61 protein-coding genes (1 of these 61 only partly in view) are annotated in these 55,750 nt (G+C 62.9%); 41 read left to right on the top strand and 20 right to left on the bottom strand.

Going from position 1 to position 55,750, the window contains the following annotated elements; genetic code table 11:
- Positions 1-140 precede the first annotated feature (140 nt).
- Together H6935_16375 and H6935_16370 are read left to right on the top strand one after the other, a co-directional pair.
- The gene (locus H6935_16375) at positions 141-359 is read left to right on the top strand and encodes a hypothetical protein (protein ID MCP5279911.1); all 219 of its coding nucleotides are present in this window, start codon (positions 141-143) and stop codon (positions 357-359) included.
- Positions 360-457: 98 nt separating this feature from the next.
- Positions 458-835 carry a hypothetical protein gene (locus H6935_16370; protein ID MCP5279910.1) on the top strand — a complete coding sequence of 126 codons (378 nt, stop codon included), beginning with the start codon at positions 458-460 and terminating at the stop codon, positions 833-835.
- A gap of 45 nt (positions 836-880) precedes the next feature.
- Here the strand turns inward: H6935_16370 and H6935_16365 are convergent, their stop codons facing one another.
- The 5 genes from H6935_16365 to queG form a co-directional block, all read right to left on the bottom strand.
- The gene (locus H6935_16365) at positions 881-1,957 is read right to left on the bottom strand and encodes a trypsin-like peptidase domain-containing protein (protein ID MCP5279909.1); all 1,077 of its coding nucleotides are present in this window, start codon (positions 1,955-1,957) and stop codon (positions 881-883) included.
- Positions 1,958-1,963: 6 nt separating this feature from the next.
- Positions 1,964-2,731: a hypothetical protein gene (locus tag H6935_16360; protein MCP5279908.1), complete on the bottom strand. Its 768-nt coding sequence runs from the start codon at positions 2,729-2,731 to the stop codon at positions 1,964-1,966.
- A 342-nt stretch (positions 2,732-3,073) separates the two neighbouring features.
- A complete protein-coding gene (locus H6935_16355) occupies positions 3,074-3,376 on the bottom strand; it encodes a hypothetical protein (GenBank protein ID MCP5279907.1) in 303 nt (100 codons plus the stop codon).
- A 111-nt stretch (positions 3,377-3,487) separates the two neighbouring features.
- Positions 3,488-4,300, bottom strand: a complete 813-nt coding sequence (locus H6935_16350) for a glutamate racemase (GenBank protein ID MCP5279906.1) — start codon at positions 4,298-4,300, stop codon at positions 3,488-3,490.
- A complete protein-coding gene (gene queG, locus H6935_16345) occupies positions 4,290-5,339 on the bottom strand; it encodes a tRNA epoxyqueuosine(34) reductase QueG (protein ID MCP5279905.1) in 1,050 nt (349 codons plus the stop codon). Before queG ends, H6935_16350 begins: the two co-directional genes overlap by 11 nt.
- A 57-nt stretch (positions 5,340-5,396) precedes the next feature.
- Between queG and tsaE the strand changes: the two genes are divergently transcribed.
- From tsaE to H6935_16325, 4 genes are all read left to right on the top strand, one after another.
- A complete protein-coding gene (gene tsaE / locus H6935_16340) occupies positions 5,397-5,843 on the top strand; it encodes a tRNA (adenosine(37)-N6)-threonylcarbamoyltransferase complex ATPase subunit type 1 TsaE (GenBank protein ID MCP5279904.1) in 447 nt (148 codons plus the stop codon).
- Positions 5,819-7,066, top strand: coding sequence for an N-acetylmuramoyl-L-alanine amidase (locus H6935_16335; GenBank protein MCP5279903.1), 1,248 nt, complete (start codon positions 5,819-5,821; stop codon positions 7,064-7,066). Before tsaE ends, H6935_16335 begins: the two co-directional genes overlap by 25 nt.
- A 146-nt stretch (positions 7,067-7,212) precedes the next feature.
- The gene (locus H6935_16330; protein ID MCP5279902.1) at positions 7,213-8,373 is read left to right on the top strand and encodes a GAF domain-containing protein; all 1,161 of its coding nucleotides are present in this window, start codon (positions 7,213-7,215) and stop codon (positions 8,371-8,373) included.
- On the top strand, positions 8,370-9,053 hold the full coding sequence (locus tag H6935_16325) for a response regulator (GenBank protein MCP5279901.1): 684 nt from the start codon (positions 8,370-8,372) through the stop codon (positions 9,051-9,053). Before H6935_16330 ends, H6935_16325 begins: the two co-directional genes overlap by 4 nt.
- A 10-nt stretch (positions 9,054-9,063) precedes the next feature.
- Here the strand turns inward: H6935_16325 and H6935_16320 are convergent, their stop codons facing one another.
- From H6935_16320 to H6935_16295, 6 genes are all read right to left on the bottom strand, one after another.
- Positions 9,064-9,993: a TauD/TfdA family dioxygenase gene (locus H6935_16320; GenBank protein ID MCP5279900.1), complete on the bottom strand. Its 930-nt coding sequence runs from the start codon at positions 9,991-9,993 to the stop codon at positions 9,064-9,066.
- Between the two features lie 14 nt (positions 9,994-10,007).
- On the bottom strand, positions 10,008-10,604 hold the full coding sequence (locus H6935_16315) for a hypothetical protein (GenBank protein ID MCP5279899.1): 597 nt from the start codon (positions 10,602-10,604) through the stop codon (positions 10,008-10,010).
- Positions 10,605-10,624: 20 nt separating this feature from the next.
- Positions 10,625-11,473 carry a sulfurtransferase gene (locus H6935_16310; protein MCP5279898.1) on the bottom strand — a complete coding sequence of 283 codons (849 nt, stop codon included), beginning with the start codon at positions 11,471-11,473 and terminating at the stop codon, positions 10,625-10,627.
- A gap of 68 nt (positions 11,474-11,541) precedes the next feature.
- Positions 11,542-11,874 carry a TusE/DsrC/DsvC family sulfur relay protein gene (locus H6935_16305; protein MCP5279897.1) on the bottom strand — a complete coding sequence of 111 codons (333 nt, stop codon included), beginning with the start codon at positions 11,872-11,874 and terminating at the stop codon, positions 11,542-11,544.
- Between the two features lie 60 nt (positions 11,875-11,934).
- Positions 11,935-12,585, bottom strand: coding sequence for a type I-MYXAN CRISPR-associated protein Cas6/Cmx6 (cas6, locus tag H6935_16300; protein ID MCP5279896.1), 651 nt, complete (start codon positions 12,583-12,585; stop codon positions 11,935-11,937).
- Between the two features lie 3 nt (positions 12,586-12,588).
- Positions 12,589-12,831, bottom strand: a complete 243-nt coding sequence (locus H6935_16295) for a hypothetical protein (GenBank protein ID MCP5279895.1) — start codon at positions 12,829-12,831, stop codon at positions 12,589-12,591.
- A gap of 260 nt (positions 12,832-13,091) precedes the next feature.
- Between H6935_16295 and dsrA the strand changes: the two genes are divergently transcribed.
- The 16 genes from dsrA to H6935_16215 all read left to right on the top strand — a co-directional run bounded on the left by dsrA (position 13,092) and on the right by H6935_16215 (position 28,787).
- Complete coding sequence (gene dsrA / locus H6935_16290) at positions 13,092-14,393, top strand: dissimilatory-type sulfite reductase subunit alpha (GenBank protein ID MCP5279894.1); 1,302 nt, start codon at positions 13,092-13,094, stop codon at positions 14,391-14,393.
- An 87-nt stretch (positions 14,394-14,480) separates the two neighbouring features.
- On the top strand, positions 14,481-15,554 hold the full coding sequence (gene dsrB, locus H6935_16285; GenBank protein ID MCP5279893.1) for a dissimilatory-type sulfite reductase subunit beta: 1,074 nt from the start codon (positions 14,481-14,483) through the stop codon (positions 15,552-15,554).
- Positions 15,555-15,617: 63 nt separating this feature from the next.
- Positions 15,618-16,010, top strand: coding sequence for a sulfurtransferase complex subunit TusD (gene tusD / locus H6935_16280; protein MCP5279892.1), 393 nt, complete (start codon positions 15,618-15,620; stop codon positions 16,008-16,010).
- Between the two features lie 11 nt (positions 16,011-16,021).
- The gene (tusC, locus tag H6935_16275; GenBank protein ID MCP5279891.1) at positions 16,022-16,414 is read left to right on the top strand and encodes a sulfurtransferase complex subunit TusC; all 393 of its coding nucleotides are present in this window, start codon (positions 16,022-16,024) and stop codon (positions 16,412-16,414) included.
- A gap of 15 nt (positions 16,415-16,429) precedes the next feature.
- Complete coding sequence (gene dsrH, locus H6935_16270) at positions 16,430-16,729, top strand: sulfurtransferase complex subunit TusB (GenBank protein MCP5279890.1); 300 nt, start codon at positions 16,430-16,432, stop codon at positions 16,727-16,729.
- A 23-nt stretch (positions 16,730-16,752) separates the two neighbouring features.
- A complete protein-coding gene (locus tag H6935_16265) occupies positions 16,753-17,088 on the top strand; it encodes a TusE/DsrC/DsvC family sulfur relay protein (GenBank protein ID MCP5279889.1) in 336 nt (111 codons plus the stop codon).
- A gap of 141 nt (positions 17,089-17,229) precedes the next feature.
- Positions 17,230-17,967 (top strand): respiratory nitrate reductase subunit gamma, encoded by a 738-nt coding sequence (locus H6935_16260; protein MCP5279888.1) that lies wholly within the window; start codon positions 17,230-17,232, stop codon positions 17,965-17,967.
- 53 nt (positions 17,968-18,020) lie between these two features.
- Positions 18,021-19,544, top strand: coding sequence for a (Fe-S)-binding protein (locus H6935_16255; GenBank protein MCP5279887.1), 1,524 nt, complete (start codon positions 18,021-18,023; stop codon positions 19,542-19,544).
- 100 nt (positions 19,545-19,644) lie between these two features.
- Positions 19,645-21,621 carry an NAD(P)-binding protein gene (locus tag H6935_16250; protein ID MCP5279886.1) on the top strand — a complete coding sequence of 659 codons (1,977 nt, stop codon included), beginning with the start codon at positions 19,645-19,647 and terminating at the stop codon, positions 21,619-21,621.
- 29 nt (positions 21,622-21,650) lie between these two features.
- Positions 21,651-22,121 (top strand): hypothetical protein, encoded by a 471-nt coding sequence (locus tag H6935_16245; GenBank protein MCP5279885.1) that lies wholly within the window; start codon positions 21,651-21,653, stop codon positions 22,119-22,121.
- Positions 22,118-22,861, top strand: a complete 744-nt coding sequence (locus tag H6935_16240) for a 4Fe-4S dicluster domain-containing protein (GenBank protein ID MCP5279884.1) — start codon at positions 22,118-22,120, stop codon at positions 22,859-22,861. The genes H6935_16245 and H6935_16240 overlap by 4 nt, the downstream gene beginning before the upstream one ends.
- A gap of 3 nt (positions 22,862-22,864) precedes the next feature.
- A complete protein-coding gene (nrfD, locus tag H6935_16235) occupies positions 22,865-24,082 on the top strand; it encodes a polysulfide reductase NrfD (protein MCP5279883.1) in 1,218 nt (405 codons plus the stop codon).
- 73 nt (positions 24,083-24,155) lie between these two features.
- On the top strand, positions 24,156-25,550 hold the full coding sequence (locus tag H6935_16230) for a cobyrinate a,c-diamide synthase (GenBank protein ID MCP5279882.1): 1,395 nt from the start codon (positions 24,156-24,158) through the stop codon (positions 25,548-25,550).
- Between the two features lie 42 nt (positions 25,551-25,592).
- Positions 25,593-25,952, top strand: coding sequence for an iron-sulfur cluster assembly accessory protein (locus tag H6935_16225; protein ID MCP5279881.1), 360 nt, complete (start codon positions 25,593-25,595; stop codon positions 25,950-25,952).
- An 86-nt stretch (positions 25,953-26,038) separates the two neighbouring features.
- The gene (cobA, locus tag H6935_16220; GenBank protein ID MCP5279880.1) at positions 26,039-27,484 is read left to right on the top strand and encodes a uroporphyrinogen-III C-methyltransferase; all 1,446 of its coding nucleotides are present in this window, start codon (positions 26,039-26,041) and stop codon (positions 27,482-27,484) included.
- A 106-nt stretch (positions 27,485-27,590) separates the two neighbouring features.
- Positions 27,591-28,787 (top strand): methionine gamma-lyase, encoded by a 1,197-nt coding sequence (locus H6935_16215; protein ID MCP5279879.1) that lies wholly within the window; start codon positions 27,591-27,593, stop codon positions 28,785-28,787.
- Positions 28,788-28,887: 100 nt separating this feature from the next.
- Here H6935_16215 and H6935_16210 read toward each other — a convergent pair whose 3' ends face one another.
- Positions 28,888-31,566 carry a bifunctional acetate--CoA ligase family protein/GNAT family N-acetyltransferase gene (locus tag H6935_16210; GenBank protein ID MCP5279878.1) on the bottom strand — a complete coding sequence of 893 codons (2,679 nt, stop codon included), beginning with the start codon at positions 31,564-31,566 and terminating at the stop codon, positions 28,888-28,890.
- A 157-nt stretch (positions 31,567-31,723) separates the two neighbouring features.
- On the opposite strand from H6935_16210, the gene H6935_16205 reads away from it, so the two are divergent.
- Positions 31,724-32,647, top strand: a complete 924-nt coding sequence (locus H6935_16205) for a histone deacetylase family protein (GenBank protein ID MCP5279877.1) — start codon at positions 31,724-31,726, stop codon at positions 32,645-32,647.
- A 69-nt stretch (positions 32,648-32,716) separates the two neighbouring features.
- Here H6935_16205 and H6935_16200 read toward each other — a convergent pair whose 3' ends face one another.
- The 5 genes from H6935_16200 to H6935_16180 form a co-directional block, all read right to left on the bottom strand.
- Entirely contained in the window at positions 32,717-33,319 is a 603-nt protein-coding gene (locus H6935_16200) for a hypothetical protein (protein ID MCP5279876.1), read from the bottom strand.
- 68 nt (positions 33,320-33,387) lie between these two features.
- Entirely contained in the window at positions 33,388-34,050 is a 663-nt protein-coding gene (gene phoU / locus H6935_16195) for a phosphate signaling complex protein PhoU (protein MCP5279875.1), read from the bottom strand.
- A 167-nt stretch (positions 34,051-34,217) separates the two neighbouring features.
- Positions 34,218-35,660, bottom strand: a complete 1,443-nt coding sequence (locus tag H6935_16190) for a cbb3-type cytochrome c oxidase subunit I (GenBank protein MCP5279874.1) — start codon at positions 35,658-35,660, stop codon at positions 34,218-34,220.
- Positions 35,661-35,672: 12 nt separating this feature from the next.
- Positions 35,673-36,368, bottom strand: a complete 696-nt coding sequence (locus H6935_16185) for a cytochrome c (protein MCP5279873.1) — start codon at positions 36,366-36,368, stop codon at positions 35,673-35,675.
- Between the two features lie 14 nt (positions 36,369-36,382).
- A complete protein-coding gene (locus H6935_16180; GenBank protein ID MCP5279872.1) occupies positions 36,383-36,730 on the bottom strand; it encodes a hypothetical protein in 348 nt (115 codons plus the stop codon).
- Between the two features lie 199 nt (positions 36,731-36,929).
- On the opposite strand from H6935_16180, the gene H6935_16175 reads away from it, so the two are divergent.
- The 8 genes from H6935_16175 to H6935_16140 all read left to right on the top strand — a co-directional run bounded on the left by H6935_16175 (position 36,930) and on the right by H6935_16140 (position 45,454).
- Entirely contained in the window at positions 36,930-38,642 is a 1,713-nt protein-coding gene (locus tag H6935_16175; protein ID MCP5279871.1) for a c-type cytochrome, read from the top strand.
- A 157-nt stretch (positions 38,643-38,799) separates the two neighbouring features.
- The gene (locus H6935_16170) at positions 38,800-39,183 is read left to right on the top strand and encodes a cytochrome c (protein ID MCP5279870.1); all 384 of its coding nucleotides are present in this window, start codon (positions 38,800-38,802) and stop codon (positions 39,181-39,183) included.
- Complete coding sequence (locus H6935_16165) at positions 39,180-40,355, top strand: protein nirF (GenBank protein MCP5279869.1); 1,176 nt, start codon at positions 39,180-39,182, stop codon at positions 40,353-40,355. Before H6935_16170 ends, H6935_16165 begins: the two co-directional genes overlap by 4 nt.
- 14 nt (positions 40,356-40,369) lie before the next feature.
- Complete coding sequence (locus H6935_16160; protein MCP5279868.1) at positions 40,370-41,386, top strand: Lrp/AsnC family transcriptional regulator; 1,017 nt, start codon at positions 40,370-40,372, stop codon at positions 41,384-41,386.
- Between the two features lie 25 nt (positions 41,387-41,411).
- Positions 41,412-41,894, top strand: a complete 483-nt coding sequence (locus H6935_16155; GenBank protein ID MCP5279867.1) for an Lrp/AsnC family transcriptional regulator — start codon at positions 41,412-41,414, stop codon at positions 41,892-41,894.
- A gap of 5 nt (positions 41,895-41,899) precedes the next feature.
- Positions 41,900-42,385: an Lrp/AsnC family transcriptional regulator gene (locus H6935_16150; GenBank protein MCP5279866.1), complete on the top strand. Its 486-nt coding sequence runs from the start codon at positions 41,900-41,902 to the stop codon at positions 42,383-42,385.
- Positions 42,386-42,491: 106 nt separating this feature from the next.
- On the top strand, positions 42,492-43,745 hold the full coding sequence (locus H6935_16145) for a radical SAM/SPASM domain-containing protein (protein MCP5279865.1): 1,254 nt from the start codon (positions 42,492-42,494) through the stop codon (positions 43,743-43,745).
- A gap of 155 nt (positions 43,746-43,900) precedes the next feature.
- The gene (locus H6935_16140) at positions 43,901-45,454 is read left to right on the top strand and encodes a c-type cytochrome (GenBank protein ID MCP5279864.1); all 1,554 of its coding nucleotides are present in this window, start codon (positions 43,901-43,903) and stop codon (positions 45,452-45,454) included.
- 294 nt (positions 45,455-45,748) lie between these two features.
- Here H6935_16140 and H6935_16135 read toward each other — a convergent pair whose 3' ends face one another.
- From H6935_16135 to H6935_16125, 3 genes are all read right to left on the bottom strand, one after another.
- On the bottom strand, positions 45,749-47,041 hold the full coding sequence (locus tag H6935_16135) for a hypothetical protein (protein ID MCP5279863.1): 1,293 nt from the start codon (positions 47,039-47,041) through the stop codon (positions 45,749-45,751).
- A 13-nt stretch (positions 47,042-47,054) separates the two neighbouring features.
- The gene (locus H6935_16130) at positions 47,055-47,288 is read right to left on the bottom strand and encodes a DUF2249 domain-containing protein (GenBank protein MCP5279862.1); all 234 of its coding nucleotides are present in this window, start codon (positions 47,286-47,288) and stop codon (positions 47,055-47,057) included.
- Between the two features lie 253 nt (positions 47,289-47,541).
- The gene (locus H6935_16125; protein MCP5279861.1) at positions 47,542-47,994 is read right to left on the bottom strand and encodes a hemerythrin domain-containing protein; all 453 of its coding nucleotides are present in this window, start codon (positions 47,992-47,994) and stop codon (positions 47,542-47,544) included.
- A gap of 122 nt (positions 47,995-48,116) precedes the next feature.
- Between H6935_16125 and H6935_16120 the strand changes: the two genes are divergently transcribed.
- From H6935_16120 to H6935_16075, 10 genes are all read left to right on the top strand, one after another.
- Positions 48,117-48,593 (top strand): transcriptional repressor, encoded by a 477-nt coding sequence (locus H6935_16120; protein ID MCP5279860.1) that lies wholly within the window; start codon positions 48,117-48,119, stop codon positions 48,591-48,593.
- Between the two features lie 78 nt (positions 48,594-48,671).
- A complete protein-coding gene (locus H6935_16115; GenBank protein MCP5279859.1) occupies positions 48,672-49,424 on the top strand; it encodes a ZIP family metal transporter in 753 nt (250 codons plus the stop codon).
- 14 nt (positions 49,425-49,438) lie between these two features.
- Complete coding sequence (locus H6935_16110; GenBank protein MCP5279858.1) at positions 49,439-49,975, top strand: DUF2796 domain-containing protein; 537 nt, start codon at positions 49,439-49,441, stop codon at positions 49,973-49,975.
- A 24-nt stretch (positions 49,976-49,999) separates the two neighbouring features.
- Positions 50,000-50,695 carry an ABC transporter ATP-binding protein gene (locus tag H6935_16105; GenBank protein ID MCP5279857.1) on the top strand — a complete coding sequence of 232 codons (696 nt, stop codon included), beginning with the start codon at positions 50,000-50,002 and terminating at the stop codon, positions 50,693-50,695.
- The gene (locus H6935_16100) at positions 50,692-51,954 is read left to right on the top strand and encodes an ABC transporter permease (protein ID MCP5279856.1); all 1,263 of its coding nucleotides are present in this window, start codon (positions 50,692-50,694) and stop codon (positions 51,952-51,954) included. The genes H6935_16105 and H6935_16100 overlap by 4 nt, the downstream gene beginning before the upstream one ends.
- A gap of 33 nt (positions 51,955-51,987) precedes the next feature.
- Complete coding sequence (locus H6935_16095; protein ID MCP5279855.1) at positions 51,988-52,266, top strand: hypothetical protein; 279 nt, start codon at positions 51,988-51,990, stop codon at positions 52,264-52,266.
- A gap of 67 nt (positions 52,267-52,333) precedes the next feature.
- Entirely contained in the window at positions 52,334-53,689 is a 1,356-nt protein-coding gene (locus H6935_16090; protein MCP5279854.1) for a TonB-dependent receptor, read from the top strand.
- 11 nt (positions 53,690-53,700) lie between these two features.
- Positions 53,701-54,603, top strand: a complete 903-nt coding sequence (locus tag H6935_16085; GenBank protein ID MCP5279853.1) for a zinc ABC transporter substrate-binding protein — start codon at positions 53,701-53,703, stop codon at positions 54,601-54,603.
- Positions 54,604-54,610: 7 nt separating this feature from the next.
- The gene (locus H6935_16080) at positions 54,611-55,348 is read left to right on the top strand and encodes a metal ABC transporter permease (protein ID MCP5279852.1); all 738 of its coding nucleotides are present in this window, start codon (positions 54,611-54,613) and stop codon (positions 55,346-55,348) included.
- Between the two features lie 7 nt (positions 55,349-55,355).
- Positions 55,356-55,750, top strand: the 5' portion of a protein-coding gene (locus H6935_16075; protein ID MCP5279851.1) for a DUF3299 domain-containing protein. Its footprint extends 157 nt past the window's final position; only the first 395 of its 552 coding nucleotides appear in the window; its start codon is at positions 55,356-55,358; the stop codon falls past the right edge of the window.

Genomic DNA, 55,750 nt, shown 5'->3' with positions numbered 1-55,750 from the left:
AGCTGGGTCTCTCGAATCGTGAACTCCCCCGAATTCAGAGAGAGATTTCAAGCCATCGCAACCGAAGAGCTGAAAGCGGCAGTCAGACGCCGATTCGAAGCATATTCAACCATCACCAAACCCAAGAGAAGGAGGTTCAAATGATTTTCGACATGATCGTTAACAAACCTAGCCAAGGAAAGTACCCATTCAGCCCGTTCATAGAGGTGGCGCTGAAGCTATGGCATGTTGGCAAGTCTAATCAGCATTCAATCAGCCCGTATCTATGCACATGGTCGGAGGTGGATGCATTTATTGATGCGCTAATCTGCGAATTGGAGCGAATCAGGCGTGCGGCAAAAAAGGTGCTGCCCGGCTAAGGCAAAAAACTATTCATATTCCCAAACAAATGCAAAGTATTGTTTGCTCTTGCCTACCATTGTGCGGGGTAAATTGGTGGCGTTAGGGTCTGAATTCCATGTCCATGAATCTCGGCCCTATTGCTGCTTTCCATCTCCAGCAATCCATCCGGCGCAGTGAGTTGGAGCATTTCTGCATACCACTGAACGTACACGGGGTCCTCTCCCCTGGCTTGCTCCAAAAAATCGGTATGCCGAGCGATGAAGTCCTGGGCCGCTTCCTCAGGAGTGTCACCTTGCATGATGGGCGACCCACCCCCGATGACCCCAAAGATGTTAGGGTATCTCTTTGCATCATTCATGAATCTCGGAAGTCTATCGGCGGCGAACAACAAAAAACGCCTGGAAGGGAGCCCTTCTTTCAGATAGCTGTAAATCTTCAGCCTACCGTGGCCGAGCTTGTGGAGAAGTCCTATGGCCTCAAAAACTATTCGTGAAGGGTAGGGTGTGCTGTTCATAGTGATTGATTATGAATGTGCGCGTCATTCGCCTTGGTAAAGAATTTCAACCCGGTTGGGTGGCATGAACACTGATGAAGAGGCGGTTGGAAAGATTGCCTTCTCCTCGCCTAAGGAAATAGCTTGTATTCTATTTGGGCTTATTCCAAGCCTGATAAATTCACGCATAACATTGTCTGCTCTTAATTGGCCTATTGCCAGATTCCACTCGCGGCTACCTTGGAATGAAGTGTGACCTTGCAAATTCATTCTTGCTGCAATGTTATGCGTCATGTAAATCGCATGTCTCTCTATTAATTTCTGGTACATTTTAGGTGGAGTTACATCCTCGTTGCCATCAAAGAAAATTAATCTGTCGCTTGGTAGGTTTTCTGTACCAAGGGGGCGATCTGGCTCAACAAATGAACTACCTGCAACACTGCCTCCTTGATGCGAGCCTGAGTCATCGTTTTCTGGTGGGGGTAATTTAGTTGGCAATGGCTTTAGGCCGGGGTTTTTTACGCCATTAGTCCATTCGACTGGGATGGCAAAATTAAGGTCTTGTCCTTTTGTGAGGGTAAAAGTTGTGAAACCAACTAACCTACCATTACTATCGAACAAACCTCCGCCGCTTGAGCCATGTGAAATTTGTGCTGAATGTTGTAGATAGCCACGCCTATGCCCAGCAAAAATGCCCTTGCTTATTGTTAGCTCAAGACCCTCTGGAGCGCCGATGGCATATACATCCTCGCCGCGTTTTAGTTTCTTTGATTCTCTGATGGGCGCGCCTGTTCCATGCAAACCCTTTGCCTCCAAAAGACAGATGTCTTTCTCAGTATCTCCAGAATACAAAATTGCATGGTACGAATTGTCATTTTGCTTAACTAAAAGATAATGGATATCTGCGTCTGCTAGTACGTGGCAGTTGGTTCCTATTTTATTTTTCGGTAGCAGCACTCCGCTGCCTTGAGTAACCGGACGTTTGTTTCTGTCCAAGCCAATGACAATAAATACTGATTTTTCTACCTTCGAAAAAACCTCTGGGCCTGACAAAGCGTAAGCTACACATGGCAACAAAGTGGCCAAAGTGAGGATTATTAGTTTATCCAGATAGCGTTTCATATAAACTCAATGACTGCATTGAGAAATATATCGCCAAACACCTATGCTGCCGTGGCCACTTTTGTCCAATCGGTTGATATATTTGTTGTACTTAGGCCAGCATGGATCCTTATAATAATATTTTTCGCCATAACCCCCATACAACAGAACCTCGGGTTGCCCTGCAGAATTACCAATTACTGACCTATGAAGTATCAGGTTTGGATTTGTGTAATCCGTCCAGTTTCCCCCGAATGCATGCCCCGGTTGAATGATTGCAATCGCCCTTGGGGCTGCATGGTTAGCAAGATAGAGCGCCTGAAAGGCTGCAACGCCATCAGCACCCAAATACAGCAGGCTGAACCGAGATGGGCCATGCTCAGGCGGAATGTCCTCTCTGCGTTGGAAGATTGACCACGTACAGAACGGACGTTGTACCCACTGCCGAAAACGAAGAGGGTCCCCATCGTCATAAGTGGGTGGTATGGGGTGCCATCCATTCGGGGTTAACTCCTGCTCCGTGACGCTACGTGATGCCAGCAGGTCATACCCTCGAAACCCTGGATAGCCGAGCGCGTATTCCTCCTCATCCCGTGTGCGGCCATAGTCCACATAGATGAAGCTCAGAATGTTCCCCCCGAGGTATTTCACCGGGTCACCGTCGAAGCCGCAGGAGGGGTAGTAAAGCGAGTCTTGGAGAAGCTGGTGTAGAGGGAAAGGGTCCTCCCGCATGCTTTGGGCTGATAGCTCCGAAAGCCATGCAGTCATCGCAAGCACTGGAAGCTCTTGCAACATGAAAAACCACCCCTCCCCTGTTATCGGACCAATCAAGCCAAAATCCACAGACAGAAGCACTACGCCTAAAGGCCCCGAAAAATCACCCCCCACCTGCCGCAAAGGCCCCCCAGGGGGTGGCGTTTGGTGTGTGTGCCCCACTGACTGGGAATCTAGCCTAAGAATAGGCGCAGGGTATTGAGCTGCAAAGCGTGGTAATAATCGTGGTAATTGCGTGTGGTGAGTTGCAGGAAGTGCAGTAGCGGTGCGGCTTATATGGGATAGTTAGGAAGACACCGCTCCGCCAGGATACAAAAAAACGCGGACTCGAAGTCCGCGTTCATCCATTTTCCGAACAGTCTCTTACTGGGCAAGAATCCACTTGGCCAGGGCAGCTGCATCAGCCTGGGCCTTCGGCTGGGGCGGCATGGGGATCTTGCCGTACTTGCCCTTGCTGCCGGAAGTGATGGCCTTGGCGACAGCGGCCTCGGCGTCTTTCTGGCCCTTGTTCTTGGCGGCTACTGCCTTCCAGCTGGGACCCATCATCTTCTTGTCCAGAGCATGGCAGGTGTTGCATTTGTTCTTGGTGGCAAGGGTTGCGTCAGCCATTGCGGTGCCAGTCAGCAGCAGGGAGGAAGTAATTACCAAGGTGGTCAGCAGTTTCATGGTGTTCCTTTCGTTAAGGGAATTGACTTTTTCTGATACTACAAACGCATGAGGTCGGGGATGGATGACAAATATCAAAGACATCCCGGCATGAGTGGAGAAATTCCGCTTTCATAATGCGGCGACGTGGACATTGCTAAGGGTGCGCCCCAGGAAACGCTCGCCTATGGACTGGAAGCGTAGGGGCACGTCGGTAACCCAGAAGCGGTATTCTGGGGCCGTGCGCCTGGTGTTGTGCAGGTTCATGTCGGTCAGGAGGGCAGCTGCCCGCTCTGCCATTGCATTTGCGGAATCCACCAGGGTGACCTGCGGGCCCACCACGTCCTGAAGCAGGGGTTTGAGAAGGGGGTAGTGGGTACATCCCAGCACCAGGGTGTCCACCTTTTCCGCCATGACCGGCCGCAGGTATTCCTGGGCGGTCATGCGGGTAACGGGGTGTTCCAGCCAGCCTTCCTCCACCAGGGGTACGAACAGGGCACAGGCCTGGGACGTAAGCCGGGCCTGGGGCTCGATGGCATGGATGGCCTGGGCGTAGGCGTTGCTGTTGATGGTGGTGGGAGTGCCGATGACGCCGATACGGTTGGTGCTGCTGGCGGCCAGGGCGGCCAGGGCGCCAGCCTCAATGACGTCCAGCACCGGAGCGGGGGAGAGATCCCGCACCACCTGGGCGGAGACGGCCGCCATGGTGTTGCAGGCAATGATCAGCAGTTTCACCTGCTTTTCCAGCAGGAATTCGGTGATCTGGGTGGTGTAGTGGGCGATGGTCTGCACCGACTTGATGCCGTAGGGCACCCGGGCCGTGTCGCCGAAGTAATAGATGGACTCGAAAGGCAGGCGTTCCATGAGGGCCCGGACAACCGTCAAACCTCCCACGCCGGAATCAAAAACACCTATGGGGCTGCTGGGGTCCAGTTCAAACTTCATGTTCGGGTGGCTGGTGACGATGTTGGCGGTCTAGCGCCCATTGTAAATGTTCCCGCACCAGGGCCGAGGGATGATCTGCCCTCGCTTCCAGTGCTTCGATGGTGTCCTGGCTTCGAGGCGCATTGCCCAACGCCACCGCCAGGTTGCGCAGCCAGCGGGCGTGACCGATGCGGCGAATGGGGGAGCCCTCCATGCGTGCCATGAAAGTGGCCTCATCCCAGGCGAACAATGTCAGCAAGGTGGCCTGGTCCAGGCCATGCCGCGGCAGGAAGTCTGGCAGGGGGGCGTGTTTTGCAAGGCGGTTCCAGGGACAGGCCAACTGGCAGTCGTCGCAGCCATAGATGCGGTTGCCCAGGAGAGGGCGCAATTCCACCGGAATGGGGCCGTCAAGCTCGATGGTCAGGTAGGAGATGCAGCGGCGGGCGTCCAGCACATGGGGCGCCAGGATGGCCCGGGTGGGACAGATTTCGATGCATGCCTGGCAACTTCCACAGTGTTCGGGATGAGCCGGGTCGGAGGGAAAGGGGAGGTTGGTGAACAGTTCCCCCAGGAAGAACCAGGAACCCTGGCGGGTGAGCAGCAGGGTGTGCTTGCCCTCCCAGCCCAGGCGGGTGCGGCGGGCGATTTCCACCTCCATCACCGGTGCGCTGTCGGAAAAGGCTCGAAACTGGAACGGCCCAAGTTGTTCCGCCATGCGCTTGGCCAGACTTTGCAGGCGGGTGCGCACCATTTTGTGGTAGTCCCGGCCCAGGGCATAGCGGGCCAGATAGGCCTGTTCGGGTTGGCCCAAGGTGGACCAGGCATCATCACCACCTGGCAGGTAGTCAAGGCGGGCAGTCAGGATCGAGCAGGTGCCCGGGACCAGTTCCCGGGGACGGGCGCGGGTTGCGCCGTGCCGCGCCATATAATCCATGTTGCCGTGATAGTCCCCCCCCAGCCATTCCATGAGCCTTTGTTCAGCCCCCTCCAGTTCTGCCGAGACAAAAGCCAGGTCGGCGAAACCCAACTCGGTAGCCCACTGTCGCAGGACGGGCTTCATGGCCTGCAATTGTTCGGGAGTGGGATAGTGAGGCATGGGGGCGATGATAGCCTGACCTTGGATCTGGACGGCGAGAGTGCCACCCTGGCTTTGGGCGCGCGCCTGGGCCAGGCCCTGGCTCCGGGGCTGTGCGTGTGGTTGGAGGGGGATCTGGGGGCCGGCAAGACTACCCTGGCTCGGGGGCTGTTACGGGGACTGGGTTTTCCGGGCAGGGTGAAAAGTCCGACCTATACTTTGGTTGAACTTTATGCGCTTTCGCGATTTAATCTATATCACTTTGATTTGTATCGGATTGCGGATTCGGATGAGTGGGAAGACGCAGGATTTCGAGAATACTTCAATGACGCCAGCGTTTGCCTGGTCGAGTGGCCGGAAAAGGCCAAGGGGGTTTTGCCCCCGCCGGATTTGCAAGTCAGGCTGGAATTCACCGATGCCGGGCGGCGTGCCCGGCTGTCTGGACTGACGGAGGGAGGAAAGGCATGCGTTTCGCGATTGTCGTCCTGATAGCTCTGGCGAACATGATCTTGCACTCGGCAGTTCACGCTGCCGGCGTGAAGGCGGTGCGCATCTGGCCGTCCCCCGATTACAGCCGAGTGGCCATGGAGTTTGACGGGGAGGTGACCTACAAGTACTTCACACTCTCTGGCCCCAACCGCCTGGTGCTGGATATGGAGGGCGTAGGCGCTGACGCCATGATGGAGGCCCTGGTCGACAAGATCTCCCCCCATGACCAGTACATCTCCGTAATCCGCGCGGCGCGCAACCGTCCCGGCGTGACCAGGGTGGTGGTGGAACTGAAGAACGAAGTACGGCCCCAGGTGTTCAGCCTCAAACCCATGGGCGACTATGGATACCGCTTGGTGCTGGACCTCTATCCGGCCCGGGGCGACGCTGTCGAGCAGCAGGTGGAACGTGCCATCGCCCAGGCGGATGGCACCCGGGAGCCCGAGGCCAAGCCGACTGGCAAGGATGGATCTGCGTTGAAGGTCGCCAGACAGCAGGACTACATGCGTCTGGTCACGGTGGCCATCGATGCGGGCCATGGCGGTGAGGACCCTGGGGCCCGGGGCGCCAACGGATCCCATGAGAAGGACATCACCCTTTCCATCGCCCGACGCCTGAAGGCGATGATCGATCAGCAGCCCGGAATGCGAGCTTATCTAACTCGGGATGGGGACTACTTCATTCCGCTGCACGAGCGGGTCAACAAGGCCCGCCGCGTCCAGGCGGACCTGTTCGTATCGGTGCACGCGGACGCCTTCATCAAACCTAACGCCCGGGGCTCCTCGGTCTTTGCCCTGTCCGAGAAAGGCGCCACATCGGCGGCGGCCAAGTGGCTTGCCAAGCACGAGAACGACGCGGATCTCATTGGCGGCGTGAACATCGACGTGAAGGATGTCTATCTCAAGCAGACCCTCATCGACCTGTCCCAGACGGCCCAGATCTCCGACAGCCTGAAACTTGGCAAGGCCGTGCTGGACCAGTTGGGGGAGATCAACCAGTTGCACAAGCCCCACGTGGAACAGGCCGGATTCGCCGTGCTCAAGGCGCCGGACATTCCGTCCATCCTTGTGGAGACTGCCTTCATCTCCAACCCGGAAGAGGAAAAACGACTTAACGACGAGGCTTATCAGGACAAGATGGCGAGTGCCATCGTCGACGGCATCAAGCGTTATTTCGACAAGAATCCGCCTCTGGCCCGCAACAAGGTGGCACAGACCTTCTGATTGTCCAACAGTGGCATTGCTCCCCATGGGGGCAGCCACTTAACATGTGGAATTGCCTCACCCGCCACAGCCACCAGAGCCAGTTCGTGGACGTCCAAAACATTCCTGTCACCAGTATCAGCCGCACGTCCATCCCCGACGGTGGAATGCAAGCCGAGGGAGATCGTCTTCCTGTCATCGAGGTGCTGGCGGAGATCGCCAGCAGCATGAACTCCGATGCCAACACGGAACAGATGCTCATGCGCTTCCTGGAGATCATGGTGCGCATCTCCGGAGCCAGGGCCGGTGCAGTGCGGGTACTCACCGCCGATGGGGCCCATCTGCGTCTGGCCGGTTCCATCGGCCTTGCCCCCGCCCTGGTGGAGCGGGAGCGTTACGTCCCCCTGGAATGTGGCATCTGCGGCAAGGCTACTCTGACGCAAAGCGCCCATTTTGAGGGCGTCATGGAGGTGTGCCAGAAGCAGGTGCGCCATCTGTATTACGCCCAGCACTGCAGCACGGTCTACGCCGTGCCCATGCGCCACAAGGGCAAGGTAATGGGGGTTTACAACCTGTTCATGGACAATCCGGAGCCCCTTCCGGAGGACATCCGCTACCTGTTCAACTCCATCAGCGAACACTTGGGCATGGCCCTGGAGAACAGCCGACTCACCCGCGAGAACATGCGTATCTCCCTGATGAACGAACGCACCATGCTGGCCAACCAGATCCACGATTCACTGGCCCAGACCCTGGCTTACGCCAAGATGCGCCTGTCCGTGTTGAGCGAGGCCATGGTGGATGGCGACGAGGCCAAGGCCAACCGCTACCTGGGCGACGTGGAGGAGGCCGTGGACATGGCCTATTCGGAGCTGCGCAACCTGATCACCCAGTTCAGGGATCGCATCGACCCCCGGGGACTGGTGCCGGCCCTGCAGGAACTGGCCGAGAGCTTCAGCAAGAAGGCCAATGCCGATGTGGACTTCCTGAACGTGGCCCAGGACGTGGTGCTGGCCCCCGAAGACGAGATTCAGGTCTACCACATCATCCAGGAGTCCCTCTACAACATCTGCAAGCACGCCCGGGCCCGTCACGTGGTGGTAACCCTGGACCTTCAGGACGACCAGTACGTTGTGAACGTGGCGGATGACGGCGTGGGTCTGCAGCAGAACGCCACTTCCAACATGGGCAAGAGCTTCGGCCTGACCATCATGCGGGAACGGGCCGCCAAGCTGAACGGTCGCCTTTCCATCGAGAGCCGGCCAGCGGGGGGCACCATAGTGCGTCTTACCTTCCCCTCACGCCATGCAGTGGAAGAGAAGTCATGACCATAGCCGCCCCGTCCACCGTGCTCCACATCGTCCTGGTGGATGACCATACCCTGTTCCGCAAGGGCCTGGCGGAGCTGCTGGAGCGTGAAGGTGCCGTAAGCGTGGCGGCCATCACGGGAAACCCCGAGGCAGTGCCCGACCTGCTGCGCCAGCACAGGCCGGATGTGCTGTTGCTGGACCTGAATCTGGGAGGGACGGACGGCATCAACGTGATGCAGGAACTGCGGGGCGAGGGGTTCACCCTGCCCGTGCTGATGCTCACCGTGAGCGAGGCGGAAGAGGACATGGCCCGGGCCCTGCGCTCCGGCGCCAACGGCTATCTCCTCAAGAGCATGGAGCCGGACGAGGTGCTGGACGCCATCGCCCGGGCGGCCAGGGGCGAAACCGTGGTGGCCCCCGCCATGACCGCGAAACTGGTGAAACTACTGGACAACAAGGGCAACAGCGATGTGCCCCTGCTGGAGACCCTGACCCAACGGGAGCGGGAGATCCTCACCCATCTGGCCCGGGGCGAGAGCAACAAGGCCATCGCCCGCCAGCTGGACATCAGCTACGACACGGTGAAGCTCCACGTGCGCCACATCCTGGCCAAGTTGAACCTGTCATCCCGGGTGGAGGCGGCGGTGTTTGCAGTGGAGCACAGGCTCAGCCCCGGCCTGGACGGCAAGCGGAACTGAACAGGAAAGCCTAGCCGCGCAGGTTGCGCAGGTGGTCGTGGTAGCGGGCGCGGTAGAGCAGACGCCGGTGTTCCGGCCGGTCGCTGAAACCCGCCCGGGTATGTAGCACGTTGTTGCACAGCACCCCCATGCCCGGTTCCAGCCTCAGGGTATAGGCCCCGAAAGGCTTGCTGCCCAGCAGGTCCTCCAAGGCGGCCAGGGCTGCCTGGGTGTCGGTATCCTGTTTCCAGCCGATGCTCTTGGTGCGGGCGGTATAACGCAGGTGCAACTGGCCTCTGTCCACCAACATTGCGGGCCCTGTTTCATCGCCCCGGGCTACGCCCATGTCATCCACCCGGGCGGGGATGGTCATGGCGTCCTCGGCCATGAGGGCGCGGATGTGATCCGGGTTCGCGTCCCGCAGGGCGATGAAGGCCAGTTCGTGGTCGTAAAGATCGTTCTCGCCCCCCGCGTCCGCCTGGCGCACGCAATGGAGCCCCATGGCGTAGATGCGCCGCTCCGGCGGGTTGTAGTAGCCGTCCGTGTGCCAGCGGATGCGGTGGTGGGTGTAGGGGATGTAGTCGCCCCGCTTGCCCGGATCCGTGCCGGGCTTGCGTTCCATCACTTCGCTGGTGCCATCGTCCCGTGGGGTCAGGCTGGATATGCCGTCCTCGTCGGAGAGCCAGTTGGCGTCAAGGTGGGACAGGCCGAACTGCTCGGCGATCAGGCGCGGGATGGACTTGTCCTCCTTTTCGCCGTCGGGGGTGGCGTACACCACCATGTTGGTTTTGGCGATGCATCGCCAGAGGGCCTCGTATTCCGAGTCGCTGAGGCGAGCAGGATCGGCCACGTGCACCACCAGGTCGGATGGGTCGGTGGGATAGTGAGCCAGCTTGGCAGCGCGCCAGGAGGCGTATGCCTCTCCGTTGTCCGGGTGGAAGGGGCTGTCTGCTGGAATCATGGTGTTCGCCGGGGCTATTGGGCGTCCACGGCAGGGGCAGGGGGGTAGAAACCGTCCACGCTCTTCTTCACGGTACCCATCATCTCGGGGACTTCGATGTCCATGAGTTGATCCTGGATCCAGCTCTTGTCGCTGTCTTCCATCACGTCCCGGATTTGCAGAGAGAGAAAGCGCAGGGCCTGGAAGCTGGCCTTATCTACAGGGAATTCAAATACGGAGTAGTCCGCCATGCGGGTGTTGAGCAGGTCGATGAAGCCCTGCTTGTAGTCGTATTCCGGGTCTTTCTGTCCACCGGTGAAGTCCAGGATGTTGTCTTCCATGATCTCGGCCACGCGCAGCGCAATGGCAGTAACGATTTCCGCCCGTTTTTCCTCTGTCACCCGGCCGTACACCAGGCGGTCCCCATAGTGGACCAGGAAGCAGGCCAGTTCGCCGATGATGCGGAAGCCCCGCTGGGGCGTAACGATGTCGTAGTCGGCCTTGGACAGGTTTTCCACGGCCTTGTCTGCCAGGCGCCATACGGTGGAAGCCAGCACCGAGGCCACCTCATGGCTGGGTCGCTCACCTTCCTGCTTGAACCAGGATGTGCGTACGCGTACGGGTTTGACCATGGGCGCTCCTTGTTCTTTCCTTATTCGCCGGTGGCCACCGGACGGGAGGGATCGCGTATCCATTCGCTCCAGGAACCCGGATAGAGGCGGGACCCGGGCAGTCCAGCCACCTCCATGGCCAGCAGGTTGTGGCAGGCAGTGACGCCGGAGCCGCAGGAATGGATAACCTGCCATGGCGCGCGCCCTTTCAGCAGGGCCTGGTAGTTCTCCCGCAGGGCCTCGGGCGGCAGGAGAGTGCCGTCGATGTCCAGATTTTCCTCGAAGGACCAGTTGATGGAGCCGGGGATGTGGCCTGCCACCAGGTCCAGGGGTTCGTACTCGCCGGTGAAGCGGCGTTCCGGGCGGGCATCGATGATGAGGGCGTCACCCGTCTGGCTGGCCCGCAGGACGTCATCGGCGTTCACGATCTGGGAGTGCTCCGGCAGGCAGGCGCAACTGCCCTTGCGGGTTTCCGGCACCACGGTGGTCAGAGGGCGCTGTTCCCGCTGCCACTTGGGAAAGCCGCCGTCCAGCAGGGCCACGCCCGGGTGGCCCAGCCAGCGCAGCATCCACCACATGCGCACGGCCATGGCGCCGAAGCTGTCGTCGTACACCACCACCTGCTTGTTGACGCCCACGCCCCAGCCGCAGACCTTTTCCGCGAAGGCTTCCGGGGAGGGGAGGGGATGGCGGCCCGTGGCGTCCGTGATGGGGGCGGAGAGGTCATCATCCAGGTGGGCGTAGCGGGCACCGGGGATGTGGTTCTTCTCGTACAGCCGGCGTCCGCCTTCCGGGTCGGTGAGGGTAAAGCGGCAGTCGAACACGATCCAGTTGGGATCGTCCAGATGCTTGGCCAGGTCTTCGGTGGAAACGAGGGTATTGGAAAACATGTCGGTGGAGCCGGAGTGGAGAGTGGAGCGCCAGGGCTTGCCCCGGCGCTCGGCTCTCAACTCAAGGCTTAGTAGCCGCCCTTGCCGAAGGGCTTGGGCAGGCCGGCCACCTTGGCGGACTGGCGGTTGGGCTGCAGGGGGAAGAGTTCATACAGGACTTTCTTCCAGTCCACGCTGTCATCCTCGTCCGTCAGCATGGCCACCATGTTGCGGAAGTTGGGGGTATGCCCGTCTTCCTGATAGCGCTCACGCATGAACTTCACGACTTGCCAATGCTGGTCGGTCAGGGCGATCTTTTCGGACTCGGCGATGACCGGCACCACGTCGTCACTGAAATTGGCCTCGGTCAGGAAGCCTTCTTCGTCGGTTTCCAGTTCTTCGCCGTTAACGATGTATCCCATTGTTTTCTCCTTTGCACGAGTTAAGAGACAAGTTGATAACAAACGCGTGGGGTCGATCGCTCAGCCCTCCGCTACTTCCTTGATCGATTTGTGCGCCACGAAAATACCGCAGCCCATCAAGTGGTTCCTGCCTATTCCCTTCTCCTGAACGGTGATGGAATGGGCCAGGGTGACGTCATGCAGCATCAGGCTGTAGCCGCCGATGTCCCCATCCGAGGTATGCATTTTACGTTGCTTGCCTGGGATCAGTCCTCCCTGCACGCCCAATTCATCCAGGCTGGTCCTGACCCTAGCCAAGAACACGGCTTCATCCGTCGTGCCCATGTCCACCAAGGGGGAATACAAGTAGTTAAATGGCATCAGGGGTTTTTCTTTCAAGCCCCCGATATGGATGACGCCACAGCCCAGGTCAATGACCTTATCCACAAGCACCCGGGCATCCGCAAGGCGGAGAATGGGAAGGCGCAGAACCAGCTTCGCGCGGCGGTTGATGATCAGGGTGCCTCGACCGGAAGGGGCGCCATGTATGGCGTGAATGCCGGCTTCGGGTATGTCCTTCAGCCAAGGCAGGTGGACCAGCAGGGTCTCATATAAAATATGGCCGTGATCCTCAGGCAGTTCCTGGCCCATGAGATCGAACTGGACATCACGCACGCTGGCGGTGTGCTGGAATTCTTTTATGGCCTCCCATTCGGGGCTGAAAAGGCGCATGGGTCAGGCTCCGGGCTCGGTTGACTGTGTTTGACAGGCCAAAGGGGTGGCCCACTTGAGCATCTCGTCCGCCCAATATTTGGCGGTCACGGGATCGATGTCGAATATGGTGAAGCGGGCGCCCCTCTCTCGTATCCGCAGGCGCATCATGGGCGTACCACCTGCCTCGAAGCGGACCTCCTGCAATTCGATTTCCTGATTGCCATAAGGATTTCTGAATTTCGCGATTGAAGTGTGTAGGTCCATAATGTATCAGTATGTGTTGATATGCCTATTATCTGACATTTTTGCTCAGGTATAGGTATGCCCGGCATGGGGATGTGTCACCTACCCGTTCGGGTAGGTGGGGATTACCCGAGTGAAAGACCCACTTACTCCATCGGAATGATGGTGGCGTGGATAAGCGCTCCCTAATATGCTGGCACGTATTCCGAATCGGCTGAGTGGCCGCCGGAAAGTGTTTGGATGTGACGACACCGTGTTCGAGACTTCAAGGAGAAACACAGATGGCTAAGCAGATGCACGACACGCCCAACCTGGACGATCTGGAGAAGGGCCCTTGGCCTTCCTTCGTCACTGGTCTGAAGCGCCTGGCGAAAGACAATGACATGATGGTTGACCTGATGGGTCAACTGGAAACTTCCTATAACACCCGATTCGGTTACTGGAAGGGTGGCACTGTTGGTGTGGTGGGCTATGGTGGCGGCATTATTCCCCGCTTCACCGAACTCAAGGATGAGAACCACAAGCCCCTCTTTCCCGAAGCCGCCGAGTTCCACACCCTGCGCATCATTCCTCCCGCCGGCATGCACTACACATCTGACCTGTTGCGTCAGCTGTGCGATGGCTGGCTCGAGACCGGTGGTTCAGGGCTGATCGCGTTTCACGGCCAGTCCGGCGACATCATGTTCCAGGGCATCAAGACCGAGAACGTGCAGAAGGCCTTCGACAAGTTCAACGAGATGGGCTTCGATCTGGGTGGTGCAGGCCCCGCCCTGCGTACCTCCATGTCCTGCGTGGGCTCCGCCCGTTGCGAAATGTCCTGCTTCGATGAGGCTCGTGCACTGCGCGTTGTCATCAACAACAACATTGATGACATGCACCGCCCCTCCCTGCCCTACAAGTTCAAGTTCAAGTTCTCCGGCTGTCCCAACGACTGCGTGAACTCCATCCAGCGTTCTGACATGGCCACCATCGGCACCTGGCGCGACAACATGCGGGCCGACGAGAAAATGGCCCGCGACTGGATGGCCGCCCACAGCATGGAAGACCTGACCAACATGGTCGTGAGCATGTGCCCCACCCGTGCCATCCGCTTGGTGAAGAACGACGGCGCTGCCGCTGGCGAAGGCATCACCAAGGTGGCCGTGTCCGACGCCAACTGTCTGGAGATCGACAACCACAACTGCGTGCGTTGCATGCACTGCCTGAACGTCATGCCCGGCGCCCTGCTGCCCGGCAAGGACAAGGGTGTCACCATCCTGGTGGGGGGCAAGAGCGTGCTGAAGATTGGTGCCACCATGGGCACCGTGATCATCCCGTTCATGAAGTTGGAGTCTGACGAGGACTTCGAGAAACTGAACGAACTGTCCCGGAACATCCTGGACTTCTTCGCCGAGAACGCTCTTGAGCACGAGCGCACCGGCGAGATGATCGAGCGCATCGGTCTGGTGAACTTCCTCGAGGGTCTGGACCTGGAAGTGGATCCCAACATGGTCATCCATCCCCGCACCAACCCCTACGTCCGCACCGACGGCTGGGACGAGGAGGCCGAGAAGTGGTTCGAGCGCAAGCAGGCCGCGGCCTAACCTGGTAGTCGAGTAGTGCAGCCGTCTAGTGGCGGCTGCACGAAAAGTGAATATTGATATCCTGATCTCACTTAGTTGGAGACAAGAATGGCTGAACGTACTCACGAGACCATCGAGTCCGGTACCCCGGATCCGATGCCCTATATGCACCCCGTCATGAGGAACAACTACGGCAAGTGGGTGTTTCACTCCCATCCCAAGCCGGGTGTTCTGTATCACCGTGCCGAAAATGGCGATGAAGTCTGGACCGTCAAGGCCGGCACACAGCGCCAGATGGACCACTACACCATCCGCAAGCTGGCTGATATCGCCGACCAGTTCGCCGATGGTTACGTGCGCTTCACCACCCGTTCAAACATCGAGTACATGGTCACCGACCAGTCCAAGGTCGAGCCCCTGATCAAGTCCCTCACCGACAACGGCTTCCCCGTGGGCGGCACCGCCAACTCCGTGTCCATGATCGCCCACACCCAGGGCTGGCTGCACTGCGACATCCCGGGTACCGACGCCTCCGGCGCCGTGAAGGCCCTGATGGACGAACTGTATGACGAGTTCGTCAAGTGCGAGATGCCTAACCGCGTCAAGCTGTCCACCTCCTGCTGCGAGATCAACTGCGGCGGCCAGGCCGACATCGCCATCGTGATCCAGCACACCAAACCTCCCAAGATCAACCATGATCTGGTGGCCAACATCTGCGAGCGCCCTTCCGTCGTGGCCCGTTGCCCCGTTGCGGCCATCCGTCCCGCCCTGGTGAACGGCAAGCCCTCCCTGGAAGTGGACGAGAAGAAATGCATCTGCTGCGGCGCCTGTTTCCCTCCCTGCCCGCCCATGCAGATCAACGATCCCGAGCATTCCAAGTTCGCGATCTGGGTTGGCGGAAAGAACTCCAATGCCCGTTCCCGTCCCACCTTCCACAAGCTGGTGGCCGCAGGTATCCCGAACAACCCCCCGCGGTGGCCCGAGGTCAGCGAGATCGTCAAGAAGATCCTGGCGACCTACAAGGCCGATGGCCGTCCCTGGGAGCGCATGAACGACTGGATCGACCGTATCGGTTGGCCCGCGTTCTTCGAGAAGACTGGTCTGCCCTTCACCAAGTATCACATCGATAACTGGCGCGGTGGTCGGAACAGCCTGAACGCTTCCGCCCATATCCGCTTCTGATCTGTCGCGGCCCGGTCAGCCGGGCTGCGGTCTACTCGGATATTCGGAGATAGGGATATACAAATGAAAATCGGTATTTTGATTAACGAAGGCCCATACCAGCATCAGGCCTCCGACTCGGCATACATGTTCGCCAAGGCGGCCATCGCCAAGGGGCATGAGGTCTTTCGCGTGTTCTTCTATCACGACGGTGTGAACAATGCCACGCGCTTGACCGTGCCCCCTGCTGACGATCGTCACATCGTCAACCGCTGGGCGGCCCTGGGTGAAGAGCACAAGATCGATATGGTGGTCTGCATCGCCGCTGCCCAGCGCCGCGGCATGATGGACGAGAACGAGGCCAAGCGTCAGGGCAAGGATGCCAACAACATCCATCCTGCTTTCCGCATTTCTGGTCTGGGTCAGTTGGTCGAGGCGGGCATCCAGTGCGACCGCCTGGTGACTTTTGGTGATTGAGGGGGATGGCAATGTCCGATGATATGGATATGGAAGAAGGCGGCACGATCAAGAAGTTCATGTTCGTGAACCGCAAGGCCCCCTACGGCACCATCTATGCCCTGGAGAGCCTGGAAGTGGTGCTCATTTCCGCTGCCTTCGAGCAGGATGTGAGCCTGGCCTTCCTGGACGACGGCGTTTACCAGCTGGTAAAGAACGTCAATACGGAAGGCATCGAGATGAAGAGCTTTTCCAAGACCTATCGCGCCTTGGAGGGTTACGACATCGAGAAGCTCTACGTGGACCGTGAGTCCATGGAGATGCGCGGCCTGACCGAAGACGACCTGGTGGTGGATGTCCAGGTGGTCAGCGCGGCTGAAATGGCCGACCTGATGAATGAGCAGGACGTGGTGATCAGTTCCTGATCGGAGAACGCGAAAATGCTGCACATAGTAAACAAGTCCCCCACCGAGCGTAACAGCGTTGAAAGCTGTCTGGCTCATGCAACTAAAGGCTCCAAGGTGCTGCTGATCGAGGACGCGGTCTACGCGGCCACGAAGGGCGGTGCCGCAGAGGCGAAGGTCAAGTCGGCCATGGCCGATCTGACCATCTACGCACTGCAACCTGATCTGGCTGCCCGTGGTATGGCAGATCGGGTGATCGATGGCGTGAATCTGGTGGATTACGGCGGTTTTGTGGATCTGGTCGCCGAGCAGACCAACTGCCAATCCTGGTTGTAATTACTGATAGAAGGAGTAACACGATGGCTACCGTAAATATCGCCGGTAAAGATGTTGACGTCGACGAGGAAGGCTACCTGACCAACCTGGCTGACTGGAACCGTGACGTGGCCGAGTACCTGGCCAAGGAAGAGAAGGTCGACATGACCGACGCTCACTGGGAAGTGATCGACTTCCTGCGCGAGTACTACGACGAGTATCAGATCGCTCCCGCCATCCGCGTGCTGACCAAGGCCATCGGAAAGAAGCTGGGTCCGGACAAGGGCAACAACAAGTACCTGTACGAACTGTTCCCCTACGGCCCCGCCAAGCAGGCCTGCAAGATCGGTGGTCTGCCCAAGCCCACCGGCTGCATCTGATCGCTTGTACCGGGGTCTCGCAGTGGCCCCGTGGTTGAACTGCCCGGCGGGCAAGCCCGCCGGTGCTGTTGGTTTTGTGTCGCGTCTCCTGCCAGAGAATGGCAGTCTGATGCTTGTTAATCTGCCAATGCAGAGGAACGGATGACTTCGTTGACGATTTTCTACATGGGGCTGTTCTATTTCGCCGCGCTGGTGTTCATCGGCGGTGTGGCCTATCGCATCTTCGAGTACAGCCGTACACCGGCCCCCCTCTCTATTCCCACTACGCCTGCGCCCACAACCCGTTCTGGCGTTGCCTTGCGAATGGCACGTGAGGTGGTCATCTTCGAATCCCTGTTCAAGTCCAATAAGTGGATTTGGGTTTTTGGCTGGCTGTTCCATGTGGGCCTGGCCCTGGTGCTGCTGCGCCATGTGCGCTATTTCCAGGAGCCCGTGTGGTTCGTGGTGGAATTCATCCAGCCCTTCGGCATGTACGCCAGCTTCGCCATGGTGGCCGGCTTGGCCGGCCTCTGGGCCCGTCGCTTCCTGGTGGACCGGGTGCGCTACATATCAACCCCTTCCGACCACCTCATGCTGGCCTTGCTCATCGCCATCGGCCTGTCCGGGATGATGATGACCTTCGTATCCCATACCGACATCGTCGCCCTCAAGGCCTTCATGCTGGGGCTCATGACCTTTGACTGGCATCCCGTGCCCACGGACGGCGTACTTCTCGTTCACCTGTTCCTGGTGGCCCTGCTGATGATCATCTTTCCCATCAGCAAGCTTCTGCATGCCCCCGGCATATTCTTCAGCCCCTCGCGCAACATGGTGGACAATCCCCGCGAGCGCCGTCATATGGCGCCCTGGGCTGCCGCACTTGATCGCGACAAAGCCTAACCACGACGGTTGATTTGCAACCTGAACAGAGCGTAGAGAAATAAGGAGCAAACGTGGCCGGTCCCGAGTTTGAAGTTCCCACGCTGACGGAATACACGGAAGTCCCGAAGATCAAGGAAGGCGCCATGGCGCACCTGAAGACCTTCCAGGCTGCCGAGGCTTCCCAGTCCTTCCTGGGCTATCCCTTCGAGCTGGGGGAGGACTGGAAGGAGCGGGCCATCGATCGCATGGGCCAGATACTGGAGAAGTTCCGCTCCGTTCGTGTGTTCATGGACGCCTGCGTGCATTGCGGCGCCTGCACCGACAAGTGCCATTACTTCCTCGGTACCGCCGATCCCAACAACATGCCCGTGGCGCGTCAGGAACTGATGCGCAAGGTCTATCGCCGCTACTTCACCCTGCCGGGCAAGATCGCCCCTTGGCTGGTAGGTGCTGAAGATTTGACCAAGGAAACCCTGGACAAGTGGCACAACTACTATCACCAGTGTTCCGAGTGCCGTCGTTGCTCCGTGTATTGCCCCTACGGCATCGACACGGCCGAGATCACCATGGCCGGCCGCGAGATACTGAACTATGTGGGCATTGGCCAGAAGTACTCCAGCGAAATCCTGAACAAGGTTCAGAAGATCGGTAACAACCTGGGACTGCCCGGTCCCGCCCTGGAGGACACCCTGGAAGGCCTGGAAGAGGACATCGAAGCGGACACAGGCGTACCCGTGAAGATCCCTCTGGACGTCAAAGGCGCGGAAATTCTGCTGGTGACGCCCTCCGCCGATTTCTTCTCCGAGCCCCACGTGGATTCCCTCATCGGCTACGCCAAGGTGTTCCATGCCGCCGGCGTTTCCTGGACCCTGTCCAGCCATGCCTCCGAGGCGGGCAATTTCGGCCTGTTCAACGGCAACTACGAGACCATGCGCACAGTAGCCATGCGCATCCGCGACGCGGCCCTGGAATTGGGCGTGAAGCGCATCATCGTGGGCGAATGCGGCCATGCCTGGCGTGTGGCCTATGCCTACTGGAATACGCTGACCGGCATCGGCTGGGGTGGCGCGGACGAATTCTCGAAGAAACTCCAGGATCAACTGGACATGCGCTATCCCCAGCCCATGCACATCTGCGAATACACCTGGGACCTCATCGAGAAGGGCGTACTGAAGTTCGACAAGTCCCTGAACGACGATCGGGTCATCACTTATCACGATTCCTGCAACGTGGCCCGCGCTTCCCGCATGGGCGACGAACCGGGTGGCCAGTTCACCATCCCGCGCAACATCATCAAGGCGGTGGCCAACAACTTCCATGACATGCCGGACGGCACCATCGGCGAAGCGACATTCTGCTGTGGCGGCGGTGGTGGCATGCTGACGGACGACCTCATCGAGGCTCGCGTCAAGGGTGCGTTGCCCCGCATGAACGCCTACAACAACGTCGTGCAGAAGGAGGGTGTGAACTTCCTGGCATTGATCTGCGCCATCTGCAAGGCCCAGTTCACCAAGGTGTTGCCGTATTACGGCTTTGATCGCGGCAGTGTGGGCGGTGTGCACCAGTTGGTGAGCACGGCCATCAAGCTGGATTGATTTGAAGTAAACAGGCGGTTGTGCCCTGGGCACGCCGCCAGATGAGATGAGCGGTTACGTATCGTCGTAACCACATGAATTTGACGATAGGAGAGCGAAGATGGCTGTCACTTCCAAGAATGTTGCCAAGACCGAAGGTAAAGTATGGCGTCGCTACAAGGACGGCGAGACCGAGGAGAACTATCGCAGCAATCAGGACAAGATCTTTCAGGCCAGCTGGACGCACAAGTGCCCTGAATACGTGCACTCCACGCCTCCCTGCCAGGGATCCTGCCCCGCCGGTGAGGACATTCGCGGCTATCTGAACATCGTGCGTGGCATCGAGAAGCCCCCCGTGGGCGCTGATGGCAAACCCAGCATGACCTGGCAGGAATATGCCTTCCGCCGCATGACCAGTGCCAACCCATTCCCCGCCGTCATGGGCCGTGTCTGTCCCGCTCCCTGCGAGTCCGGCTGCAACCGCAACCAGGTGGAAGAGAACGTCGGCATCAACTCCGTCGAACACTTCGTCGGCAACTGGGGCCTGGACAACAACCTGGGCTTCGAGAAGCCCGCCCAGGAGTCCGGCAAGAAAGTCGCCATCATCGGTGGCGGCCCCGCCGGTCTGGCCGCTGCTTACCAGCTGCGCCGCATGGGCCATGGCTGCACCATTTTTGATGACCACGCCGAACTCGGCGGCATGATGCGCTACGGCATCCCCGGCTTCCGGACCCCCCGCGAGGTGCTTGATGGCGAGATCAAGCGCATCATCGACATGGGCGTCGAGACCAGGCTGAACACCCGCATCGGCACCGACATCAGCATGGAGCAGATCGAGAAGGACTACGACGCGGTGCTGTTCGCCCTGGGCGCCCAGGGCGGCCGCTCCCTGCCGGTGGACGGCGCCGACGCACCCAACTGCGTGACCGCCGTGGCCTTCCTGCGGGCCTTCAACGAAGGCCGCCTGCAGCACGTGGGCGACAAGGTGGTGGTCATCGGTGGTGGCGACACCTCCATCGACGTGGCCACCGTGGCCCGCCGCCTGGGCAAGGTCACCAACGCAGCCACCTCCGACCTGCCCGAGATGGTGCTGGCCGGCCATGCCGCCCATGACGTGGCCTCCATCGCCGCCCGCCAGGGCGTCGAAGTTGTGCTGATCTCCCGCGCCACTATCGACAAGATGGCCGCCAACAAGCACGAAGTGGAGCAGGCCAAATCCGAAGGCATCGAGATCGTCGGCGGCGTGACCCCCGTCGCCGTGGTGAAGGACGCCAGTGGCCGTGCCGTGGCCCTGCGTGTGGCCGAGTTCGAGATGGTGGGCCGGGATACAAAGATCATCGACGGCACCGAGCGTGACATCGACGCCACCCTGATCGTATCCGCCATCGGCCAGGCCGTGGACTTCACCGGCCTGGAAGGCTTCAACAACAACAACGGCCTGATCAAGACCGACAAGAACTATCGTTTCCCCGGCAAGGAGAACGTGTTCGTCGCCGGAGACGTGATCCGTCCCCACCTGCTCACCACCGCCATCGGCCATGCCCGCATCTGCGCGGAAGGCATCGACGCTTTCCTGAAGGGCGAGGAAGCCGACAAGCGTCCGAAAGTTGACGTGGCCCATTGGGACCAGGTCCGCAAGTGGGTGGAAGCCGGTCACGAGTACAAGGAGCACCACGGCCAGACCTGGGGCACCGACAGCTGGAAGGACACCCTGCATAACTTCGAGGATCGCTCCGGACGCTACGTGATCCCTTCCACCGAGATGTTCCTGGGCCACTTCATGAACGTGCCCCGCAACCAGCGTGGCGTGACCGTGCTGGACAAGGACTCTGCCCTGGGCAACTTCGAGGATCGTCTGCACGCCCTGGACGAGAAGCAGGTGGTGGACGAGGCCAAGCGCTGCATGTCCTGCGGCCTGTGCTTCGAGTGCGACAACTGCGTCATCTACTGCCCCCAGACCGCCGTCTTCAAGGTCAAGAAGAAGGACGGCCCCACCACCGGCCGTTACGTGGACACCGACTACACCAAGTGCATCGGCTGCCATATCTGCGCTGACGTGTGCCCCACCGGCTACATCGTCATGGGCATGGGCGACTAAGACTGGGCATGGGCAAAGGAAGAACTGGCATGGCGAGAAGCATCCGCACCTGGCTGCGCCTCGCCGTCCTCGCGGCGGTGGCGGCCTTCATGGCCGTCCCCTCCATGCAGGCGGCGGCGGGCGTTGACCTACCCAAGCTGGATTTAGGAAAAATCGCAAGCACGGGGGACAAGTGCGTGGAAGACACGCAATTCATGCGTCGCAATCACATGGACCTCCTCAAACACCATCGTGACGACACTATGCGCAAGGGCATTCGCACCACAAGGCACAGCCTGAAAAAGTGCGTGGAATGCCATGCCAGCGAGAAGACGGGCAGCGTGGCCGCCAGCAAGGAGGACTTCTGCGCGGCCTGCCACAGCTACGCCAGCGTCAAGCTGGATTGCTGGGATTGCCATGCCACCAAGCCGGCAAAAAAGCCAGCCCCCCAGGCTGGCTTGCCCGCAGCCTCTCCCCTCATGGCCACCACCAAGAATGGCGCTAGCGGAGACAGCCAATGAGCCAATCCAACGACAAGCAGCATCAGGACCGCCGTGATTTCCTCAAGGCAGGCGCCCTGGTCGCCGGCATGACCCTGGGACCCGGCGTTTTGTTCTATGGCGTGGCCCATAGCCGCGCCCCTGAGGAAGCGGCCACCGGCGACAAGCGTTGGGGCATGCTCATCGACACCACCAAGTGCGGAGATGGCTGCAACGACTGTGTCACGGCCTGCAACGCCGAGAACGGCCTCGACGGCAAGATTGGCCCCCAGGACAGCCAGTGGATCCGCAAGGTTAACGTCAAGGACCTGCGCACGGGTTTCGTACAGAACATGCCCATGCTCTGCCAGCACTGCGAGAATCCTCCCTGCGTGGACGTATGCCCCACCGGCGCTTCAATGAAGCGGGCCGACGGCATCGTGCTGGTGGACCGTCACATCTGCATCGGCTGCCGCTACTGCATGATGGCCTGCCCCTACAAGGCCCGTTCCTTCGTGCATGAGCCCCTCACCGACCAGAACCCGGAAGTGCCTCGGGGCAAGGGCTGCGTTGAGTCCTGCACCTTCTGCGTGCAGCGCGTGGACCGGGACGAAACACCCGCCTGCGTCGAAGCCTGCAATGCCAGCGGCCACAATGCCATGATCTTCGGCGATCTCATGGACCCGGAAAGCGAGTTGTCCCGGGCGCTCAAGGCCAGCGACAGCACGGAGGTGCGTGGCGATCTTGGCCTCAACACCGGCGTGCGTTATCAGGGGATCTAAGCGATGTCACAAGAACTCTGCATTAATCAGAGGCCCTGCCGCACAAACCTGTTCCTGACCCTCCTGGGCCTTGGGGGCTTGGTGGTGCTTGGGGGGTTGTATGCCTTCTTTACCCTGGAACACCACGGTCATGTCCTCACCGGCATGAACAACCAGGTGGTCTGGGGCCTGCCCCACGTGTTTGCCGTGTTTCTCATCGTCGCCGCATCCGGCGCCCTGAACGTGGCCTCCATCGGCTCGGTCTTCGGCAAGGAGGTGTACAAGAAACGCGCCCCGCTGTCGGGCATGCTGGCACTTGCTCTGCTGGCGGGTGGCCTGGCCATTCTGGTTCTGGACCTCGGTCGTCCTGATCGCCTGATCGTGGCCATGACCCACTACAACTTCAAGTCCATCTTTGCCTGGAACATGATTTTCTACAACGGCTTCTTCGCCATTGTGGGCCTGTACCTGATCACATTGATGGACCGCAAATTGAAGTCCTGGTCCAAGCCCGTGGGTTATACCGCCTTCTTCTGGCGCCTGGGCCTCACCACCGCTACGGGCTCCATCTTCGGCTTCCTCGTCGCCCGGGCCGGCTACAACTCCGCCCTCATGGCGCCCATGTTCATCATCATGTCCTTCGCCTACGGCCTGGCCATCTTCATGGTGGTGCAGTCCGCCATGTTCCGCTGGAACGAAATGCGCCTGGACGAGACCATCCGCCGTCGATTGAAGAACCTGCTGGCCGTGTTTGTAGGTGCCTCCCTTTACTTCACCGTGGTCTTCCACCTCACCAACCTGTATTTCGCCAAGCAGTGGGCATTCGAGCGCTGGATACTCTTGGAAGGTGGCACCTACACCACGGTGTTCTGGGTGGGGCAAGTGTTTCTGGGCGGCATTGTTCCCCTTGTCCTGCTGTTCATCCCCCGCTCCAGGGATGCCCAGGCCATGTGCTTCTGCTTCCTGGCACCCTTGCTGGTGATTCTGGGGGGAATGGCGCAAATGTACGTCACCATCGTCGGTGGCCAGGCCTTCCCGCTGCAGATGTTCCCAGGCCATGAAGTCAGCAGCACCTTCTTTGACGGCGTGGTTGCGGATTACACCCCCAGCATCTACGAATGGCTCCTGGGACTGGGCGGCGTCGGCATCACGTTCATCCTGACCGTCGTGGCCGTACGCGTATTCAAGTTTCTGCCCGAGGATGATTTCCAGACCATGACGGGCCGGAGAAGCACCGACTGATCCATGTATCGGTAACAAGGAAAAGCCGACAAATTTTGTCGGCTTTTTGCTTTCAAGCCGGTAAAATTTACCCATGTCCCGTTTGTTCATTTCCGCAGCCCACAAGTCATCCGGCAAGACCACGGTCACGCTGGGCTTGTGCCGTGCCCTGCGCAACCTGGGCCAGCGGGTGCAGGCCTTCAAGAAGGGACCGGACTACATCGACCCGATCTGGCATGGTCTGGCTGCTGGCAGGCCCAGCTACAACCTGGACTTCCACATGATGGGCCTGGACGAGATCGGTGCCCTGTTCGCCCGTCATGCCCGGCACGCGGACATCAGCATCATCGAAGGCAACAAGGGTCTTTACGACGGTATGGACCTGGATGGTTCCAACAGCAATGCAGCCCTGGCCAAGGAGCTCCGGGCCCCCGTCGTGCTGGTGCTGGACACCCAGGGCATGACCCGGGGCGTGGCGCCCCTGATCCTGGGCTACCAGGCCTTCGACCGGGACGTGGAAATTGCCGGCGTAATCCTCAACAAGGTGGGGGGCCCCCGCCATGAGGAAAAGCTGCGGGCGGTCATCGAACGCTATACGGACGTGAAGGTTCTGGGGGCGGTCCGAACTGACCACCGCCTGGCCATCGTCGAGCGCCACCTGGGCCTCATGCCCGGCAACGAGACCGAGGCAGCGGAGGAACGCATCGAGGTCATTGCCGCCCGGGTGGCGGAGCAGGTTGACCTGCAGGCCGTGCTGGAACTGGCACAGGCGGCCAAGAAAGCCATTGGCCCACCAGCGCCGCCCGTTTCCGCACCGCCCCGGGCGCCCGGTCTGCGCCTGGCCTATGCCCATGACCGAGCTTTCGGCTTCTATTACCAGGAAGACATGGACACCCTGCGGGACGCCGGCGTGGACCTGCTGCCCGTGGACACCCTCAAGGAGGTAGTCCTCCCTGACTGCGACGGCCTGCTCATCGGCGGAGGTTTCCCGGAGGTGTTCGCAGGTGACCTGGCGGGCAATGCCGGCCTGCGCGGGGACATCCGGCGCGCGGTGGAAGCGGGTTTGCCCGTTTATGCTGAATGCGGCGGCCTCATGTATCTGGCCCGCAGCCTGAGCTGGGATGGACCCAGGCACGAGATGGTGGGAGTGGTGCCCGGCGACGTTGTCATGGGCAGCAGGCCTGTGGGCAGGGGCTATGCCGTGCTGGAAGAGACGGGGGACGCTCTCTGGCCAATCCAGGCCCGGACGATACCCGCCCACGAATTCCACTACTCCCATCTGGAAAATCTGCCGTCCGGCCTCAAGTATGCATACCGGGTCCTGCGGGGCCATGGCATCACGGACGGAATGGACGGCTTCGTCCACAAGAACCTGCTGGCCAGCTACTGCCACCGTCGCGGCAGTGGTCCCCAGGGCTGGATCAACCCATTTCTCGACCAGGCGCGTGCGTACCGGTCGAAACGAGAGGCGGCTCGCAAGGCCGCTTGATTAAACGCGCAACGCACTGCGCACTCTAGAGAGGAAACAGACATGATCAGTCTGACCAAGGAAGCCGCCGAACAGATTCGCGTGGCGCAAAAGGACGCTGGCGCAGACAACATGGCCTTGCGCATTGCCGCCCGTGTGAACGATGCCGGCATGCTGGAATTCGGCATGGGCTTCGACGACGAGCGTGAAAACGACGCCGCCGTGGATTCCTGGGGCGTGACCCTGCTCATCAATGCCCATTCCGCGCCCATGCTGGATGACGTCACCATCGACTTCGCCGAAGTGAGCCCGGGCGAATCCCGCTTCGTGTTCATGAAGGCCAGCGCCGGCGGCTGCGGCAGCAGCGGCGGCGGCGGCGGTTGCGGATCCGGCGGTTGTGGATCCGGCGGCTGTGGCAGCTGATGCCGGATTGACAGATGTTAAGGCGCCTCCGGGCCGGCCATGCAACCCTGGCCTGGCCCTTCGCTTACTGATGCACTAATCACGCCATGGATTACCTGCCCATATTCCTCGACCTGCGCGGCCGCAAAGGCCTTGTGGTGGGCGGCGGTGACACCGCCGCGCGCAAGGCCTCCCTCATGCTCAACGCTGGCGCCTGGGTCACCGCGGTGTCGTCCGAGCCCCTGTCTACGGCCTTCGCCGAACTGGCCGGCACCGACCGGCTCATCCATGTCCAGGCGGACTTCGCCGAGTCACATCTGGACGGCATGGACGTGGTGTTCGCCGCCAGCGAGGACGAGGCCCTGGACAAGGCCGTCCACGACGCCGCCCGGGCCCGCCACATCCCCGTCAACGTAGTGGACAAGCCCGAGGCCTGCTCTTTCATCATGCCCTCCATCATCGATCGCTCCCCGGTCATGGTGGCGGTCTCCAGCGGTGGTGAGGCTCCGGTGCTGTCACGCCTGTTGCGGGCCCGGCTGGAGACCCTCATCCCCGCTGGCTACGGGCGCCTGGCCGCCCTGGCCGGACGCTTCAAGCAGGCCGTACGCAGCAAATTCACCACTACTGCGGAGCGGCGCAAGTTCTGGGAAAAGGCCTTCCTGTCTCCCATTGCCGAGATGGTGTTCTCCGGCAGGGAGCAGGAGGCGGAGGCCAGCCTCCAGGCCATGATCAAGGCCCAGGAAAACGCGCCCCAGGTTGGCGAGGTGTACCTGGTGGGAGCGGGACCGGGCAATCCGGACCTGCTCAACTTCCGCGCCCTGCGCCTCATGCAGCAGGCCGATGTGGTGGTCTATGACCGCCTGGTCTCGCCCCCCATCCTGGACATGTGCCGCAGGGACGCTGACCGTCTCTACGTGGGCAAGGAACGGGACAACCATGCCGTGCCCCAGGATGAGATCAATATGGTGCTGGTGCGCCTGGCCCAGGAAGGCAAGCGGGTATTGCGCCTGAAGGGGGGCGACCCCTTCATATTCGGCCGGGGCGGCGAGGAGATCGAGACCCTGCGGGAGCACGGCGTGCCCTTCCAGGTGGTGCCCGCCGTGACGGCGGCGGCCGGCGTGGCCTCCTACGCCGGCATCCCACTCACCCACCGGGACCACGCCCAGGCCCTCATCCTGGTCACAGGCCACCTGAAGGACGGTACCATGGACCTGGATTGGGACATGCTGTGCCGGCCCCGCCAAACCATCGTCATCTACATGGGTCTCAAGGGCCTGGTGACCCTGTGCGAGGAGATGCAGAAGCACGGCCTGCCCGGCGATACCCCCGCCGCCATCGTGCAGCAGGGTACCACCCTTAACCAGAAGACCGTCACCGGTACCCTGGCAACCTTGCCGGCCCTGGCCGCCCAGGCGGAACTGAAGCCGCCCACGCTGATCATTGTGGGCAGCGTGGTGAGCCTGCACGCCAAGCTGAACTGGTTCAATCCCGAGCCGGCGGACGACGACCACTGGCATACCCCTCTGGACAAACCGGCGGCGCTGGAGCACTGATCCAGCATGCCATCGACAGCGGCGGACTTCGGTCCGCCGTTGTCTTTGCGGGCCAGGCATCGAACAATTCGCCCTCCACCAACGATAACCATAGAGACAAGGCAACATGAGCCACGACACCAACGTTCCCCAGGGCTTCTCCACCCGAGCCATCCATCTGGGCTACGACCCCTACGCTAGCCCCGGGGCCCTGAACCCGCCCCTCTACCTGAGCTCCACCTACACCTTCCCCACCACGGCGGACGGCAGCGCCCGATTCGCCGGGGAGCAGGAAGGCTTCGTCTACTCCCGGGTGGGGAACCCCACCACGGCCCTTCTGGAGGCGCGCCTGGCCAGCCTGGAAGGGGGCGAGAGCGCGGTGGTGACGGCTTCGGGCCAGGGGGCCACCACTTCCCTGCTGTGGACCTTGCTGGCCCCTGGCGACCAGGTCATCGCCGACAAGACCCTGTACGGATGCACCTTCGCCTACCTGAATCACGGCCTGGCCAAGTTTGGCGTGCAAATCACCCACGTGGACCTTAGCGATGCGGCCAATCTGGAAAGGGCCCTGACGCCCGCCACCAAGGTGGTGTTTTTCGAATCTCCGGCCAACCCAAACATGCGCCTGGTGGACATCTCCGCCGTGGCGGCCATTGCCCGCCGCCATGGGGCGGTGACGGTGGTGGACAACACCTACTGCACGCCTTATCTGCAGCGGCCGCTTGCCTTGGGCGCGGATTTCGTCGTGCATTCCGCCACCAAGTACCTTGGGGGCCACGGCGATCTGCTGGCCGGGGCGGTCATAGGGCCCAAGGCGGTGCTGGACCAGGTGCGCTTCCACGGTGTCAAGGACATGACCGGCGCGGTAATGTCCTCCCAGGATGCCTTCCTGGTGCTGCGGGGCCTGAAGACCCTGGCCTTGCGCATGGACCGCCATTGCGACAACGCGGACCGCGTTGCGGCCTTCCTGGCCAGCCACCCCAAGGTGGGTGTGGTGCATTTCCCCGGCCTGGAATCCTTCCCACAGAAAGAGCTGGCCCATCGCCAGATGTCCCGTCCAGGAGGGATGGTGGCCTTCGAACTCAAGGAAGGAATCGAGGCGGGGCGCCGCTTCATGGACGCCCTTGGCCTGTTCACCCGGGCCGTGAGCCTGGGCGACGCGGAAAGCCTGGCCCAGCATCCGGCCAGCATGACCCACTCCACCTACACCCCGGAGGAGCGGGCCCAGCACTATATCGCCGAAGGCCTGGTGCGCCTGTCCGTGGGGCTGGAAGACGCGGAGGACCTGCTGGCCGACCTGGCTCAGGCCCTGGATGCGGTCTGAGACGTAGTAGTCCGGAGGCGCGTCGGCGAGTCCGGGGCTGACCGCCCTGGAAACCAGTCCCTGACTCGGCCTCGGGGCCTCCTCCGGGCTACGGTCGGCCTCAGAGTGTGCGCGTCACCCACTTGATGTCGGTGTCGTCCGGGTGGGGCTCGATGCGGAAGCCCAGGCCCTCCACCAGGTGCAGCATCTTGCGGTTGGTCTTCAGCACCTCGCCCTCGAAATCCCTCACGCCCTTGGCCCGGGCCACGTCCATGAGCACGTTCATGAGCTTGTGGCCGATGCCCTGGTGCTGCCAGCGATCGTCCACCACCAGGGCAAACTCGGCGTTGACCAGGGTGGAGTCCACGGCATAGCGTGCCACGCCCATTTCCACGTCCTTGCCGTCGATCTGGGTCACCATGAGCAGGGCCATTTCCCGGTCATAGTCGATCTGGGTCAGGCGGGCCAGCATGCTGGGAGACAACTCCTGCACGGCGTCCATGTAGCGGAAGTACTTGGTCTCCGCCGACAGGCCCCGCACGAACTCCTGGGTCATCTCCGCGTCCTCCGGGCGGATGGGGCGGATCACCACGTCCATGCCGTTGGGCAGTTGCCACTGGCTCACCAGATGAGCGGGGTAGGGGTGGATGGCCATGTGGCCATAGCGATCCGCGCCATGGGTCCGGGCGGCGATGACGATGCGGGCGTCGGCGGCCAGGGCGCCATGCTCGTCCACCAGCAGGGGGTTGATGTCCAGTTCCGCGATCCAGGGCAGTTCGCACACCATCTCCGACACCCGCAGCAGCACCTGCTCCACCGCCGTGAAGTCGGCGGAGGGGCGCTTGCGGAACTCGCCCAGCAGCTTGGACACCCGGGTGCGCTTGATCAGGTCGTCGGCCAGGTATCGGTTCAGGGGAGGCAGCGACACGGCCCGGTCCTGGAAGGCTTCCACGTCCACTCCGCCGGCTCCGAAGGCGATGACTGGGCCCAGCACCGGGTCCGTCACCACGCCCACCAGCACTTCCCTGGCGTTGGGACGGGTCACCATGGGCTCGATCACCACGCCGTCCAGCACCGCGTCGGGCACGTGCTTGTGCACCTCGGCCATCATGCCGGAATAGGCGGCCCGCACCGCCTGTCCGTTGGACAGGCCCAGGCGCACGCCGCCCACGTCGGACTTGTGGCTCACCTGCTGGGAGTTGATCTTCATGGCCACCGGGTAGCCGATCTGCTGGGACATGAGCATGGCCTCGGTGGCGTCCCGGGCGATGCTGGTCTGGGCCACGGCGATGTGGAAGGCGGAAAGCAGGGCCTTGGATTCCACCTCGTTGAGCAGGTGCCGGCCCTGGGACAGGGCGTTCTCCACGATCATGCGCGCCCCGTCCACGTCAGGCGGTTCCTGGTGGGAGAGAGGGCCCGGGGTCTGCATGAGCAGGCGCTGGTTCTCGTAGAAGGCGGACAGGTAGGAGAACACTTCCACCGCCGGCTCCGGGGTGGTGAAGTAGGGCAGGCCCGCTTCCTTGAACAGCTTGCGGCCTTCCGCCACCTGGCTTTCGCCCATCCAGCAGGTGAGCACCGGCTTGCTGGAGCCCTTGGCCACGTCCACCACCGCCTGGGCGGCCTCGGTGGGCTTGGTCATGGCCTGGGGCGTGAGCATGGCCAGTACCCCGTCCACGCCCGGGTCCGCCAGGCAGGCCGAGAGGGCGGCGCGGTAACGCTCCGCGCCCGCGTCGCCGATGATGTCCACGGGGTTGCCGTGGGACCAGGTGGCGGGCAGGGCGGCGTTGAGCTGCTCCATGGTCTGGGGCGCCAGTTCCGCCAGGCGGATGCCCAGTTCCACCGCCCGGTCCGTGGCCATGACGCCGGGGCCGCCGCCGTTGGTGAGGATGGTGAGGCGGTTGCCGGTGGGGTGGATGTGGGCGGCCAGGGCCCGGGCGCAGGCGAAGAGTTGCAGGATGGTGGTCACCCGCACCACGCCGGCCCGGCGCACCAAGGCCTCGAACACCGCGTCGGAGCCCACCAGGGCGCCGGTGTGGGAGGCCACGGCCTTGGAGCCCGCCTCCTGGCGGCCCACCTTCACCATCACCACGGGCTTGATGCGGGACACGGCCCGCAGGGCGCTCATGAAGCGGCGGGCGTCGCGGATGCCCTCGATGTACATGAGGATGCCCTTGGTGGCCGGGTCGTGGGCCAGGTAGTCCAGCAGTTCGCCGAAGTCCAGGTCCGCCGAGGCCCCGGTGGAGATGACGCTGGAGAAGCCGATGCCGTTGGATTCCGCCCAGTCCAGCATGGCGGTGCAGATGGCGCCGGACTGGGACACCAGGGCCAGGTCCCCGGGCAGGGCCGTGCCCAGGGCGAAGGTGGCGTTCAGGCCGATGGCCGGTCGCTGGATGCCCAGGCAATTGGGGCCGATGAAGCGGATACCGTGGCGCTTGGCGGTCTGGGCCACTTTCTGTTCCAGCAGGGCACCCTCCTTGCCCACCTCGCGGAAGCCGGCGGACAGCACCACCGCGTGCTTGATGCCCCGGGCGCCGCACTCCTCCAGGATGCCGGGGATGGAAGTGGCGGGAGTGGCGATGATGGCCAGTTCCGGCGTTTCCGGCAGGGCCGTGGCGTTGGGGTAGCACTTGTGGCCCATCACCTCTTCCCGCTTGGGGTTGAGGGGGAACACCTGGCCCCGGAAGCCGGAGGTGACCATGTTGCGGAAGATGATCCCTGCCACGGAGTCCTCCCGGTCGCTGGCGCCGAAAACGGCCACGGAGCGGGGGTGCAGAAGGGGGTGGAGATAATGATGGCTCATTGAATCAGTCCCTGATGTCGAGAAATGCGCGCGATGGATGTCTTGGGGTGTACCCTTGCATGCAAAGCATATGCCCGGTTAGGTTACCCCAACATGAATGCTGTATTACGCGTTCGGGCGTATATTTTTTGCAGTGCACCATATCAAGACAGTCACCATGCATACTGCCTACATCACGCATCCTGCCTGCCTCAAACATGAAATGAGCTCCTGGCATCCCGAGAGCCCGGCCCGTCTGAAAGCCATCGACGACCGTCTCCATGCCGCCCACCTCTTTGACTATCTGGTGCATCGACATGCACCCAAAGTGGGGCGGGAAGAATTGATCCTGGTGCATGACCCGGCCTACGTGGATGCCATTTTCGCCAACGCTCCCAAGGAGGGGCTTGCCCACCTGGACGGCGATACCGCCATGAACCCCCACACCCTGGAGGCTGCCCTCCACGCCGCCGGCGGTGCCGTGCATGCTGTGGACCTGGTGATGGTGGGCGAGGTGGAAAGCGCCTTCGTGGCCTGCCGCCCCCCCGGGCACCACGCCACCCGCAACCAGGCCATGGGCTTCTGCATCTTCAACAACGTGGCCCTGGCGGCGGCCCATGCCCTGGCGCGGCATGATGTGCACCGGGTGGCCATCGTGGACTTCGACGTGCACCACGGCAACGGCACCGAGGACATCTTCCGGGACGATTCCCGTGTCATGCTCTGCTCCACCTTCCAGCATCCCTTCTACCCCTTCTGCTGCGCGGACACCTCTAACGAGCACATCATCAATATCCCCCTGCCGGGGGGCACCACGGGCAAGCAGTACCGGGCGGTCTTCGAGGAGCAGGTGCTGCCCCGTCTGGAGGCCTTCAAGCCCGAACTGATCCTCATCTCCGCCGGCTTCGATTCCCACCTGGAAGACGACATGGGCCAGTTCGGCCTGGTGGAGGCGGACTATGTCTGGATCACCGAGCAGCTCATGGCCGTGGCGGCCAAATATGGCCGGCGGCGCATCGTTTCCGTGCTGGAAGGGGGCTACGAGCTCTCTCCCCTGGGTCGCAGCGTGGCGGCCCACATCAAGACCCTGGCGGATCTGTAGCCGGAGGAGCCAGGCGAGTCCGGGGTTCGACGACCGGTCTCATCCCCGGGCGCGCTCCGCTGCCCCGGACTACTTGGCGCCCGCCGCCCCCAGGCGCGTCTTGATCTCGCCCCGGCACAATTCCGCGAGCGCGGCGTAGGACTCCGGGTTGTCGATGCGCCCATGCAGGGGGAAGGACAGCCCGTCGTAGGCGTGGCTGAACTGCTGGAAGAAGACCTTTCGGGCCCGTTCCAGATCCGCCGGGCTGGCCGGTACAGGGTTGGCGAAGGCTGACCAGGTGATGCCCCGTATCTCCCCTGGCAGGGCCCGCAGCACGTCCCGGTCATAAAGATAGTGCTGGTGCTCGTGGGCCAGCACCACCTTGTAGGCGCAGGAATCGGCTGGGAATTCCCTGGCGATGTAGATGATGGGTTCGGTCTTGATGCGGGTCACCAGGGCCAGGCCCTTTCCGGGTGTGGCCGCCGTCTCAAGGGTACTGGTCATGCGGTTCTGGAACAGGCCCAGGCCGAGTTCGGCTTTGTGTGCGGCGCGATGCAAGCTCCTGAACCCGCCCCTGGCCTGGGCCTGGGTGATCTGGGAGATGCCCTGGGTGTGGTCGATGACCAACGGGCCGTGCTCGATGATGACCCGATTGGGCAACTCGGCTGCGTGGCCGGACAGGGCCAGCGACATCAGCGGCACCACCCGCGTCCATGACAGCCCGGGCCCGGGAATGGCCATCATGGCTTGCGCACCCGGACCTAGTCCAGTTCCTCGATGGTGCCTTCCACCCGGAACACCACCTGCTCGGCGATATTGGTGGCCCGGTCGCCGCAGCGTTCCAGATTGTGGGCGATCCACAGCATGCGGGAACCGTTGTTCACCAGGGCGGGGTTCCCGCGCATGGCGTCCAGGACCAGGGTTACCATGGCGGACATCCGGCCATCCAGCGCGTCGTCCATGGCACCGACCTGGCGGGCCAGGGCAGTGTCGCCGGCCTTGTGGGCCTGCATTGCGTCCATCAGCATCTGCCGGCACGCCAGGGACATGTCCAGGACATGCTCCAGGCCCACGCTTTCCAGGCCGGCCTCGTCCATGCGCAGGATGCTGGAGGCGATGTCGCTGGCATAGTCCCCCATGCGTTCCAGTTCCGCGGCGATGCGCATGTCGGCGACGATATCCCGCAGGTCGTTAGCCACCGGCTGCTGGGAGGCGATGGCCACAAGGCAGTCCTGTTCGATGATGCGGCGGAGCTCGTTGAGGTTGAGGTCGTTCCGCACCAGCCTGTCGCAGTAGGAAAGGTCATGGCTCGTCAGGCAATTCATGGCCTCGGCGATGGCGTTCTTGACTTGTTGGGACAGGGAGCCCAGGTTGGTCTCCACCTGCTTTTTCTTGATGTCCAGGATGTGGTGGGATTCGTGCATGTCGTACCTCCGGTTTTGCGCGTGTATGACTAGCTTACCGAAACCCGGGGAGCGAAGTGTTACATGCTGGCAGGCCACCCACGACGGCGGTGTGGGCGCCAGACGAAAAAAAACCGCCGACTTGCGTCGGCGGCGAGACCCGAAGGAGTCTAAGGAGAGGGGACTCGTTACGCGGCGTGCTCGTGCACGGCGGAGGGACGGGTTTCGCCCTTGCCGATGGTGAGCAGGTCCCAAACCAGGAGCAGGTAGCCCAGGGTGAAGGCCCAGCCGGAGATCATGCGCCACTTCATGCCCTGCACGAACCAGGGGTGGGCCTGGGCGGCGAAGTAGCCCATCCAGGTGGAACCCTCGATGGCGCGCTCGATCTGGGACTGCTCGTAGCCGGCCACCAGCATGCCCATGGTCATGCCGATCATGCCGATCCAGAGCAGGGCCATGGCCCACTTCCACTTCCAGTTACCGGCGAAATGGGCGCTCATCCACACGTTGCCCCGGGACTTCTGGGCAGCCAGGTAGAAGAAGCCGATCACCGCCGTGGAGTAGGCGCCGAAGAAGGCCAGGTGGCCGTGGGAGGCGGACCACTGGGTGCCGTGGGTGTACAGGTTGATCTGGGGCAGGGTGTGCATGAAGCCCCAGACGCCGGCGCCGAAGAAGTTGCCGAAGGCCTGGGCGATGGTCCAGCCCAGGGCGGGGTGATTGGTGCTCTTCAGCTTGTGCACGCCGGCGTCGAACGTCGCATGCACCACCATGGCCACCAGGGGGATGGGTTCCAGGGCGGAGAAGAAGCCGCCGATGGTCAGCCAGTAGTCAGGCGTGCCGATCCAGAAGTAGTGGTGGCCCAGACCCAGGATGCCGGAACCGAACATGAGGGCGACCTCGATGTACAGCCAGGTTTCCACGATCTTGCGGCGCACGCCCAGGGTGACGATCAGCATGTAGGCCATGATGCAGCCCACCAGCACTTCCCAGGTGGCCTCCACCCACAGGTGGATCACCCACCACCACCAGAACTGGTCCACGGAGATGTTGGGGGTGTAGAACATGCCGGCCAGGTACAGGCCGAACAGGGCCAGCAGGTCCATGACCAGTACGCCGCCGATGCCGGTGTACTTGCCCTTGGAGAAGGTGGCGACCACGTTGAAGAAGAAGGTCAACACGGAGACCACGATGCCGATGTCGGCCCAGCGCGGCGCCTCGATGTACTCACGGCCTTCGTTGATGAGCCAGATGGTGCTCATCTCCGCGGGGCCCACCTGGACCAGCAGGTACACCAGGACGACCACCACCACGGCCGAGGTGAGGATCCAGAAGATCAGGTTCCCCAGGCCAAGCCCCACTACCGGGACGCCGGCCTCCTCTTCCAGGACCCAGTAGACCCCGCCGATGAAGCCATACAGCAACCACACCACCAGGGCGTTGACGTGCAGGGTACGGTTGACCGAGAAATCCACCACTTCGTAGAGGAAGTCCGGATAAAGGTATTGCAGACCCGCCAGCATCCCGAACAGGACCTGGGCGCCGAACAGCGCCAACGAGACGGTGAAGTACTTCATGGCCAGTTTCTGGCCGCCGTTCAGGTTGGCGGTACTGAAGATTCCTAGCGCTGCCATTTTGTGTGCTCCTTATTGTTGGGCCGGGGCGGCGTCGGGCGCGGCGGGGGCATCCGCCGCGGGCGCGGTTTCCATGGGCGCGGCTTCCGCGGCGGGGGCGGCCGGCTCGGGGTCGGACTGATCCATGGCCTTGAAGTTATGGGGGAAGCCCAGGGTGTTGATGGCGCTCATCCACTTCAGGAAGGCCACCGTGGCGCGGGCCTCTTCCTCGGTGATGCCCAGGCGGGGCATGCGGCGGCCCACGGCGTTATGCAGCTTGTCGCTGGGGTCCATGAGGAAGGCCACCATGCTTTCCTCGCGCACCTCCTTGGAGCCCCAGGCCGGGTCCAGCCAGGCCTTGGTCAGGTCCGGCGCGAAGTAGGCGCCGTTGCCCAGCAGGGTGTGGCATTCCATGCAGTTCTTCGCCTGGGTGGTGAGCTTGCCCTTGGACACCAGGGCCTCGGCTTCCTCCTCGGTGAGCATCTTGCCGAACAGGGGCTCGTCCGGACCGATGACCGGCAGGTAGCGGTTCTGCTCCTCGTTGAACTGGTAATCCACCTGCTTGTTGATGATGGAATACCCGGGCACCTGCTTACCGCCCGCCGTGATGTACGACATGGTGTCGAAGGTGAGGAAGATGAGGATGATGAACGAGCCACCCGTCACCCAGATGGCAGTCTTTCGCCAAAAGGATTCGGATGCCCACCACAACGTCTGCGTCTGTGACATGGCTATGCCTCCTGTTACCGCTGTTGATAAACCTTGATGGGGGAGCCTTCATCCTCCAGTTCATGCTCGTGGGTCCGCACGCAGAGGTGCCAGATGCCATGGGGAGCAGCGAAATAACCGACCAGCATGAGCAGGACGATGAAGGTCCAGAAGCCGTTGGTGAACAGGTTGGCGGCGAAGGCCAGCACCAAAACGGCGGCGAACAGGCCCACATAGGCCAAGTAGGCCAAGGGCATCAGCCCGGGACGATTTCTGATCCGGGCATAGGCGAACAGCAGGGCATAGGTGGCGCCAAACATGATGACCGACGCGGCGCTGAAGAAGACGGTGAAGAAATTGGCGAGTTCTACGGGTTGGATCATGACCATCTCCGTTCCGATTAATGTTGCGGCGGATGTTGGCGAGATACCCGACTAATGCGTTTGACTTAAATCAACCAAAACTAGATTTACATATCCTTAGATTGACAAAGGTCAATGTTGACCCCCTGTACCCTGGTCGTATCGTTCCCCTCAACCCGATGCGGGTTTTTTCCAGCCATGTTTCTTGGAGGGCAGTGTGATGAAGAAAGTATTGCGTGGTTTGACTCTGGCGGTCTTGCCGCTGGCGGTTTCATTTGCGTGGGCGGCGGATCGCACGAGCGAGACCAACACTCCCAGCACTACCTACGAGCAGGGGGGCGGCTCCAGTTTGGCGGGGTTGGAGATGTATCAGTCCACCGACCCCAAGGCGCCACCCATGAGCAAGGCGGAATTTGATTCCGCCCGCCAGATCTACTTCGACCGTTGCGCCGGCTGCCACGGCGTGCTGCGCAAGGGCGCCACCGGCAAGGCCCTTTTGCCCGGCCCCATGCAGCAGCTGGGCACCGAAAGCCTGAAGGTGTTCGTGAACTACGGCACCCCCGGCGGCATGCCCGGTTTCGGCACATCCAACGAGCTGAATGAGAAAGAAATCGATCTCATGGCCCGCTACATCCAGCATCCGGCTCCCCAGCCGCCGGAGTGGGGCATGAAGGAGATCCGCGCGTCCTGGAAGATGCTGGTCCCGCCCGAGAAGCGGCCCACCAAGCAGATGAACAAGCTGAACCTGAACAACCTGTTCGCGGTGACCCTGCGGGATTCGGGCGAACTGGCCCTTGTCGACGGCGACAGCAAGAAGATCGTCACCATCCTGAAGACGGGCTTCGCGGTGCACATCTCCCGCATCTCCAAGTCCGGCCGCTACCTGTACACCACCGGCCGCGACGGTCTCATCAACCTGATCGACCTGTGGATGGAAACCCCCACCACCGTGGCCACCATCCGCACCGGTTCCGACGCCCGCTCCATCGACACCTCCAAGTACAAGGGGTTTGACGACAAGATCGCCATCGCCGGCACCTACTGGCCGCCCGCCTATGTGCTGATGGACGGCTTCACCCTGGAGCCCAAGAAGGTGATGTCCACCCGGGGCTACACCTACGACGAGCAGGAATACCATCCGGAACCCCGCGTGGCCTCCATCGTCTCCTCCCACATCAAGCCCGAGTTCGTGGTGAACGTGAAGGAGACCGGCAAGGTGCTGCTGGTGGATTACTCCGACCTGAAGAACCTGAAGACCACCGAGATCGAGGCCGAGCGCTTCCTGCATGACGGCGGCTGGGACTCTTCCAAGCGCTACTTCCTGGTGGCCGCCAACATGCGCAACACCGTGTCGGTGGTGGATACCAAGGAAGGCAAACTGGCCGCCAACGTCAAGGTGGGCTCCAAGCCCCACCCGGGCCGCGGTGCCAACTGGAACGACACCAAGTACGGTCCCGTCTGGGCCACTGGCCACCTGGGCGACGATACCGTGGCGGTGATCGGTACCGATCCCAAGCGGCATAAGGCCAATGCCTGGAAGGTGGTGCGCACCCTGAAGAACCATGGCAACGGCAGCCTGTTCATCAAGACCCATCCCAAGTCCAAGAACCTTTGGGTGGATGCGGCCCTGAGCCCGGAAGCCGAACTGCGCCAGTCCATCTCCGTCTTTGACCTGAAGAACCTGGACAAGCCCGCCCACGTGATCAACATCGCCAAGCTGGCCGGCATCAGCGAAGGTCGCGTCACCCACCCCGAGTACAACATGAAGGGTGATGAAGTGTGGTTCTCTGTCTGGGGCCCGAAGACCGGCGAGTCCGCCCTGGTGGTGATGGACGACAAGACCCGCAAGCTGAAGGCCGTGATCAAGGACAAGCGCCTGGTTACCCCCACCGGCAAGTTCAACGTCTACAACACCGTGCACGACGTGTATTGATGGCTGCTTGAACGGCTCGGCCACCCTTGCGGGTGGCCGGGTTCCCCGGCCGTCTTCCAACGAGGGCGGCCCGCGAACCGGACAGGAGTGAACGATGCAAGCAACTCGATCTGAGACAGGAAGCCGATCCTGCCGCACCACGCAGCCCGAGGTCTCCATGGGACCGGCACCCTCCGGCTGGTGGCTGATGCTCACGGGCACCGGCTTCACGTTACTGGCGGCCCTGGCCGCCCTGGCTGTCTCCTCCCTGGTGACCCCCGCCGCAGCCCACGCAAGCGCTTCTGCACCCTCCCCGGCACGGCAGCAGGAACTCGTCCACATGGTGCGGCAGGAATGCGGCTTCTGCCACGGCCTGCGCCTCACCGGCGGCCTGGGTTCGCCCCTTACCGCCCAGGCCATGCGTGAGAAACCCGCGGAAAGCCTGGAGGCGGCCATCCGCCATGGCATTCCCGGCACCGCCATGCCCGGCTGGGAGCCCTTCCTCACGGAGGCGGAAACCCGCTGGATCGTACAGAACCTGCAACAAGGATTTCCCGAATGACTCTCAAGAAATTCGTTTCCCTCTTCGCGCTGTGCCTGCCGCTGTTGGCCCAGGCCTCGGACCCGGCGGGCAGCGGCCCCCTGCGGGGCACCGGCGACCTGGGCATCGCCGTGGAACGGGCCAAGGGCAGCCTGCAATGGCTGGACACCAGCAAGCTTGCCAGCCTGGGCCGCATCGAGGGCCTGGGGGACCTCTCCCACGCCTCCGCCGTGTTCTCCCGGGATGCGCGGTACGCCTACGTGTTCGGCCGGGACGGAGGACTCACCAAGGTGGACTTGCTCACCGGCACGGTGGCCAAGCGCGTCATCCAGTCCGGCAATTCCATCGGCGGCGCCATTTCCCAGGACGGCCGCTTCATCGCCGCCGCCAACTACACCCCCGGCGGCGTGAAAATCTTCGACGCTGGGACCCTGGACCTGGTGGCGGACATTCCCACGGAATCCAAGGTTATCGGCCTGGAGGACGTGCCGGGAAACCGCTTCGCCTTCAGCCTGTGGGACAAGGGCGAGATCTGGGTGGCGGATCTTGCCGAAGACCCCAGGAAACCCAGGATAAGCATCTTCCACAACATCGGCACCCAGCCCTACGACGCCCTCATCTCCCCGGACGGCCGCTGGTACGTGGCCGGCCTTTACGGCGAGAACGGCATCGCCGTGCTGGACACCTGGAACCTGGAAGCCGGTGTGAAGCGGGCCCTGCCGGACTACGGCCGGGGCGAGGAAAAACTGCCGGTGTACAAGATGCCCCACCTGGAGACCTGGGCCATGGTAGGCAACCTGGCCTTCATTCCCGGCGTCGGCCGCCATGAAGTGGTGATCGTGGACGTGTCCACCTGGAAACAGGTGGGCGTGATCCCTGTGGCCGGCCAGCCGGTATTCGTCATGGCCCAGCCTGACGGCCGTCGCTTGTGGGTCAACTTCGCCTTCCCCAACTACGACAGGGTGCAGGTCATCGACGTGCCGTCACAAAAGATCGTGCACGAAATGAAGCCCGGCAAGGCCGTGCTGCACATGGAGTTCACGCCACGGGGTGAGCACGTGTGGCTGTCCGTACGGGACGCCAACCGCCTGGAGGTGTACGACACCGCCAGCTTCGCCAAGCTCAAGGAACTGCCCGCCGAGGCCCCCAGCGGCATCTTTTTCACCTCCCGCGCCCACAGGTTCGGACTATGAAACTCCAGCACGATCTGTCTGATCTAGAGTTCCGCTTGCTCAACGATTGGCAGCGGGGATTTCCCCTCGTGCCCCGACCCTACGCCGAACTGGCGAAATGCCTGGACTGTGATGAAACCACCGTTCTGGATCGCCTGGCCAGCCTGAAGCAACGGGGTCATGTATCCCGCGTGGGGGCCGTGTTCCGTCCCCACGTGCTGGGCTGGAGCACCCTGGCGGCGGTGGCCTGCCCCCCCGAGCGCCTGGAAGAGGTGGCCCGGGCTATAGACTGCTTTCCCGAGGTGAACCACAACTACGAGCGGGAGCATGCCTACAACCTGTGGTTCGTGGCCGCGGCTCCCGGCCGGGAGCGGGTGGATGAGGTGTTGGCCGAGATTCATCGCGCCACGGGATTGAAACCCCTGGATCTGCCCATGGTGGCGGACTACCACATCGACCTGGGCTTTGAGCTGGGGGGCAGGCCGGCGGGCCGCGGCCCCCACCAGGATGCCGCCGGCAGCCCCGTGGATACCGCCGTCTTGCGAGGTCAACTGGAGTCCGCCGACTACACCGTGGCCACCGTCCTGGAAAATGGCCTGGAGCTCATCTCCCGGCCCTACGCCAGCCTGGCCGCCCGTTGTGGCATGGGCGAGGTGGCCTTCATGGCTCGTTTGGAGCGGCTGCTGGCCCTGTCTGTCATCCGCCGCTTTGGCGTGGTGGTGCGGCACCGCGAACTTGGCTATACCGCCAACGCCATGGTGGTATGGGACATCCCCGATGCCCGTGTCGCCGAGGCCGGGCGGCTGCTGGCGGCCCAGGCCGGCGTGACCCTGTGCTACCAGCGCCCCCGCCGCCTGCCGGACTGGCCGTACAACCTGTTCTCCATGGTCCACGGCAAGGACCGGGCAGCCGTGCTGGATCAGGTGGACCAGCTTCGTGAACATCTCCGCCACACCCTGGACTTGGAAGACGTACGCTGCCAGCCCCTGTTTTCCCGCCGCCGCTTCAAGCAGTGCGGCGCCCGTTACTCCAGCCTGCCCAAAGCGGCCTGAGGCATAGCGGATGAGCGTCCTGGTCATGGAACGAACGGAGCGGGCGGAGAAGCCCGCTGCCGTGCTGGACGAGGTGGACCGCCGCATCATCAACGGCCTCCAGGGCGGCTTCCCCGTCTGCGAGCATCCCTACGCCGTGGCCGCCCGCAATCTGGGCCTTGAGGAGGGGGAACTTATCGCCCGCCTCCAGCGACTGCTGGAGGACAAGGTGCTGACCCGCTTCGGCCCCCTGTACAACGCAGACCGCTTCGGCGGCGCCAACGTGCTGGCCGCCATGTCCGTGCCCAACGCCGACTTCGACCGCATTGCCCAGTTCGTCAACCAGCAGCCGGAGATCGCCCACAACTACCGCCGCGAACACCGCCTGAACATGTGGTTCGTGGGGGCCGCCGAGTCCCCGGAAAAGGTGGAGGCGGCTTTCAGTTACATCGAGAAGATCACCGGCTATCCCATCTACCGTTTCCCGAAGGAGCAGGAGTATTTCGTGGAACTGAAACTGAAGGCATGAGCACGATGGAATTCGCCATCGACGACCTGGACCAGCGCATCATCCAGGCCACCCAGGCGGGGCTGCCCCTGGTTCCGGAACCTTACCAGGCCGTGGCCGTACAGCTGGGCATCACGGCGACAGAGCTCATGGAACGGCTGCGGGCCATGGTGGCCACCAGGGCCATCCGCCGCATCGGCGCCGTGCCCAACCACTATGCCCTGGGTTACAAGGCCAATGGCATGACCGTGTGGGATGTTGACGATGCCCTGGTGGACGAGCTGGGCGAGCGCGTCGGTCGTCTGGACTTCGTCAGCCACTGCTACCGCCGTCCACGCTGCCTGCCCCAGTGGCCCTTCAACCTGTTCGCCATGGTCCATGGCCACGATCGCCAGGAAGTGCTCGGCTATGTGGCCGAGATAAGCCAGGCCCTGGGCAAGGCCTGCCATCACCACGACATCCTCTACAGCAGCCGCATCCTGAAAAAGACCGGCCTGCGCATAGGAGGATGAACGGATGAGTAGATTTTGCATTCGCGTCATTCCCGCGCAGGCGGGAATCCAGGTCTTGGCCTGGATGCCGGATCAGCTCCGACATGACGGATATTGGAGGTAGTCCATGTTTCGCGTTACCCAGTTCATGCAGGAACTCCTCAGTCCCACCCCCGTGGGGCCTCATCGCAACCCGCCTGGCCCGGTGGTGATCTGGAACCTGGTGCGGCGCTGCAACCTCACCTGCAAGCACTGCTACTCCATCTCCGCCGACAAGGACTTCCCCGGCGAGCTGTCCACGGAGGAAGTCTTCCGTGCCATGGACGACCTGAAGGCCGCCCGGGTGCCGGTGCTCATCCTCTCCGGCGGCGAGCCCCTGCTGCGGCCGGACATCTTCGACATCGGCCGGCGCGCCAAGGAGATGGGCTTCTACGTGGGCCTGTCCAGCAACGGCACCCTGGTGAACGAAGAGAACGTCCAGGCCATCGCCGCCACGGGCTTTGACTACGTGGGCATCAGCCTGGATGGCATCAAAGAGACCCACGACCGCTTCCGCCGCAAGGAGGGCGCCTTCGACGCCGCCCTGAAGGGCGTGCGACTGTGCCGGGAGGCGGGTGCCAAGGTGGGGATCCGCTTCACCCTCGCCCAGGAAAACGCCCACGACTTCCCGGCCCTGCTGGATTTGATGGAAGCGGAGTCCATCGACAAGTTCTACCTGTCCCACCTGAACTATGCCGGGCGGGGCAACAAGAACAGGGCGCGTCTGGCGCCGAGCCGCCTCAAGCCGGACGCGCACCCCCTCGGGGGGCAGCGAACTCCAGTGAGCGTGGGGGTGGTGGATATCGACGACGCCCACTTCCGCACCACCCGCGCCGCCATGGACCTGCTGCTGGACCGCTGCTGGCGCCACGTGCAGGCGGGCCGGCCCAGGGAATTCGTTACCGGCAACAACGACGCGGACGGCGTCTACCTGCTGCACTGGGTGGCCTCCCGCTTCCCCGAGCAATACGAGCACATACGGGGCAAGCTGGTGCAGTGGGGCGGCAACGCCAGCGGCGTGAACGTGGCCAACATCGACAACATCGGCGACGTGCACCCGGACACCATGTGGTGGAACTACCCCCTGGGCAACGTGCGCCAGCGCCCCTTCGGCGAAATCTGGGCCGACACCTCCGACCCCCTCATGGCCGGCCTGAAGCAGTCCCCCCGCCCCGTGGGCGGCCGCTGCGCCCAATGCCGCCACCTGGCCATCTGCAACGGCAACACCCGGGTGCGGGCCTGGCAGACCACCGGCGACTTCTGGGCGGAAGACCCGGGCTGCTATCTGGCGGACGAGGAAGTGGGCGTCACCCAACCCCTATGCATGGAGTCCTGCGCATGAACCCCGATGTCCTGAACAGTCACGCTTTCATCCCCCCCTTTTTTAAAGGGGGGCTAGGGGGGATTCCAGCGGCGTTTGCCAAGAATCACCCCGTCAAATCCCCCTCATTCCCCCTATTGCAAAGGGGAAAGGCGCACTTGGCAAGCTCTTGGGCAATGATGGCGGCCCTTTGTCTGGCTATCATCAGCCCCGCCCAGGCCGCCCCCGACCCCGACCCCGACCCCGAGAAGCTCTACGAAACCCATTGCCTCTCCTGCCACGCCCCCAACCGCCTGGGGGGCATGGGGCCCACCCTGCTGCCGGAATCCCTGGCGCGGTTGAAGAAACCCATGGCGGCGAAGGCCATCGCCGAGGGCTTGCCTGCCACCCAGATGCCGGGCTTCAAGGACATCCTCAAGCCGGAGGAGATTCAGGCCCTGGCCGCCTGGATCTATACCCCCAACAAGATTCCGCCCAAGTGGGATGCCGACGACATCAAGGCCTCCCACATCGTCAACGCGGAGAACGTGGGCCTGCCCGCCAAGCCCGTGTTCAAGGCGGACCCCACCAACGTCACCCTGGTGGTGGAGCATGGCGACCACCACATCAGCGTGCTGGACGGCGATGTCATGGAGCCCTTCCACCGCTTCCAGACCCGCTACGCCCTGCACGGCGGACCCAAGTTCACGTCGGACGGCCGCTTCGTCTACTGGGCCAGCCGGGACGGCTGGATCACCAAGTACGACCTGTGGAACCTGAAGGTGGTGGCGGAGATCCGCGCCGGCATCAACACCCGCAACGTGGCCGTGTCCAGCGACGGCCGGTACGTCATGGTGGCCAACTACCTGCCCCACACCCTGGTGGCCCTCAGCGGCAAGGACCTGTCCCTGGTGAAGGTGATTCCCGTGGTGGCGGCCAATGGAAAAAGCTCCCGGGTATCCGCCGTGTATGACGCACGGCCCCGCGCCAGCTTCATCGCGGCCCTCAAGGACATTCCGGAGGTGTGGGAGATTCCCTACGACGGCCGGCCTGTCTACAAAGGCCTGGTGCACGACTACCAGCTCAAGGAGGCCATCCCCGAGCCGGGCCCCCTGCCGGTGCGGCAGATCGCCACGGACCAGATCCTGGACGACTTCTTCTTCGACCAGGACTACAAGTACCTCATGGGCGCCTCCCGGGACAACCCCAAGGGCGAGGTCGTCCACCTGGGCGCGGGCCGCAAGATCGCCGACCTGGATATTCCCGGCATGCCCCACCTGGGCTCCGGCATCACCTGGGACTGGACCGATGAAAAGGGCGTGGTCCACCCGGTCATGGCCTCACCCAACCTGAAGGACGGCCACATCCAGGTCATCGACATGAAGACGTGGAAAACCCTCAAGATCATCCCCACCAAGGGCCCCGGCTTCTTCCTGCGCAGCCACGAGAACACCCCCTACGCCTGGGCCGACGTGTTCTTCGGCAAGAACCGGGAGGTCATGCACGTCATCGACAAGCGCACCCTGGAAGTGGTGGCGGACCTGAAGCCGGAACCGGGCAAGACCGCCACCCACGTGGAGTTCGACCGCTACGGCAAGTACGCTCTGGTGTCCCTGTGGGAGATGGACGGTGCCGTGATCGTCTACGACGCCAAGACCTTCAAGGAGATCAAGCGCCTGCCCATGAAGCGCCCGGTGGGCAAGTACAACGTGTGGAACAAGACCCGGCTGTCGGCGGGGACGAGCCACTGAAATATGCAAGCCTCAGTGACTCGTTACTGAGGACTACGCTGACGTCTCGGTTTGCTTTTGTCTGTCTGGGAGCCGGCAATGCGGCGGGGTGCGTCAAGCCAATCAAAGATTCGCTTTGCTGCACTGCGCACTTCAGGATTTACATCCATCAGCCTTGCCTCGCCATGTAAGTAGGCATCGAAGGCTACACGAATCGGCCAGTAGCGGTCTGAGAGGTCATGGCAGCCTCCCATTGATTGCCGCCAAAATATCACAACAAAAACGTTGCACAACAGTGTTGTTGTGCATTTACGGCTAATGTCGCCCGCCATGACTTAGGAAGATTTTTCTGGCCCTGCGGAGGTTCATCTCCAACGCCAAACCGCTGACGACCAGCAGCGCCAATCCAGCTAGCGCAAGCTGAGGCGGCAGCCAGGGTGTGGGCAACAGCAGGACCACGGCGGCCAGGTGCAGCCTGAAATGCCACCTCGCAGCATCGTTGCTGATGAACTGCTTCATGTTGGGAATCTTGCCGGCGCCGGCCTTGGTCTGGGCCTGGAGGTGGAACCAGCCAAGGAAGGGCACGATCTTGTAGAGCATGCCGTTCACCACCGAGGCGGCGAAGCCCAGCAGGAAGAGCAGGCCAAGGAGAATCTGGGTGGCGTCGCGCCAGGGGTTGGCTTCGATGATGGCGGCGGGGAAGAGGACGGCTACGCCGATCAGGCTGGCCATGCCCAGGCGCCAGAAATCCAGTGTCACGTCCGGCATCTTGCGGCGCCGCTGGCCTTGCAGCTTGAGGGTGGCCAGGGCAAAGGCCAGGTTGGCGCCCATGCCCACCAGCAGGGCCAGGGCCTCCACGCCTCGGGCGGCGGGCGAGGGCAGGAACCAGGCCAGCGTGAACACCATCAGAGCGATGGGCAGGGACCAGGTTAGGGCGAGGGTGATGCCCTTTGCATAGGGTGGCGTGAGTTGCAGCATGGGCACCACCTGGTAGGCCACCCCGATGACCAGCACCAGCACCCATCCCCCCAGCCCCCAGGCGGCGTGCAGGCCGGTGAGACTCAGGAGATCGGGCGTGTTCCAAAGGCCCGCCAATCCTGTAGCCAGGACCACGCCCAGGGCAAAGGTGACTGCCAGGGCCAGCCAGGCCTGGCGCATGGGCCAGGCCACTTGGGGCAGGGCCCGGGCGCGGATAAGGCTGAGCAATGTGCCTGCCAGGAAAGGGACGAGTCCGATCGACAAGAACACTGTGGCCAACATAAGCAGGGTGGGGTCCCCGACCAGGAAGCCCGTCACCAGCAGCAGGGTGCCAAAGCTGATCCCAATTATGGCCAGCCAGCCGATGGGCTCGGCGTAGGGCACCGGCGAGCCCACCACCACGGGCAGCATCTGCAGCAGGGCACCCACCATGGTGGTCCCCAGGTAGCCCAGGGTGAGCAGGTGTGTGAGGGCCAGGCTCGATGGTGTCCAGCGGCTGGCCAGCCAGGCATCCGGGGCGAACATGGCCAGCAGGGCAGCCAGGATTAGGAACATGGGCGCCACGAGGAACAGGCGCAGGGGGGTGCCAAAAGGCGGCGCCTGGTCGTAGGACAAACCGGGGCCGGCCATCAGACTGGTTCCATCAGGCAGGTTTTGCTAGGGGTTCGATCAGTACTTCAAAGCAGCCGTCCTCCAGAGGGCGCGTGGTATGGCCGAAGCCCTTTTCCCATAGGATCGGGTACAGAAAAACGGGCTCACGGTGGATGAGCAGGCGCAGGGTCTGACCCGGGCGCAACATGTCCAGCGCCAGCACCACGCGCTCCAGGGGCTCCGGGGGCTCCAGCCATCGCCCATCCACCAGAACCTCGGTGCTCATCGAGGTGCCGGCGTTGGTTCAGGCGGCAGTGGGATGGGCTGCAAGGCCTGGCGATGCCTCAGACCGCACGCAGCAGATAGAGCAGGCCGAAGTGGCTGATGATGAACAGGGCAAAGATGAAAGCAACGGCCAGGTTCTCGTTCTTTTCAAAGATTTTCTGCAAGCTCATGACAACTCCTTTGATTGGGTTTGTAGATAAATCATGGTTGGCTAATATTCTTCCGGTCCTGGGTCAGGACCGCATTGACCTTCATCAAACCGCATTGGCCAGGTTGCCGGCCTCCATGCCCGCCAGCAGGCTCTCCGCCTCTCCGGCAAGGGCCTGGTCCAGCATGGGATAGAGAATGTTTTCTTCCTTCATGTTGTGCTGCCGCATGAGCATGAGCAGGGTTTCGGAGAGCCCCAGGTAGCCCTGGGCATCTTTCTTTTCCAATGCCTGGTCCATGGCTGTGAACGTGTCCCGCATCTGGTCGTGCTCCTCGCGCATGACGAAGGTGGGTCCGCCACTCATGCCGGTGCGGTTTTCAAAGGCGGGGAAAACCACCTCTTCTTCACGAGTGAAATGGCGCAAGGTGTCATTGCGGAAGGCCTGGAACAGTTCTCCTGCCTGGGGCCAGTCAGACTTGGCAACGGCATTTTCCGCCTCGGCGAACAGTGCGTCACAGTGTTCATGGTCGTCGGTAAGGTATTGAGAAATACGGGTCATGCTGCCTCCTTGTAGGTTTTGCGTGGACGCATTTTCGGAAAACCGTCAGGACGCGGCATTGACTTTTGACAATCAAAACCCGGGTGGGACCAAGGGCTTGGACTTTTGCTACACTGTTGCATATGCCGATCAACCTAGCCACCCGCCCCAGGCCGGCGAAATCCCCACGCGAAACGCCGGCCGAGGTCCTGCTGAATGGTGTTGGGGAGCGCCCCACGGCAGCACGGCTGGCCGTGCTTGGAATCCTGCTGGCCACGTCTACGGCCCTTACCCATACGGATATCGCCGCTGCGGCCCGGGAGGCTGGCGTGGGGATGGATCGGGTAACCCTCTACCGGGTGCTGGACTGGCTTGTGGAAAGGGGCCTGGCCCACAGGATCGCCGGTGAGGACCGGGTGTGGCGCTTCAATGCACTGGCCGCGGACAAGCACGGGCATGCCGGCGCCCACGAGCATGCCCACTTCCAATGCAGCCGCTGCGGCCGGCTGTATTGCCTGGACGACCTTCGTCCCGTCTTTGCCTTCACCCTGCCGCCGGGTTTTCGTTGCGACCATGCGGAACTGACCCTGCGGGGCCTTTGCCCGGACTGCGGTATATAACGCAACTTGGTTGCTTGAGTTGGAGGGTGGGGCTATAGTGCAACAGAGTTGCATTATTAGGCCTTGCCAGCCCCTTCCATGACCCTGTTCCTGATTGTTTTGTCCACTTTGCTGGGCGGTGTGCTGTCCGTGTTGATGGCCGCCACCCTGGCCCTGACCTGGCTGCCCCGCTTCGCCGACCGGATGGTGGCCTACGCCGTGGGCGTGCTGCTGGCCTTTGCGTTCACCGACCTGGTGCCGGAAGCGGTGGAGATGGGTCTGGAACCAGGATTGGTGGGCCAACTCCTGCTGGCGGGCGTGGTGGTCTTCTTCCTCCTTGAAAAGGCCGCTCTCTGGCGCCACGACCACAACCACGGCCAAGGGAAACACGTGCATCCGCCCCAGGTGTCCATGATCGTGCTGGGGGATGGCCTGCACAACTTCGTGGACGGCGTGCTCATCGCCGCCGCCTTCCTGGTGGAGCCGGCCCTGGGCTGGACCACAGCCATCGCCATCCTGGCCCACGAACTTCCCCAGGAGATCGGCGATTTCATGGTGCTGCTCAACGCGGGTCTGAGCAAGTCCCGGGCCCTGGCCCTCAATGCCCTGTCCGGCGGAGCCATGGTGCTGGGCGGCGTGGCCGGCTACGCCGCCCTGGGCAGCACCCAGGCGGTGGTGCCCTACGTCATCGTCGTGGCCGCCGCCAGCTTCATCTACATCGCCGTGGCGGACCTGGTGCCCGAACTCCACCGCCATCGCCGCTTCAAGGACGCCGCCGCCCAACTGACGCTGTTGGGCCTGGGCGTCGCCACCGTGCAGGTGGTGAGCCTGTTTGCCCATCACAGCCATTGAACCAGGAGAGACCGATGCACGCTTTCAAGTCCGCCTGTCTGTTGATGCTTTGCCTCGCCACCCCCGCTTTCGCGGCCCATGGCCATGGTCATGAACACCATGCCCACGTCCACGGTGTGGCCAAGCTGGAAGTGGCGGTGGAGGGGGGGCAAATCGACTTGCATCTGGAATCGCCCCTGGAGGCCTTGCTGGGTTTCGAGCACGCGCCCCGCAGCGACAAGGAGCGGGCGGTGGTGGCCCGCATGCGCCAGAGCCTGGAGCAGGGCGGCAGGTTGTTCGCGCCCACGGCGGCGGCCGGATGCAAGCTGGTATCCGTGGAGGTGGAGGCTGCAATCCTGGAGGCCAATCCGACTGCTGGCGACTACGATGAACATGGCGACCTGGATGCCGATTTCCGCTTCACCTGCGCCCACCCCGGCAAGCTCACGGGCATGGAGGTGCGGCTCAGCGACGCCTTTCCCGGCATGCGCCGCGTCGATGCCCAGGTGGTAAGCGGCAGGGGCCAGTCCGCCGCCCGCCTGACCACCAGGATGCGCTTCCTGAGTTGGTAGCGTCCTCTTGTTAAGCTAGGGGACATGACCGCACCGCTGCTTCTCCTGGAAAACCTGCAGTTCCGCTGGCCGGGCCAGAAGCGGTCCTGCCTGGATATGGCCGAGTTCCGGGTGGCGGCGGACGAGCAGGTGTTCATCCACGGCGAGAGCGGCAGCGGCAAGAGTACCCTGCTGAACCTGGTGGCCGGGGTGCTGGTGCCCCAGCGGGGCCGAATCGAAGCCATGGGGCAGGAGTTGTCCAGTCTCACCGCCGCCGCCCGGGACCGCTTCCGGGTGGACCACATCGGCCTCCTCTTCCAGCAGTTCAACCTGATTCCTTACCTGTCGGTGCTGGACAACGTGCTGCTGCCCTGCCGCTTTTCCAAACGTCGCCGGGAGCGGGCGGGGAATGCGAAGCAGGCCGCCGCGACATTGCTCAAACATCTGGACCTGGCGGAAGACCTGTGGCGCCGGCCCGCCACCCAGCTGTCCGTGGGCCAGCAGCAGAGGGTGGCGGCGGCCCGGGCCCTCATCGGCCGGCCGGAGATCGTCATCGCCGACGAACCCACCTCGGCCCTGGACGCGGCCCGGCAGGCGGCCTTCCTGGAACTGCTGCGGCGGGAATGTGCGGCGGCCCACGCGGCCCTGCTGTTCGTCAGCCATGACCAACGCCTAGCGGAGGGCTTCCCCCGGCAGGTACACATGGATGAGCTGAATCGGGCAGAAGAGGAGGCCGCATGAGCCACCTTCTCCCCCTGGCCCTGCGCAGCGCCTGGAACCGGCGCTACACCCTGGTGCTGACCCTCATTGCCATCGCCCTGTCCGTGACCCTGCTGCTGGGCATCGAGCGCCTGCGCCAGGATGCCCGGGACAGCTTCGCCCAGGCGGTGTCCGGCACGGACCTCATCGTCGGCGCCCGCGCCAGCCCCATCCAGTTGCTGCTCTACACCGTGTTCCGCATCGGCGAGGCCACCAACAACATGGGCTGGGACAGCGCCCAGGCCCTGGCTGCCCATCCAGCCGTGGCCTGGACCATCCCCATCTCCCTGGGTGACTCCCACCACGGCTTCCCGGTGCTGGGCACCACGGGGGCCTATTTCGTGCACTTCCGCTACGGCGACAAGCAGTTCCTGTCCCTGGCCCAGGGCAAGCCGTTTGCAGGTGTCTTCGACGCCGTGCTGGGCGCGGAGGTGGCCCGGCGCCTGGGCTACAAGCTGGCGGACCGCATCACCCTGGCCCACGGCATGGAGGCTCATGGTCTGGCGGAGCATGGCGACAAGCCCTTCACCGTGGTGGGCATCCTGGCCCCCACGGGTACGCCCGTAGATCGCACCGTGCACGTTTCCCTCGAAGCCCTGGAGGCCATCCACCTGGACTGGCAGGGCGGAGCGCCCATGCCGGGCCTGGCCATTCCGCCGGAGCTGGTGCGGAAGTTCGACCTGGCGCCCAGGGCCGTCACCGCCGTGCTGGTGGGCCTGAAGACCCGGGCGGGCGTGTTCGTCATGCAGCGCTACGTGGCCAATTTCCGGGACGAGGCCATCATGGGCGTGCTGCCCGGTGTGGCCCTGTCCCAACTGTGGGACATGATGGCCGTGGCGGAAAAGGCCCTGCTGGCCGTCTCCGCCCTGGTGCTGGCGGTGAGTTTCGCCGGCCTGGTGGCCGTGGTGCTGGCGGGACTGGGGGAGCGGCGGCGGGAGCTGGCCATCCTGCGTTCCGTGGGCGCCCGGCCCCGGGACCTGTTCGCCCTGCTGGCCTTTGAAGGCGCCGCCGTCACCCTGGCGGGGGCGGTGACGGGCGTGGTGATGCTGGCCGTCCTGTCGGCGGCCTTCGGCCCCTGGGTCCAGGCCCATTACGGCCTGGCCCTGTCCGTGGCCCTGCCCGGCGGTGAGGAATTGGCACTGCTGGGCTGGGTGGTGCTGGTGGGTACCCTGGCCAGCCTGCTGCCCGGCTGGCGGGCCTATCACCTGTCCCTGGCCGACGGCCTGACGCCCCGTGTGTAAGAGCCTGATGAAATAGGCTCTAATATGCACGCCATGTTTCGACGGCTCGTTCTCCTTTTCCTGTTCCTGCTGGCCCAGTCCGGGGCCCTGGCCCATGGCATCAGCCATGGCTTCGAGCAGGAAGACGAGGGCCTGGAGCACAAGCTGGCTTGCGAACTCTGCATGGCCTATGCTCCCCTGGGGGCCGGTGTGGCCAGCACACCCGAGGCCTGGGTGCCTCCGGCCGCGGTTTTCCATTTCCAGGCCGATGCGCCCGTAGCCACATTTCTTTCCTTCCGGCCCCTTTACCTCAGCCGCGCACCTCCCCTCTGAGCTGGTAATTCCCTCGCCATGACCGCGCCCCGCGCGGATTGTTGTTGTTTTTATTCGAGGATTCACCATGTTCAAGCCCAGACTCCTGGCCGTCGCCCTGGCGGCCGCCCTGCCTGTTTCGCCCCTGCCCGTCCTGGCCGCCACCGACGCGGACCTGGCCGCCTTGCGCGCCGAGTTCGACGCCAAGCTGAAGGACATCCAGACCGCCTATGAGGCTCGCCTGAAGGAGATGGAGGCCCGCCTGGCCAAGCAGGAAGCGGCCCCTGTCGCTTCCCTGGCCGCCCCAGCGGCAGAAGCCGCCGCCGCCAGCATGAACCCGGGGGTTTCCCTGGTCCTGCAAGGCCGCTACCACCACGCCAGGGGGGAGGGCCATATCACCGGCTTCCTGCCTGCCGGCCACGCCCACGGCAATGCCAAGGGCTTTTCCGTGGACGAGACCGAGTTGATCCTCTCCGCCGGCATCGATCCGTATTTCCAGGGCTACGCCAACTTCGCCTTCGCCGATGGTGAAGTGGAGGCGGAGGAGGCCTGGGTGCGGACCACGGCCCTGGGCAACGGCTTCACCCTCAAGGCCGGCCGCTATCTGTCGGGCATCGGCTACATCAACGAGCAGCATCCCCATGTCTGGGATTTCGCCAACCAGAACCTGGCCTACGCCGCCATGCTGGGGGAGCACTACGGCCAGGATGGCCTGCAGTTGAAGTGGGTGGCGCCCACGCCCCTGTTCCTGGAGATCGGCCTGGAGGCCGGCCAGGGGGCGGATTGGAGCGATCGCAACGGCCTGGGCAGCCATGCCGTCTATGCCCACCTGGGCGACGACCTGGGTGACAGCCATTCCTGGCGCGCCGGCCTGTCCTGGCTGCGGGCCAAGGCCGACGGCCGCGAGGGCCACTGGATGGACGACAACGGTGTGGAGGCCGAAAGCCTGTTTTCCGGCCGCAGCAAGTACTGGATTGCCGACTTCGTCTGGAAATGGGCCCCCGGCGGCAATCCCAAGTACGAGAACTTCAAGTTTCAGGCGGAGTATGTTCGGCGCAGCGAGGACGGCGACCTGACATGCGAGGACAACAGCGCCGACGGCGGCCTCTGCCCCCCCGGCGGCATCGCCGACACCTACCGGGCCCGCCAGTCGGGCTGGTATGCCCAGGGGGTCTACCAGTTCCACCCCGAGTGGCGGGTGGGCTACCGCTACGACCGCCTGAGCGAGGGCTCGGTGAACTTCGGTGGGGGCTTTGCCGGCGTGCTGTCCCAGCCGGGCTTCACGCCCCAGCGCCACAGCCTCATGGTGGACTACAACCCCAGCGAGTTTTCGCGCCTGCGCCTGCAGTTCGCCCGGGACAAGGCGGAACAGGGTCTCACCGACAACCAGTTCACCCTGCAATATCTCCATAGTCTGGGCCCCCACGGCGCCCACAAGTTCTGAGGGGGCACGCGATGCGCGGACTACTCACCCTGCTGATCTGCTGGACGGCATTGGTCGCCATGCCTGCCCGGGCCGACCTGAAGGTCCTGGCCTGCGAGCCGGAATGGGCCGCCCTGGTGAAGGAACTGGCGGGGGACCAGGCCAGCGTGGCCTTGGCCACCACGGCCTACCAGGACCCCCACCGCATCGAGGCCCGGCCCAGCCTCATCGCCCGGGCCCGCAACGCCGACCTGCTGGTCTGCACCGGCGCCGAACTGGAGGCGGGCTGGTTGCCCGTGCTGCAGCGGGAATCCGGCAACGCCCGCATCCAGCCCGGAACGCCGGGCCACTTCGAGGCGGCGGCCTTCGTCGCCCTGCTGGACAGGCCGGCCCGGGTGGACCGTTCCATGGGGGACGTGCACGCCGCCGGCAACCCCCACCTGCACCTGGACCCCCGCAACATCTCCCGGCTGGCGGAGGCCCTGGCCGCCCGCCTGGCCCAGTTGGACAAGGAGAACGCCGCCCATTACGCCGCCCGCCACCGGGGCTTCCAGCAGCGCTGGCAGGCGGCCCTGGCCCGCTGGCAGGAACGGGCCGTGCCCCTGGGGGGCGTGCCCCTGGCCACCCACCACAAGGACTGGGTCTATCTGGCCCACTGGCTGGACATGAAGGTGGTGGTGACCCTGGAACCCAAGCCCGGCGTGGAGCCTTCCGTGGCCTGGCTGGGCGAGGTGCTGAACCGGCTGCGGCAACAACCGGTGCGGTTGGTGGCCCACACCAACTACCAGTCGCCCCGGGCCAGCCGGTGGCTGTCGGAACGGGCCGGGGTGCCTGTGGTGGAGTTGCCCCATACCGTGGGGGCCGCGCCTGGGACGGACAGTTTGTTCGCGTGGATGGACGCCCTGCTGGACCGGCTGCTGGCGATCGTCAAATGAGCGTGCCATGAACGCAACCCTGGAATGGTCCATCCTGCTGCCGGCCATGGTGGCGGGCCTGATGGTGCTGGCCAGCCACGTGCCCTTGGGGCTGAGGGTGCTGGAGCGGGGCATCATCTTCATCGACATCGCCATCGCCCAGTTCGCCGGCCTGGGGGTGATCCTGGCCCACTTCCTGGAATGGGAGGCGGGCTGGCAGGTCCAGGCCGCCGCCCTGGGGCTGGCGGGGCTGGGGGCCCTGCTGCTGCACTTCAGCGAACAGCACTGGCCCCGGCGGCAGGAGGCCGTCATCGGCGTGGCCTTCGTGCTGGTGTCGTCCCTGGCCATCCTGCTGCTGGCCCACGATCCCCACGGCGGCGAACAACTTCGGGAGATGCTGGTGGGCCAGATCCTGTGGACCGGCTGGGGCGACCTGCCGACCCTGGCCCTGGTCACGGCCGGAGTGCTGGCGGCCTGGTTCAGTGGCCTGCGCCGGTCCCCCCTGGGCTTCTACCTGCTCTTCGCCCTGGCCATCACCGCCTCGGTGCAGGTGGTGGGGGTTTACCTGGTGTTCGCCAGCCTCATCGTGCCGGCCCTGGCCGCCGGGGAACGCCTGGTCCGCGCCTATGTCATGGGTACCGCGGGGTATGTTCTCGGTCTGGCCGCATCGGCTCTTTGGGACCTGCCGGCGGGGGCCGCCATCGTCGTGGCCCTGGTGCTGGTGGCCGCGCCATTCATGTTCATAAGGAAGACGGATCGTGTTTGACTTGCGTATGGTGATGACGGTGTTCGCGTTGCTGGCCCTGCCGGCGGTGGCGGCGGACTACAAGGTGGGGGACCGCCTGGCCCCCGCCGCCGGGGACAAGGCCACGACCTACAGAGATGTCAACTGGGACGACCTGCTGCCCAAGTCCTGGGACCCCATGAAGGTCATCACCGGGCTGAATCTGGACAAGTTGAAGGACTCGGACCCCAAGGCCATGGAGGCCATGGAGAAGCTCAAGCGCATGTGGAACGAGGCGCCTTCCAACCCGGCCATGAACGGCCAGGCCATCCGCATCGCCGGTTTCATGGTGCCCCTGGAGTGGGGCAAGCGGGAGGTGAAGGAATTCCTGCTGGTGCCTTATTTCGGCGCCTGCATCCACGTGCCGCCGCCGCCGGCCAACCA

This window comes from Thiobacillus sp., assembly GCA_024235835.1.
In the GTDB taxonomy this organism is placed as follows: Bacteria; Pseudomonadota; Gammaproteobacteria; order Burkholderiales; family Thiobacillaceae; genus PFJX01.
The sequence above is the reverse complement of the archived record's forward strand: the minus strand, read 5'-3'. Positions and strand labels throughout refer to the sequence as shown.

Bases quoted from the DNA above. Each gene is read 5' to 3' on its own strand.
- H6935_16375 (MCP5279911.1), top strand. From the start codon at position 141: ATGATTTTCGACATGATCGTTAACAAACCTAGCCAAGGAAAGTACCCA.
- H6935_16370 (MCP5279910.1), top strand. From the start codon at position 458: ATGTCCATGAATCTCGGCCCTATTGCTGCTTTCCATCTCCAGCAATCC.
- H6935_16365 (MCP5279909.1), bottom strand. From the start codon at position 1,957: ATGAAACGCTATCTGGATAAACTAATAATCCTCACTTTGGCCACTTTG.
- H6935_16360 (MCP5279908.1), bottom strand. From the start codon at position 2,731: ATGTTGCAAGAGCTTCCAGTGCTTGCGATGACTGCATGGCTTTCGGAG.
- H6935_16355 (MCP5279907.1), bottom strand. From the start codon at position 3,376: ATGAAACTGCTGACCACCTTGGTAATTACTTCCTCCCTGCTGCTGACT.
- H6935_16350 (MCP5279906.1), bottom strand. From the start codon at position 4,300: ATGAAGTTTGAACTGGACCCCAGCAGCCCCATAGGTGTTTTTGATTCC.
- queG (MCP5279905.1), bottom strand. From the start codon at position 5,339: ATGAAGCCCGTCCTGCGACAGTGGGCTACCGAGTTGGGTTTCGCCGAC.
- H6935_16335 (MCP5279903.1), top strand. From the start codon at position 5,819: ATGCGTTTCGCGATTGTCGTCCTGATAGCTCTGGCGAACATGATCTTG.
- H6935_16330 (MCP5279902.1), top strand. From the start codon at position 7,213: ATGCAAGCCGAGGGAGATCGTCTTCCTGTCATCGAGGTGCTGGCGGAG.
- H6935_16325 (MCP5279901.1), top strand. From the start codon at position 8,370: ATGACCATAGCCGCCCCGTCCACCGTGCTCCACATCGTCCTGGTGGAT.
- H6935_16320 (MCP5279900.1), bottom strand. From the start codon at position 9,993: ATGATTCCAGCAGACAGCCCCTTCCACCCGGACAACGGAGAGGCATAC.
- H6935_16315 (MCP5279899.1), bottom strand. From the start codon at position 10,604: ATGGTCAAACCCGTACGCGTACGCACATCCTGGTTCAAGCAGGAAGGT.
- H6935_16310 (MCP5279898.1), bottom strand. From the start codon at position 11,473: ATGTTTTCCAATACCCTCGTTTCCACCGAAGACCTGGCCAAGCATCTG.
- H6935_16305 (MCP5279897.1), bottom strand. From the start codon at position 11,874: ATGGGATACATCGTTAACGGCGAAGAACTGGAAACCGACGAAGAAGGC.
- cas6 (MCP5279896.1), bottom strand. From the start codon at position 12,585: ATGCGCCTTTTCAGCCCCGAATGGGAGGCCATAAAAGAATTCCAGCAC.
- H6935_16295 (MCP5279895.1), bottom strand. From the start codon at position 12,831: ATGGACCTACACACTTCAATCGCGAAATTCAGAAATCCTTATGGCAAT.
- dsrA (MCP5279894.1), top strand. From the start codon at position 13,092: ATGGCTAAGCAGATGCACGACACGCCCAACCTGGACGATCTGGAGAAG.
- dsrB (MCP5279893.1), top strand. From the start codon at position 14,481: ATGGCTGAACGTACTCACGAGACCATCGAGTCCGGTACCCCGGATCCG.
- tusD (MCP5279892.1), top strand. From the start codon at position 15,618: ATGAAAATCGGTATTTTGATTAACGAAGGCCCATACCAGCATCAGGCC.
- tusC (MCP5279891.1), top strand. From the start codon at position 16,022: ATGTCCGATGATATGGATATGGAAGAAGGCGGCACGATCAAGAAGTTC.
- dsrH (MCP5279890.1), top strand. From the start codon at position 16,430: ATGCTGCACATAGTAAACAAGTCCCCCACCGAGCGTAACAGCGTTGAA.
- H6935_16265 (MCP5279889.1), top strand. From the start codon at position 16,753: ATGGCTACCGTAAATATCGCCGGTAAAGATGTTGACGTCGACGAGGAA.
- H6935_16260 (MCP5279888.1), top strand. From the start codon at position 17,230: ATGACTTCGTTGACGATTTTCTACATGGGGCTGTTCTATTTCGCCGCG.
- H6935_16250 (MCP5279886.1), top strand. From the start codon at position 19,645: ATGGCTGTCACTTCCAAGAATGTTGCCAAGACCGAAGGTAAAGTATGG.
- H6935_16245 (MCP5279885.1), top strand. From the start codon at position 21,651: ATGGCGAGAAGCATCCGCACCTGGCTGCGCCTCGCCGTCCTCGCGGCG.
- H6935_16240 (MCP5279884.1), top strand. From the start codon at position 22,118: ATGAGCCAATCCAACGACAAGCAGCATCAGGACCGCCGTGATTTCCTC.
- nrfD (MCP5279883.1), top strand. From the start codon at position 22,865: ATGTCACAAGAACTCTGCATTAATCAGAGGCCCTGCCGCACAAACCTG.
- H6935_16230 (MCP5279882.1), top strand. From the start codon at position 24,156: ATGTCCCGTTTGTTCATTTCCGCAGCCCACAAGTCATCCGGCAAGACC.
- H6935_16225 (MCP5279881.1), top strand. From the start codon at position 25,593: ATGATCAGTCTGACCAAGGAAGCCGCCGAACAGATTCGCGTGGCGCAA.
- cobA (MCP5279880.1), top strand. From the start codon at position 26,039: ATGGATTACCTGCCCATATTCCTCGACCTGCGCGGCCGCAAAGGCCTT.
- H6935_16215 (MCP5279879.1), top strand. From the start codon at position 27,591: ATGAGCCACGACACCAACGTTCCCCAGGGCTTCTCCACCCGAGCCATC.
- H6935_16210 (MCP5279878.1), bottom strand. From the start codon at position 31,566: ATGAGCCATCATTATCTCCACCCCCTTCTGCACCCCCGCTCCGTGGCC.
- H6935_16205 (MCP5279877.1), top strand. From the start codon at position 31,724: ATGCATACTGCCTACATCACGCATCCTGCCTGCCTCAAACATGAAATG.
- H6935_16200 (MCP5279876.1), bottom strand. From the start codon at position 33,319: ATGTCGCTGGCCCTGTCCGGCCACGCAGCCGAGTTGCCCAATCGGGTC.
- phoU (MCP5279875.1), bottom strand. From the start codon at position 34,050: ATGCACGAATCCCACCACATCCTGGACATCAAGAAAAAGCAGGTGGAG.
- H6935_16190 (MCP5279874.1), bottom strand. From the start codon at position 35,660: ATGGCAGCGCTAGGAATCTTCAGTACCGCCAACCTGAACGGCGGCCAG.
- H6935_16185 (MCP5279873.1), bottom strand. From the start codon at position 36,368: ATGTCACAGACGCAGACGTTGTGGTGGGCATCCGAATCCTTTTGGCGA.
- H6935_16180 (MCP5279872.1), bottom strand. From the start codon at position 36,730: ATGATCCAACCCGTAGAACTCGCCAATTTCTTCACCGTCTTCTTCAGC.
- H6935_16175 (MCP5279871.1), top strand. From the start codon at position 36,930: ATGAAGAAAGTATTGCGTGGTTTGACTCTGGCGGTCTTGCCGCTGGCG.
- H6935_16170 (MCP5279870.1), top strand. From the start codon at position 38,800: ATGGGACCGGCACCCTCCGGCTGGTGGCTGATGCTCACGGGCACCGGC.
- H6935_16165 (MCP5279869.1), top strand. From the start codon at position 39,180: ATGACTCTCAAGAAATTCGTTTCCCTCTTCGCGCTGTGCCTGCCGCTG.
- H6935_16155 (MCP5279867.1), top strand. From the start codon at position 41,412: ATGGAACGAACGGAGCGGGCGGAGAAGCCCGCTGCCGTGCTGGACGAG.
- H6935_16150 (MCP5279866.1), top strand. From the start codon at position 41,900: ATGGAATTCGCCATCGACGACCTGGACCAGCGCATCATCCAGGCCACC.
- H6935_16145 (MCP5279865.1), top strand. From the start codon at position 42,492: ATGTTTCGCGTTACCCAGTTCATGCAGGAACTCCTCAGTCCCACCCCC.
- H6935_16140 (MCP5279864.1), top strand. From the start codon at position 43,901: ATGATGGCGGCCCTTTGTCTGGCTATCATCAGCCCCGCCCAGGCCGCC.
- H6935_16135 (MCP5279863.1), bottom strand. From the start codon at position 47,041: ATGGCCGGCCCCGGTTTGTCCTACGACCAGGCGCCGCCTTTTGGCACC.
- H6935_16130 (MCP5279862.1), bottom strand. From the start codon at position 47,288: ATGAGCACCGAGGTTCTGGTGGATGGGCGATGGCTGGAGCCCCCGGAG.
- H6935_16125 (MCP5279861.1), bottom strand. From the start codon at position 47,994: ATGACCCGTATTTCTCAATACCTTACCGACGACCATGAACACTGTGAC.
- H6935_16120 (MCP5279860.1), top strand. From the start codon at position 48,117: ATGCCGATCAACCTAGCCACCCGCCCCAGGCCGGCGAAATCCCCACGC.
- H6935_16115 (MCP5279859.1), top strand. From the start codon at position 48,672: ATGACCCTGTTCCTGATTGTTTTGTCCACTTTGCTGGGCGGTGTGCTG.
- H6935_16110 (MCP5279858.1), top strand. From the start codon at position 49,439: ATGCACGCTTTCAAGTCCGCCTGTCTGTTGATGCTTTGCCTCGCCACC.
- H6935_16105 (MCP5279857.1), top strand. From the start codon at position 50,000: ATGACCGCACCGCTGCTTCTCCTGGAAAACCTGCAGTTCCGCTGGCCG.
- H6935_16100 (MCP5279856.1), top strand. From the start codon at position 50,692: ATGAGCCACCTTCTCCCCCTGGCCCTGCGCAGCGCCTGGAACCGGCGC.
- H6935_16095 (MCP5279855.1), top strand. From the start codon at position 51,988: ATGTTTCGACGGCTCGTTCTCCTTTTCCTGTTCCTGCTGGCCCAGTCC.
- H6935_16090 (MCP5279854.1), top strand. From the start codon at position 52,334: ATGTTCAAGCCCAGACTCCTGGCCGTCGCCCTGGCGGCCGCCCTGCCT.
- H6935_16085 (MCP5279853.1), top strand. From the start codon at position 53,701: ATGCGCGGACTACTCACCCTGCTGATCTGCTGGACGGCATTGGTCGCC.
- H6935_16080 (MCP5279852.1), top strand. From the start codon at position 54,611: ATGAACGCAACCCTGGAATGGTCCATCCTGCTGCCGGCCATGGTGGCG.